This is a genomic window from Pseudonocardia sp. P1 (assembly GCF_000178675.2).
GTDB lineage: Bacteria > Actinomycetota > Actinomycetes > Mycobacteriales > Pseudonocardiaceae > Pseudonocardia.
Genome location: NZ_ADUJ02000001.1, coordinates 974012 through 1031682 on the forward strand (window position 1 = coordinate 974012; position 57671 = coordinate 1031682).

Below are 57671 nucleotides of genomic sequence, written 5' to 3' on the forward strand. Positions count from 1 at the left end.
CCCCACCTCGAGCTTCCCGAGCACCGCCCTGACCTGCGTCCGGACGGTCGGCAGCGACACCACGAAGTGGTTCGCGATGGCCTGCGCGCGCATCCCGCCGGCGAGGAGGTCGAGCACCTCCCGCTCGCGTCGGGTCAGCGCCGCGAGCCGGCCCCGGACCGACTGCTGGCGGGCGTCCCACTCCAGGTACCGGCGGACGAGCTCCTCGCGCTGGGTCGGCTTCAGCAACGACCGGCCCGCGCGGGCCTCGCGGATGTTCACGAGCAGCGTGGGCATCGCCGCCGACTTCGGCACCCACGTGAATCCCCCGTGGTGCAGGGCCGCGCCGATCCGCAGCGGGTTGGAGCTCCCCGAGAGCACCAGGATCCGCCAGCCCGCGCGGCGCAGCTCGGGGATCAGCGGGATCGTGTCGACCCGGCGGCCCCGTTCGTCGCGGCCCAGGTCGAGGTCGAGGACGAGCAGGCCGGGGACGACGCCGTCGACGGCCCGCCGCACGTCGATCTCGGAGTGCGCGGGGACGAAGTGTGCGTCCTCGCCGTCCCGGCGCAGTGCCGTCGCCAGCGACGTGCCGACGAGCTGGTGGTCGTCGAGCACCAGCACGGCGCCGCTGGCGAGCGCGCCGCCACCGCCGTCGGCCGGTCGTGACCACGACACCCGCCCGTCCCCCACACGGGCGGGTGTCATGTCAGGGCTCCCGGTGTCAGGAGTCCCCGTCCGAGGAGCGCGGTGCGCCGGTCCAGGGCGTCGATCTCGCGCTCGTAGGCGGTCGGGCGTGACCGCCGGTCCCACAGTTCGAGGGCCTGTCGCCACGCGATCTCCCGGGGCAGCACGATCGCGATGCAGCAGCTCGCGCCGTCCCGGGTGAGCGCGGCAAGGTGCTGGGTGACGACGTCGTGCACGGCCCGGCAGTCGGCCCGCTCGGCCGCTCCGGGCGCACCGCGGCCCAGCACCGTGCAGGTGCGGACGACCGCGGCCGGAAGATCGAGGTTCACCAGCGCGTTCGCCCCGACGACGGCGAGCTGCACCGGGGAGACCCGCCGCTGCGACCGCCGGTCGACCAGCACCGCCCAGGAGCGCGGCGGGACGCCGCCGGCGACCGAGGCCCGCAGCGCCTGCAGGTAGCGGCGGGCGAGCTCGACGTCCAGCCGGGCCAGGAAGTCCTTGCCGGGGACGTGGTCGTCGTCGAGCTGGGCCCTGATGTCCCGGGTGATCCGCAGGTGGAGCTGGTTGAAGGCGGCGACGCCGTCGCGGCGGCCGTGGTCCTCGACGAGCATCTCCTGCAACCGCTCGAGGTGCCGGACGACGCCGTCGACGTCGTCCGGGACGGTCGCGAGCAGCCGGCCGATCCGCGGGGCGAGGTGTGGTGGGCCGGCCCCCGGCACGCCCGGCGGGCGCTCCGTCATGGTGGTCATCCGGGCCTCCCGGCGGGATCGGCGAGGAGACCAGCATCGACCGGTGGTCGCCCGCCGCCATCGGGCGTATGCCCTAGACCGCGTCCGGGAGCGCCCTAATCCGGCACGCCCCCGTGCTCGACGACGCCCGCCTCCGGGAGGTGCCGCCGCAGCACGCCGGCGGCCTGGGTCCGGTTCGTCACGCCGAGCTTGGCGAAGATCCGTGCCAGGTGCGCACCGACCGTCTTGGGCGCGATGAACAGCCGGGCGGCGATCTCCTTGTTCGTCGCACCCGCGGCGAGGACCTGGAGGACCTCCAGCTCACGCCCGGTGAGCGTGCCCAAGGGGTGGTCCACCGGCGACGACGGCCCGGGCACGGCGACCGGGCCGCCGTTGCCCGCGGGCAGGTCCGGCAGGTCCGGGACCGCGATCCGGGCCCTCCGCGCGACGGTGGCGATCTCGGCCAGCAGGGGTTCGGCGCGCAGCGCCCGCGCCCCCGCCGCGGCCCGGGCCAGCTCGGCGGCACCGGTGGCCCGCCGGCCGGTGAGGAGGGCCTCGGCGCTGCGCAGCCGCGCGTACGCCGTCGGGTAGGGCTGGCCCAGCCGTTCCAGGAGGTCGGCCACCCGGCCCCAGGTGCCGGGGTCGGCGCCGGCGGTGGTCCGGGCGTCCTCCGCGGTGCACATCGCCTCGTAGGTGGCGAGGACGCCGCGCAGCGCCGGGTCGGAGCGTTCCCCGCGGGCGGTGAGCTCGCGGCGGTGGCGGCGCAGCCGGCGTACCGCACCGGCGTCGACGGGTTGCCCGGCGAGGAACGCCTCGGCCTGTGCCCGGGCGCCGTGCCAGAGCAGCGGCGCGACCGCGAAGACGTCGTCGATGCCGGAGTCGACGACGTCGAGACCGGTCCCGACGTGGTCGAACGCCGTCCCGGGGCGGCCGCGCCACATCTCGAGGCCCGCGCGCAGGATCAGCAGCGGGAGCCGCAGCTTCGGCAGGCCGGTCGATCCGGCCACGAGCTCGACGGCCGCGAGGTCGGTGTCGGAGCCGTCGAGGTCCCCGCGCCCCATCCGCAGCCGGGCACGGGCGAGCCGGAGCTCGATCATCTCCGAGCCGGCCGGTGCGGCCGCCCAGGCCGTCGCGACCTCGTGCTCGGCCTCGTCCCACGCCCCCTTGCGGAACAACCCGTTCGCGGCCTCCGCGCGCAGCGACACCGCCGCCGTGCGGCCGAGGCCGAGCGCGGTCATGCGGTCGGCGCCCGCACGGGCCTCGGCGACGCCCTCGTCGAGGGCGTTGAGCGGGCCGGACAGGAGTGCCGCGCGCCGCAGCAGGCACTCCCCCAGCGTCGCCGGGTCGCCGGTCGCTTCCGCGATGCCGACGGCCTCCGACAGCGCCTCCATCCCGGCCGTGCCGTCGCGCGAGTGTGCCGCGCCGAACCCGAGCACCCCCAGCACCGACGCCAGCGCCCGCGGCTCGCCGACCCGCCGCGCCGGTACGAGCGCGCGGTGGGCCATCTCCCGGGCGGCGACGTAGTCGGCGCGCGCGAGCAGCGCCGACGCGTACCCGGCGAGGACCTCGGCGCGGGCGCCGTCGGCCGGGTCGACGGGCAGCGCGTCCGCGCGGACACCGGGCGCGGTGGCCGGGTCCCCGGGCACCGCGTCGGGGCCGGGGGGTTCGGGGAGCGCGGCCGCTGCCCGCCGGTAGGCCTCCTCCGCCTCCCCCGCCTGCCCCGCCGACATCAGGTAGCGGCCCAGCCGGGCGCGCAGCACGGCCTCGTCGAGCCCGGACGGGCCGTCCGGGTCGGCGAGGCGTTCGGCCAGCAGCGCGACCGCGGAGTCGTGGTCGCCCGCGAGGTCCGCCGCCGCGGCCGCCCGTTCCAGGTATCCACCGCGGGCGCCGTCCGCCCCTGGGACGGGCAGCGTCGCGGCCCGCAGCCAGTGCCGGTGCGCCTCGGCGTACCCGCGCAGCCGTTCGGCCTCCTCCGCCGCCGCCAGCGTCGCCTCCAGCGCCTCGGCGGGGCGCCCGGCCCGCTGCCAGTGGTGCGCCAGCCGGGCCGCGGTGCCGGGCCGTGCCACGGACCCGGCGACGGCCCGCGCGTACCGCCCGTGCAGCTCCACCCGCTCGGCGGGCAATAGGTCGCCGGCGACCACCTCGGCCATCAGTCCGTGCCGCAACGCGTACCCGTCGGCGGCGGTGACCACGACGAACCCGCCGTCGACGGCCTCCCGTACGGCCGTCGCCAACTCGGCACCCGGTGCGTCCAGCACCGTGGCCAGCAGGGCGTGCTCGACGTCGCCGACGCCCGCGGCGACCGCGCGCACGACGTCCTGCGCCTGCGGCGACAGTCCCGCGACCCCGGCCCGGACCAGCTCGCGCACGGTCTGCGGCACGCCGGTCGGGTCCCCGTCCTGCACCGCGCGGACGGTCTCCTCCGCGAGGAACACGTTGCCCGCCGAGTGCGCCCACACCAGGGGTTCGAGATCGGGCCGGTCCGGCATCCACCGCCCGACCAGCTCGGCCAGCTCGGCCCGCGGGAGCGGCCCGACCTGGGAGAAGGAGACCGTGCGGTGCCGGCGCAGCTCGGTCACCAGCGGCAGCAGTACGGCGGGCGTCCCGCCGGTGGGGTCGTCGCGGTAGGTGCCGACGACGAGCACCGGCTCGGTCGCGAGGCCGGCCAGCAGGTAGGCGAGCAGGTCGCGGGTCGACCGGTCGGCCCAGTGCAGGTCGTCGACGACGAGCACCACGGGCCCCGGGCGGGCCGCCCGTCCGACGAGCGCCGAGAGCTGCGCGAGCATCCCGACCCGGTCCCCGACGGCGCGGCCGGTGTCGTCGAGCCGGTCGAGCGCCTCGGTGAACACCCCGGCGAGCGGCCCCGGCACCGAGCGGGCGTGCGCCCGCAGGGCCGACACGACCGGCCAGAACGACGGCGCGTCGGCGATGTCCAGCGCCCGGCCGGTGAGCACGACCGCACCGTCGGCCGCGGCCGCCCGCCCGAACTCGGTGACCAGCCGGGTCTTGCCGACGCCGGCGTCACCGCCGAGCAGCACGGCCGACGCGCCGCGCTCCGCGGTCCCGGCCAGCGCGGCGCGCAGGAGCTCCAGCTCGGCGCCGCGGCCGTGGAAGGTCCGCTCGGCCGGAGTGTCGCTCACGGTGCACAGATTAGTGAGAGGGCATGTACCGATCCAGCCCGTCGGTCCGATTCATGCCGTGTCGGCCACGACCCACCGGGCGACGAGGATGCTGAGCCAGGCCAGCACGCGGGCGTCCGGCTCGCAGCCGCGCCCGTCCCACGGGTGCATCATGTCGGCGTACCAGGACGCCTCGGTGCGCGCGTCGTCGACCAGCTCGTCACCGCCACGGTGGGCCAGCGCGATCTCGCACGCCGCGCGTACGCGCCAGATCCACCATCGCTCGACCACCGTCACGGGAGCGGTCTCGGCCACGGCCCCCGATCGGTTACAGCGGTGCCGCGGCGGCGTCGGAGAGGTCGAGGACGACCTTCCCCGTCACCTCTCCCGACCGGAGCAGGTCGGCCGCCGTGGCGGCCTCGGCGAGCGGGACCACCCGGTCGACGGTGGCGCGTACCCGGCCGTCGGCGACGAGGTCCAGCACCGGTGTGAGCGCGCCGGCGACGGCGGCGCGCTCGTCGGCACCACGCACGCTGAACGTCGTGCCGATCAGCCGCAGCCGACGGAACGACAGCGTGTTCAGGTCCAGCGTCGCGGCCGGCCCGGCGAGGCGTCCGATCTGGACGGCGGTGCCGCCGATCCGGATGCCGCCCAGTGCCGCGGCGAGGTGGTCGCCACCGACGAGGTCGAGGACGACGTCGACGCCGGCCCCACCGGTCGCCTCCCGCAGGGCGGCGGCGAGCCCGTCGGTACCGACCAGCGGCTCGGCGCCCGCGGACCGCAGCGAGCCCGCCTTCGCCGGGGAGGTCGTCGTCGCCAGCACCGGGGCGGCACCGAGTGCCGCGGCCAGCCGGATCGCGACCTGGCCGACGCCCGTCGTCCCGCCGAGCACCAGCACCGACCCGCCGTCGAACCCGGCCTGGGTGACCAGCGCGTCGTGCACGGTCTCCAGCGCGACCGGGAGTGCGGCGGCGTCGGTCCAGGCCAGCCCGGCGGGGACCGGCAGCGCCCGCCGCGCGTCGACGACGGCGTAGTCGGCGAACGCGGCCGGCGCCGTCGCGAGCACCCGGTCCCCCAGTCCGCGGCCTGCGGTTCCCGGGCCCGCGCCGACGACCTCGCCGGCCAGCTCCATCCCGGCCGTGAACGTGCCGTCCGGATCGGCGTGCGGGACGGGGTAACCGCCCGCCAGCGCCAGCAGGTCGGCCCGGTTCACGCCGGCCGCCCGGACACGGACGAGCAGCTCGCCGGGGCCGGGCTCGGGCACCGGCACCTCGGCGACGTCCCACTGTGGCCCGGTCCCGCCGCGGAGCGCGCGCATCACGAGCGCGGGCGCTTCTCGCGCACCCGCACCGAGACCCGGATCGGCGAGCCGCCGAAGCCGAACTCCTCACGCAGCCGCCGCTCGACGAAACGCCGGTAGCCCGCCTCGAGGAAGCCGGAGCTGAACAGCACGAACGTCGGCGGACGGGTCTGCGCCTGCGTCGCGAACATGATCTTCGGCTGCTTGCCGCCGCGCACCGGCGGCGGGGTGGCGGCGACCAGGTCGCTGAGCCACTGGTTGAGCCGGCCGGTGGGCACGCGGGTGTCCCACGACTCCAGTGCCCGGCGCAGCGCGGGCGCGACCCGCTGGGTCGCCCGGCCGGTCAGCGCGGACACGTTGACCCGCTCCGCCCAGCGGACGCTGATCAGGTCGCGCTCCAGCTCCCGGGTCAGCTGGTGGCGGCGCTCCTCGTCGACGAGGTCCCACTTGTTGAACAGGATCACCAGCGCCCGGCCTGCCTCGGCGACCATCGTCAGGACCCGCTGGTCCTGCTCGGCGATCGGCTGCGACGCGTCGATGAGCACCAGCGCGACCTCGGCGGCCTCGATCGCGGAGCTCGTCCGCAGGCTCGCGTAGTACTCCATGCCCGACGCCATCTTGACCCGCTTGCGCAGGCCGGCGGTGTCGACGAACCGGAACACCTCGCCGTCCAGGTCGACCAGGGAGTCGACCGGGTCGACGGTGGTGCCGGCGACGTCGTGCACGACCGACCGCTCCTCGCCGGCGAGCTTGTTGAGCAGGCTGGACTTGCCGACGTTGGGCTTGCCGACCAGCGCGACCCGGCGCGGACCGGCACCGGAGGCGCCGAAGTCGTCGCGCGGGGTCTCGGGCAGCACCTCGAGGATCGCGTCGAGCAGGTCACCGGAGCCGCGGCCGTGCAGGCCCGAGACGGGGTGCGGCTGGCCGAGCCCGAGCCGCCACAGCTCGGCGGTGTCGGAGGTGAGCCGGTCGTCGTCGACCTTCGTCGCGGCCAGCATGACCGGCACCTTCGCGCGGCGCAGCACCCGCGCGGCCGCCTGGTCGGTGGCGGTCGCGCCGACCGAGGCGTCGACGACGAGCAGGACGGCGTCGGCCGTCCGCATCGCCGTCTCGGCCTGCTGGGCGACGAAACCCTGCAATCCGTCCGCGTCCGGCTCCCAGCCACCGGTGTCCATCAGCTTGAACCGGCGGCCGTTCCACAACCCGTCGTAGACGACGCGGTCGCGGGTCACCCCCGGCACGTCCTGCACGACCGCCTCGCGACGTCCCAGCATCCGGTTGACCAGCGTGGACTTGCCCACGTTCGGTCGTCCCACGACGGCCAGCGTCGGGGTCGCCAGCACCTCGTCGGGGTCGATGCCGGCCGCGACGCGGCCCTCCTCGTCGACCGCCACGAACTCGGCGGGGTCCAGGCCCAGCCGGTCCATCTCCGCGCGGTCGGCGGCGTCACCGATCTCGACGCCGGCGGGGTACTCGTCCCCTGCGCCGGTGCTCGTTCCGCGTCCGCTGCTCTCGTTCACCTGTCACTCACGTCCCCGGCCGGATCGATCCGGCCGCTCTGCTGTCCCTCTCGGGACGTCTCCAGTTCGCGGACCAACGTCCGCAGTGCCGTCGCGACGGCGGTGGTCGCCGCGGCCAGTCCGGCCCGCCCGGGCTCCGACGGTGCCGGCAGCGGCTCGCCCACCAGCACGTCCACCCGCGGGCGGAACCGGCGCCCGCCCCCGTCCGGACGGCGGGTGCCACGCACCGCCACCGGCAGCAGCGGCGCCCCCGCGGCCCGGGCGAGCCAGGCAGCGCCCTGCCGGGCGGCGGCCACGTCGCCGGTACCGCGGGTCCCCTCCGGGAACACCGCGACCAGCCCGCCGTCGCGCAGCACGCCCAGCGCCGCCGTCAGCGGCCGCCGGTCGACGGTGTCCCGGCGGACCGGGATCTGCCCGATGGCCGGCAGCAGCACCGCCAGCGGCCCGGCGAACATCTCCGCCTTCACCAGGAACACCGCGCGCCGCCCGAACATGCCGAACAGCAGCGGTCCGTCGACGAACGCGCTGTGGTTCGCGACGACCACCACCGGTCCCCCGGCCGGGATCCGCCCGCCGTGCAGGAGCCGGACCCGGTAGAACGGCACCCACAGCCACGTCCCGATCCAGCGGGCCAGGTCGTGCAGCCACCCGAGCCCGTGCTCCGGCAGCGCACGGGCGGGGCTCACCCGACCAGCCCCCGTTCCGCGACGAGCTCGCGCAGCCGCTCCAGCACCGAGTCGGCCGAGAGCCGGTCCGTGTCGAGCACCAGCGCGTCGGCCGCCGCGTAGAGCGGGGAGATCCGCCGTGACGAGTCGAGCCGGTCCCGGCGCTCGACGTCGGCGAGCGTGACGTGCAGGTCGGACTCCCGCCCGGCCCGCGCGTCCTGCCGCCCGCGCCGCGCCGCACGGACCTCCGGCGACGCCGTCAGGTAGACCTTGAGCGGCGCGTCCGGCACCACCACGGTACCGATGTCACGGCCCTCGACCACGATCCCGCCGCCGTCCCCGGTCGCCGCCCGGATCAGCGCGTGCTGCCGTGCGACCAGCTCGGCCCGGACCTCCGGGACCGCGGACACGGCCGACACGAAGCCGGTCACCTCCGGGCCGCGGATGTCGGCCGACACGTCCTCGCCGTCCAGGGTGATCGACGGAGCCGCCGGGTCGGTACCGGACTCCATGCGTGCACCGGTCGCGACCCGTGCGATCTCCTCCACGGGGGTGTCCTCGGTCAGCCCGGCCCGCAGCGCCGCCAGGGTCGCGGCGCGGTACATCGCGCCGGTGTCGAGGTAGGCCGCCGAGCAGGCCTGCGCCAGCCGCCGGGAGACGGTCGACTTGCCCGTCCCGGACGGACCGTCCATCGCGACGACGCCCCGCAAGGCCACCTGTCCCCCATGAGGTCGAGCCGATGATTCCGCAGGGCATTCTCGCCGGTCCGGTGCGGTGCACCGGGGGCGGGGTGGCCTACTGCGGAAGATCGGTGCGCAGGGCGCGGGCCCCGTGCAGGTAGACGTGCCGCATCTCGGCCCGCGACTTCGGTGTGTCCACGTGGGCGAGCAGCCGCAGCACCCGCGGCAGCGCGCCCGGCACCGACATCTCGGTGGCGCACATCAGCGGGACGTCGGTGAGCCCGAGCAGCCGCGCCGCATAGGCCGGGAACTCCGCGGACAGGTCGGGGGTGGCGGTGAACCAGATCGAGATGATGTCGTCGGAGACGAGCTCGTTGCGTTCCAGCACCGCGCTGACCAGCTCGGCGGAACGGTCGAGGATCTGGGACCGCTCGTCGGCGTCGACCTGCGTCGCGCCCCGCAGCGCACGGACCGCCACTACAGCCCCACAGCCTTGTACAGCGACCCGACCTCGACCCGGTCCAGCGGACGGAGCTTGCCGGGCTTCTGGTTGCCGAGCCGGACCTCGCCGACGGCGGTGCGCACCAGTCGCTGCACCGGGTGCCCGACCTCGGACAGCATCCGCCGCACGATGTGCTTGCGCCCCTCGTGCAGGATCAGCTGCACGGTGGAGCGACCGGGCACGGCGTCGACGAGCTTGAAGGCGTCGACGCGGGCGATGCCGTCCTCCAGCTCGATCCCGTCCCGCAGCCGCCGGCCCAGGTCGCGGGCGATCTTCCCCTCGACCTCGGCCAGGTAGGTCTTGGGCACCTCGTACGACGGGTGCATCAGCCGGTGGCCGAGCTCGCCGTCGTTGGTGAGCAGGAGCAGGCCCTCGGTGTCGGCGTCCAGGCGGCCGACGTGGAACAGCCGCTGCGCGGAGTTCATCAGCTCGACCCGGTCGGCGAGCAGGTCACCGACGCACGGGCGGCCGAGGTCGTCGGACATCGTCGAGTGCAGTCCGACCGGCTTGTTCAGCGCCAGATAGACCTGGTCGTCGCGCAAGGTGACCCGGGCGCCGTCGACGTGCAGGACGGCGGTCTCCGGGTCGATCCGGCGGCCCATCTCGCGGACGGTCTCGCCGTCGACCTGGACGCGGCCCTGGGCGATCAGCTCCTCGGCGGCGCGCCGGGACGCGACACCCGCGCGGGCCAGCACCTTCTGCAGCCGTACGCCGTCGGGGTCGTGTGCGGTACTCATTCGTCTATCCGTCCAGGTCGTCGATCGCGTCGATGTCGGGCAGCAGCGGCGCCAGCGGGGGCAGGTCCTGCACCGAGGAGAGCCCGAGCCGTTCGAGGAACAGCTCGGTCGTCCGGAACAGTGTCCCCCCCGTCTGTTCCTCGGTTCCCGCCTCCTCCACCAACCCGCGGGTGAGCAGCGTACGGAGCACACCGTCGCAGTTGACGCCCCGCACCGCGGCCACCCGCGCACGGGTCACCGGCTGCCGGTACGCCACGACGGCGAGGGTCTCCAGCGCCGCCCGGGTCAGCCGGGCACGCTGGCCGTCGAGCAACAGCTTCTCGACGTAGGGGGCGTAGCGGTCGCGGGTGTAGAACCGCCAGCCCTCACCCACCCGGCGCAGGTCGATGCCGCGGCGGTCCGCGGTGTACGCCAGCGACATCCGGTTGAGGGTCTGCCGGATCCGCGACGGCGTCTGGTTCAGCGTCGTGGCCAGGGAACCCTCGTCGACGGGTGAGTCGACGACGAGGAGGAGGGCCTCGAGGGCGAGCTCCAGCTCGGTGTCGTCGGCGAGGTCGTCGGGGTCGAGGTCCTCGGCGTCGGGCTCCCCGGTGCCGGGCTCCCCGGCCTCCTCGTCGGCGTCGTCATCGGGCCCGGCGGCCCCGGCGTCCTCGTGGCCGGCCTCGTCGCTCGGTGCACCGGACTCGCTCGGCTCCCCGGTATCGGCCCGCCCGGCCACCTCGGGCCACTCAGCCACCTCGGCCCGCTCAGCCATCTCGGCCCGCTCAGCCATCTCGGCCCGCTCAGCCATCTCGGCCCGCTCCTCGTCGGCCCGATCCGCCCCGTCGACCGGCTCCGCCACGCCCGGCTCGCTCTCTCCACCGCCGTCGACCTGCACGGCATGGCCCTGACGAGGGCCGGAACGTGCACCCCGATCACCGGGGACGGGATCCTCCACCGGGCCCCGAGCGACGTCGAGCGTGACGTCCGGGTCCTCGGAGGAGCCCTGGCGCAACGCTCGGTCCGCCTCGGGTGTGGGAGGAACGGCGTGGGGACTGCGTGGCACCGTCCGGCCGATCAGGCGCATCAGCTCGGACGGGTCCTCCGGGTCGTCGGACCCCGGGCGGTCGTCCGGCTCAGTCACCGGTCGTCCCGGCCCTCTCGCCGTGCACGGTGCCGCCGTCCGCGGCGGACCTGCCCACGCCGCCCGAACCGGAGTCGCCCGGGCCGGAGTCCCCCGAGCCGGAGTCCCCCGAGCCGGAGTCCCCCGAGCCGGAGTCCCCGGAGTGGGAGTCGACGAGGTCGGAGTCGGAGTCGCCGTACTCGGGGTCGTCCACCCAGGTGTCGTCCGCGGCCGAGTCGACCGCGTCGGAGTCGTCCGCGTCGGAGTCGTCCGCGTCGGAGTCGTCCACCCAAGGGTCGTCCGCGGCCGAGTCCGCCCCGGGACCCTCGCCGTCGGGATCGTCCGCGGCGGGGTCACCGACGTCCTCGGAACCACCCGGAGCGGAACCCTCGGCACCGGAGCCGACGTCGCCGTCGTCGACGCGGTTCTTCTTGCGCCGCCGCCGGTTCCGCGCCCGCACGGCCTCCTCCGCGGCCGCCGCCTCGTCCTCCAGCGCGGCGGCGTAGGCGACCGGGTCGTCGGTACGGTCCGCGGTCCAGGTGACGGTCAGGTCGGCGAAGGGCTCCGGCTGTTCCAGCGCGACCGACCGCTCCCGGTACAGCTCCAGCAGCGCCATGAACCGGGCGATGACCTCGATCGTCGCCACGCAGTCGGCGGTGAGGTCGGCGAAGCTCGCGACCCGGTCGACGGCGAGCCGGTCGCGCAGCAGCTGCGCGTGCTCGGGCACCGACACGTGCACCGCGTGCAGGTGGTCGACGCCCACTTCCTCCGGCGGCCGCGGCCGGAACACGGCGGCGGCCAGCTCGGCGAACGCCTGCGCGTCCACACCCAGCAGGACCTCGGGCAGGAGGTCGGCGTACCGGTCCTCGACCGACACCGAGCGCGGGAAGCGGCGCAGCGCACCGTTCTCCAGCTCGACGAACAGCTGCGCGGCCTGCTTGTAGGCCCGGTACTGCAGCAGCCGCGCGAACAGCAGGTCACGGGCCTCGAGCAGGGCGAGGTCGTCCTCGTCGTCGACCTCGGCGCCCGGGACGAGCCGGGCCGCCTTCAGGTCGAGGAGGGTCGCCGCGACGACCAGGAACTCGGTGGTCTCGTCGAGGTCGAAGTCGTCGCCGAGGTCCGCGAGGTGGGCGATGAAGTCGTCGGTGACCTTGTGCAGCGCCATCTCGGTGACGTCGAGCTCGTGCTTGCCGATCAGCTGCAGGAGCAGGTCGAACGGGCCCTCGAAGTTCGCCAGCCGCACGGTGAACCGGCGGCTGCGCGGGGAGGCGACGTCGCCGTCGTCGAGGTTCTCCGGGAGGGCGGCACCCTCGCCCGGCCCGTCGGCGAGCAGCGTCACCGGGCGATGACCTCGCGGGCCAGCATCCGGTACGCCGCGGCCGCGTGCGACGTCGGCGCCCACGAGGTGATCGGCTCCCCGGCGACCGTCGTCTCCGGGAACTTGATCGTCCGGTTGATGACGGCGTCGAACACCTTCTCGCCGAACGCCTCGACGACCCGGTCGTGCACCTCCTTGGTGTGCAGCGTCCGGGTGTCGAACATCGTCGGGAGGACGCCGAGCAGCTGCAGGTCCGGGTTGAGCCGGTCGGTGACCTTGTCGATCGTGTCCATCAGCAGCGCCACCCCGCGGAGCGAGAAGAACTCGCAGGCCAGCGGGATGAGCACCTCGTCGGCGCAGGCCAGGGCGTTGATCGTCAGCAGGCCCAGCGACGGCTGGCAGTCGATGAGGACGATGTCGTAGTCCGGCAGGAAACGCTTGAGCGAGCGCCCGAGCGCCTGCTCCCGGCCCACCTCGGTGACGAGCTGGACCTCGGCCGCCGACAGGTCGATGTTCGACGGCAGAAGGTCCAGGTTCTCGACACCGGTGTCCTGCAGCACGTCGTCCGGGTCGGCGTCGCGCTCCATCAGCAGGTTGTAGATCGTCGACTCGAGCTGGTGCGGCTGCACACCCAGCCCGACCGACAGCGCTCCCTGCGGGTCGAAGTCGACGAGCAGCACCTTGCGGCCGTACTCGGCGAGTGCGGCGCCGAGGTTGATGGTCGACGTCGTCTTGCCGACGCCGCCCTTCTGGTTCGCGACGGCGATCACGCGGGCCGGGCCGTGGACGTCGAGCGGCGCCGGTTCGGGCGCGCGGCTGCTGGTCCCGGGCGATCCCCCGGTGGCGTCCGGCTCGCCGGACGCGTCGTCGAGCCGGCCCTGGGATTCCGGCGTCGGATTCATGCGGTCTCCGGTCTCCTCGTGGGGTGCGTACCGGGTCTCGGATCAGTGGCGGCGATCCTGGACCCGCACTGTAGGAACCGCCCCCACGTGCGGCAACGCGCCTCGCCGTGCACGGCGCGAACTGGTGTCGGATCACCTTACCCGCGGGGTACGACGGGCCCGCGGAGCCCGGGGCGCGGCGTGTCGGTCGTCAGCCGCCGGGGGCGACGGTGACGCTGCCGGCCGTGCTGCGGGCGGTGATGCGGTGGTCGGCGCCGGGCTGGTCGGGCACTCCGACGTCGGTCGAGCCGGCGGTCGTCTCCGCCGACACGTCGTACACCGGACCGACGGGTACCCGGACCGTCACCGACCCGGCCGTCGACTCGGCGGTGACGTCCGGCGCGGCGGCGGCGAAGCCCAGCTCGACGCCGCCGGCGCTCGAGCTCGCGGTGACGGCGCCCGGCCCGAGACCGCTGCCCCGCACCGCGCCGGCCGACGAGCGCAGCTCCTGCTCACCGGTGATCCCGGAGACGTCGATCCCACCCGCGGCGAGGTCGGCCCGCGCGGACGCTGCCGCCGGGACGGTCACGACCAGCCCGGCCTGGCACCGCTCGCGGCCGTCGTCCGGGCAGCGGACGGTGATCCGCAGGACGTCGCCGTCGAGGCGGTGCTCGACCTGCGGGCGCGCGTCCCCGGTCCAGCGCAGGTCCTGCTCGACCGACGCCTGCTCCCCCGCGGCGAGCCGCAGCGCACCGGCGTCGGAGTCGATCTCGACCCTCGTCACCGCCCCGTCGATCCGGTCGGTGACGCTCTCCCGCTGTTCCGGTCCCGCCCCGCCGCATCCGGCCATCGCCAGCGCCGCGGCCGCCCCGACCACCCACACCCCGTATCGCATCGGTTCCGGAACGTAGCGGTCCGGGTTCGCGGCCCCGCACGCGGGCCCGGGCATCACCCCAGGGCGCGGGGATGGGCGGTGGCGTAGACCTCGCGCAGGGTGTCGACGGTGACGTGGGTGTAGATCTGGGTGGTCGCCACCGAGGCGTGCCCGAGGAGCTCCTGGACGACGCGGACGTCGGCCCCTCCGGACAGCAGGTGCGTCGCGAAACAGTGCCGCAGCGTGTGCGGCGAGACGGCGGCGACGACGGCCGGTCCGAGCCCCGACGCCTCGGCCGCCGCCCGGAGCGCGTGCCACGCACTCTGCCGCGACATCCGCCCGCCACGGGCGTTGAGCAGCAACGCGGGCGAACCGGTGCCGCGCCCGGCGAGGTCCGGACGGGCGCGCACCCGGTAGGCGTCGACGGCGGCCAGCGCGGGCCGTCCCACCGGGACGATCCGCTGCTTGTCCCCCTTGCCGTGCAACAGGATCGTGCGGGCCCCGGGATCGAGGTCGTCGAGGTCGGCGCCGACGATCTCGGAGATCCGCCCGCCGGTGGAGTACAGCAGCTCCAGCAGCGCCCGGTCCCGCAGACCGGTCGGCCCGTCGGCGACGCACCCGGCGAGGAGCTGGTCGACCTGGTCGACCGTCAGCGCCGTCGGCAGCCGCGACGGCAGCGACGGCGGCGCCACCCCGGCCGCGACGTCGGCCGGCACGGTCCCCTCCAGGACCGCGAACCGGTGCAGGCCGCGCACGGCGGCGAGCGCCCTGGCCGCCGACGACGCGGCCAGTGGCCGCTCCCCCGTCCGCAGCGCCGTCACGAACCCGGCCACGTCGGTCTCACGGACCCGGCCCAGGTCGTCGATCCCGGCGTCGGCCAGGTGCGCGACGTAGCGGTCCAGGTCGAGGCGGTACGAGCGCAGGGTGTTCTGCGCACGTCCGCGTTCGACGGCGAGGTGGCCGAGGTAGTCCTCGACGACCCGCTCCGGCGCGGGCATCCCCTCAGCCCCGCAGTGCCGGCACGACCTCGCGCTCGAACAGCTCGATGCCGGACCGGTCGTAGGCGGCCTCCGGGAAGTAGAAGATGCCGTAGCTCATGCCCTCGTCCTGCAGGGCGGAGAGCTTCTCGACGATCTGCTCCGGGGTCCCGACGCCGGGCAGCCCGCGGAACGCGCCCAGCGCGCCCTCGGCCTTCTCCGCGCCGACGATCGGCTCGAGCCGGGCCCGGAGCTGCTGCAGCCGGTCCTCGACCTCCGCCTCGGTGGTGCCGATCGCGACGTTGTAGTTCGCCGACCGGACGATCGCGTCGTAGTCGGTGCCGAGCTCGGCGCAGTGCCCGGCCAGCACCGACGACTTGTGCCGGAAGCCCTCGAGCGTGCCGTCGAAGTTGGTGTACTGCGCGTAGCGTGCCGCGATCTTCAGCGTGACCTTCTCACCGCCACCGGCGATCCAGAGCGGGATGCCGCCGTCCTGCAGCGGGCGGGGCGCGACGATGGCGCCGTCGACCTGGTAGTGCCTGCCGTCGAGGGTGGCCCGGCCGTCCCGCCACGCCTGCGCGAAGATCTGCACGCCCTCGTCGAGCATCCCGAGCCGCTCACCCGGCCGCGGGAAGCCGTAGCCGTAGGCGCGCCACTCGTGCTCGTACCAGCCGCCGCCGATGCCCATCTCGACCCGGCCCTTCGAGATCACGTCGGTCGTCGCGGCGACCTTCGCCAGGTAGGCGGGGTTGCGGTAGGCCATGCAGGTGCACATCTGGCCGAGCCGGACCCGATCGGTCGTCGCGGCGAACGCCGCCATCAGGCTCCAGGCCTCGTGGCAGGCCTCGTCGGTCGGCTCCGGGACGGTGTGGAAGTGGTCGTAGACCCACACCGACTCCCAGGTGTCGCCGCGGTCGGCGTACTCGGCGAGCCCGCGCATCACGTCCCACTGTGCGGTGGGATCGATGCCGACGAGATCGAGCCGCCAGCCCTGGGGAACGAAGAGTCCGAATCGCATTCCCCGAGCCTAGGGCGACGGGCCGCCGCCGTCCGTCACGCCACGGTGTGGCGGGTCGCCCGGCGCGGAACGTCGCCGGTGGACGGTCCGGGCGGATACCGTCGCGTCCATGAGCACGCGACCGATCGGCTACGCCGAGCAGGAGGACGCGGTGCGGGCCCTGTCCCGGCACTACACGGGCGGACGGCTGGACGTCGACGCGTTCGACGACCGGGTCCGGCGGGCCCGCGCGGCGACGACGGTCGCGGACCTCGCACCGCTGTTCGCGGACCTGCCCGAGCCGCACCCGGACGCCCTGCGGGACACCGGCGGCGCGAGCAGTGCGTCCACCGACGGCACCCCGACGGATACCGGCAGCCCGGACCGCGCCGGAGACGGAGACACCGGCACCGGGGGCGCGGAGGCGACCGCCCGCATCCGCCCACCGGATCCGACACTCTCCGCGCCGGCGGAGCCGGACCCGTCCGGTCACCCCGCCGCGGGCCCCTACCCCGACTCCTCTCCGACGACGGGGCAGCCGCACCCGGGCTCGCCGTGGTCGGCGTACGACGACTCCCCGGCCCACGGCGGCGACGCGTACGGCGCACCGGGCGGCCCTGCCGGCCCGGCCGGAGCCGGGTACGGCGGCCCCGGATACGGAGCTCCGGGGTACGGGCCCCCCGGTCCGGACACCCCGGGGTACGGCGCGGGCTACGGAGCCGGCTACGAGGGCGGCTGGGGAGCCGCGGGATACCAGCCCGGCTACGGGCCCGGGCAGACGCCGGGCGCTCCCGGGTGGGCGCCGGGCCCGGGCGGACCGGCGTACCCGCCGCACGCGGGCCCGCCCGCCTACGGCCCCTACGGCTACGACCCGGCCGCACCGTTCGGCCGCGAGGCCTGGTCCGGGCGGCCGTACTCGGACAAGCAGAAGATCGTCGCCGGGTTGCTGCAGCTGTTCCTGCCGTTCGGGATCGGCCGCTTCTACTCCGGCCACACCGGGCTCGCGATAGCCCAGCTGCTCGTCATGATCTTCACGTTCGGGCTGGGCGCGATCTGGAGCTTCATCGACGGGATCGTGATCCTCGCGGGCAGCCCCACCGACCCCGACGGCAGGCCGTTGCGACCGTAGCCGCGGTGCCGGTCGTCAGTCGTCGCCGTCGCGGCGGCGGGCGAAACGCTCCGGCCGGTCGGTCCAGGCGGTGCCGGGCGGCCGGGGCTCGAACTCGCCTGCCAGCACCGAGCGGGCGGCGAGCAGCCCGGCGCAGGACACCGCGTTGACGATCTCGCCGGAGAACACCATCCCGACGGCGTCCTCCAGTGCGATCCAGCGCAGCTCGAGATCGGCCTCCTCGTCGTCGCCCAGGTCGGGGCGCGGCTTCTCGACGAGGTCGCGGGCCAGGAAGATCCGCACGGACTCGTCGGAGAACCCGGGCGACGGGACGACGTCGAGCAGCACCGACCAGTCCGACGCCGTCAGCCCGGCCTCCTCGGTCAGCTCCCGGTCGGCGGTGACGGCGGGGTCCTCGCCGGCCACGTCGAGCAGGCCCGCGGGCAGCTCCCACAGCCGTCGTCGCACGGCGTGCCGGTACTGGTGCAGCATCCGCACCCGGCGGTGCTCGTCGACGGCGACGATCGCGACCGCACCGGGGTGCTCCAGGATCTCCCGGGTCGCGACACGGCCACCGGGCATCACGACCCGGTCGGAGCGCAACGCCATGACCCGGCCCGAGTAGATGTCGGTGGCCGAGCGGACCGGGAAGTCGTGCTCGCCGGGGCGGGTCATCGGGACACCGCCGCGCGCACGGGTGCGGGAACGCTGAACGAGACGATCACGCCTCGCACAGTAGTGGCCGGGCGGCGCCTCCCGCGCTCCCGACGACGGCGGCCGGCGACGCGCACCGCCCGGCGGTCCCCGGCACGCGCCGGATGGGTAGCGGCTCGCCCGGCCCGGTGCGGCAGCCGCACCCGGCCGTCCGGCGTGAGACCGCCCGGCTTGGCGGGGCCATGGCCCGGGACCGCCCGACACGGCCGACGGGAACGCGGGCGGCGCCCGGAGAGGCGAACGGCGGCCGTACCCGGACCGGGACGGCCGCCGTCGGCGCGGGTGGATCAGCTGCCGGGCGTGCTCTCCGCCGGCACGGAGCCGTTGGTACCGGTGGAACCGGCCGGCTCGTCGCCCTCGACCAGCTCGGCGTCGTCGTCGCCGTTGGCGCGGCCGGGCAGCCGGACCGGCAGCCGGTCCTCGGCGCGGTACCGCAGCGCAGCCTTCACGAACGCCGCGAACAGCGGGTGCGGCCGCGTGGGGCGGCTCTTCAGCTCGGGGTGCGCCTGGGTACCGACGAAGAACGGGTGCTGCGACGCCGGCAGCTCCACGAACTCGACGAGCGTGCCGTCCGGCGACGTGCCGAACACGAGCCCGGCGTCGGCGAGCTGCTGCCGGTAGGCGTTGTTGACCTCGAACCGGTGCCGGTGGCGCTCGGAGATCTCCCGCGCCCCGTAGGCCTTGGCCGCGACGGAGCCGGGCTGCAGCACCGCCGGGTAGGCGCCCAGCCGCATGGTGCCGCCCATGTCCCGCTCCCCCGCGACGACGTCGCGCTGGGTCGCCATCGTCGAGATCACCGGGTGCTCGGTGTCCGGGTCGAACTCCGAGGAGCTCGCCCCGTCGAGCCCGGCGATGCTGCGCGCGGCCTCGATCACCATGCACTGCAGGCCGAGACACAGTCCCAGGGTCGGGATGCCGCGGGTGCGGGCGTGGGTGATCGCCCCGAGCTTGCCCTCGATGCCGCGGATGCCGAAACCGCCGGGCACGAGGACGGCGTCGACGCCGTCGAGCGCGTCGGCCGCGCCGGCCGGCGTCTCGCAGGAGTCCGACGGGACCCAGCGGACGGCGACCTTCGCGTGGTGGGCGAACCCGCCGGCACGCAGCGCCTCGGTGACCGACAGGTACGCGTCGGGCAGGTCCACGTACTTCCCGACGAGCGCGATCGTCGCGGTCTCCTGCGGGTGGTGCACCCGCTCCAGCAGGTCGCCCCAGACGGTCCAGTCGACGTCGCGGAACGGCAGGCCGAGCCGGCGCACGACATAGGCGTCGAGACCCTCGCCGTGCAGCACCTTCGGGATGTCGTAGATCGACGGGGCGTCGGCGCACGCCGCGACGCCGTCGAGCTCGACGTCGCACATCAGCGAGATCTTGCGCTTCATCGCCCCCGGGATCTCCCGGTCGGCCCGGAGCACGAGCGCGTCCGGCTGGATACCGATGTTGCGCAGCGCGGCGACGGAGTGCTGGGTCGGCTTCGTCTTCAGCTCGCCCGACGGCGCCAGGTACGGCACCAGCGAGACGTGCAGGAAGAAGCAGTTGTCCCGGCCGACCTCGTGCCGCACCTGGCGGGCGGCCTCGACGAACGGCAGCGACTCGATGTCGCCGATGGTGCCGCCGACCTCGGTGATCACGACGTCCGGCGCGATGCCCTCCGCGTCGGGCTCCGCCATCGCGAGGACGCGGTCCTTGATCTCGTTCGTGATGTGCGGGATGACCTGCACGGTGTCGCCCAGGTACTCGCCGCGGCGCTCCTTGGCGATCACCTCGGAGTACACCTGGCCGGTGGTGACGTTGGCCCGGCCCTGCAGGTCGCGATCCAGGAAGCGCTCGTAATGACCGACGTCGAGGTCGGTCTCCGCACCGTCCTCGGTCACGAAGACCTCGCCGTGCTGGAACGGGTTCATCGTTCCGGGATCGACGTTGAGGTACGGGTCGAGCTTCTGCATGGTGACGCGGAGCCCGCGAGCGGTGAGCAGTTGGCCCAGGCTCGAAGCGGTGAGGCCCTTACCCAGCGAGGATGCGACCCCACCGGTGACGAACAGATGACGGGTGGCGCGAGTCTGCACGGAGCTTCAGCCTACCGATCGCGCTCAGAGGGTCGGAACCGGGCCCGTGGAACCCGCGCCGGAGCCGTACTGACCGGCCCGTCCGGCGTTGCGCTCGGCGAGCGCGAGGACGGTCGCGACCCGGCCTGCCGAGGTGCCGACGCCGTCGACGGTCGACGGTCCGGGTCCCTGGCCGGCCTCCGCGCGGACGGCCCCCACGGCCGACGACGGGCCGGCGTCCCGTCCGGCGAGCACCGCCCCGGCGCCGCGGCGGTCCAGCTCGTCGGCGAGCCCGGCGGCGGTCGCCGCGGACCCCGCGGCGTCGACACCGCCGAACGCGCCGCCGGTGACGACGACGGCGAGCCGCCCGGCGGACAGCTCCCCCTCCGGCGTCTCGGCGAAGCCACCCCCGGCGAGCCCGGCGACGACCGCACCGGCCTGCTGCGGGTCCGGCGCGGCCCCGCCCTGCGGGGCGAGCAACGCGGAGCCGAGCAGGCCACCGGCGAGCGCTCCGGCGTCCGACGACGCCGGCAGCTGCGCCCCGGCGGGCAGCAGCCGCGCGGACAGGTCCCGCAGCTGGTCGGCGCGGGCCGGGTCGGTGACCGCCGGGGTGAGCACGACCTCGCCCGCGACGCTCCCGCCGGCGGTGGTGATCAGCTCGGCGACAGCGCGCGTGTCGGCCGGGTCGGCCCCGAGCGCGACGACGGTGACGGGCACCCCGGCGAGCTTCTCCCTGACCAGCCCGGGCGCGGTGCGCGCGGTGAACTCGTCGCTCGCCCGCTGCTGCGCCGCGAGCGTGTCCCGCTCGGTGCGCAGCTGGTCGATCTCACCGGTGCCGGTGGTCGACGCGACCGTGCTCGCGATCCGCTGCGGCAGCCCGACGGTCGCGACGGCGACCCCGGCGGCCAGTGCCAGCACGAAGACGGCGACCAGGGCGATCCGGTGGTAGCGCCGCGAGATCACGCCGGGAACCAGGACCGCACGGTCTCGACCAGCCCACCGGCCCATTCCAGCACCGCGGGCCCGGCGCCGGAGACGAGCACCGCCACCACGACGGCGACGAGTGCCGCGGCGATCAGCAGGAGCAGCGGCGCGAACGACGTCCGGCTCCGGTACATCTGCGCGATCATCTCGCCGTCGACGACCGACCCGCCTGCCTGCAGCCGGGTCAGGAACGTCGACGCGTTGCTGCCGGACCGGCCGCGGTCGAGGAACTCCGCCATCGACGCCGACAGCCCCACGGTGACGATCATGCTGGCGCCACGGTGGTGCGCCAGCAGCAGCGCGAGGTCCTCCGGGTTGGCCATCGACGGGAAGGTGACCGCACTCGCGCCGAGGTCCTGCACGCGGTGCAGACCGGGGGCGTGCCCGTCCGGGAAGGCCGGCACGACGACGTCGGCCCCGCTGGTCAGCGCCTGGTTCGACACCTCCGACGGGTCGGCGACGATCAGGTCGGGCCGGTACTTCGCGTTGACCAGCGCGTCCGCACCGGCACCGACGCCGACCAGCACCGGCCGGTACTCCTTGATGTAGGCCCGCAGCCGCTTCAGCACCCCCGCGTACTCGAAACCGGCGGCGACGACGAGCACGGGGCGCCCGTCGAGCGCGATGTCGATCTCCGGGACCCCGTGGCCGTCGAGGAGCAGGGACCGCTCACGGCGCATGAACTCGGTGGTGTTCGCGGCGAACGCCTCGAGCTGGTGGGTGAGCCCCTGCTTGGCCTCGTCGAGGGCGTCGGCGACGGTGTCCTCGGTCTGTTCGCGGCCCTCGCCGAGCGGCTGCTCCCCCGAGTACAGGACTCCCTCGTGGAGCCGGACCTTCGCGCCGTCCTTGACCGAACGCATGATCTCGGTGCCGCAGTCGTCGACGAGCGGGACCCCGGCCTCCACCAGCACCTGGGGGCCCAGGTTCGGGAACCGGCCGGAGATCGACGGCGACGCGTTGACGACCGCCGCGACCCGCGCGGCCACCAGTGCGTCGGCGGTGGCGCGGTCGAGGTCGACCTGGTCGAGGACGACGATGTCACCGGGCCGGAGCCGGCGCAGCAGGGCTTCGGTACGACGGTCGGTGCGGGCCGGGCCGGTCAGCCCCGGCAGCTCCGGTCGCGTTCGGTGCAGCAGGCCGGACAGCTTCATGGCGGGCACTGTGACACCCGGGAGGCCCGGGACGGTGCAGGCACGCCGCAGCGTGACCACAGTGTCACCGCCCGAGGCACGACGCCAGCCCCCCGACGGGACACCCTGTCGCGACGGCGACGCGGGACCCTCACCCGGCCTGTGCGACCTTCCGGCGCCGGGTGCCGCTCCCGCCGCGTGTCGCGCCGGCCCGCCGCGACCGGGCCTGGGCCAGGTCCGCCGGCTGCTCGGCGGCGCGGTCGGCCTGCCGGTGCGCGGTGGCCGCGGCGAGCAGCTCCTCGGCGTGCGCGCGCCCGGTGTCGGTGTCGTCCATCCCGGCGAGCATGCGGGCCAGCTCCTGGGTCCGCTCCTCCTCGGACAGCCGCGTCACGCTGGAGCGGGTGACACCCTCCTCACCGGAGGCCTTGTGCACCACGAGGTGCCGGTCGGCGTAGGCCGCGACCTGCGGCAGGTGTGTCACGACGATCACCTGGTGGCGGGCGGCCAGCCGCGCGAGGCGACGCCCGATCTCGACCGCGGCCCGGCCACCGACGCCGGCGTCGACCTCGTCGAAGACCATCGTCGGCACCGGGTCGGAACCGGCCAGTGCGACCTCGAGGGCGAGCATCACCCGGGAGAGCTCACCGCCGGAGGCGCCCTTGTGCAGCGGCTGCGCGCTCGCCCCGGCGTGCGGGACCAGGCGGATCTCCACCTCGTCGACCCCGCCGCTGCCGGCGTGGCACTCGCGTCCGCCGACGACGAGGGACGGCCCCCCGTCACCGGCGGGCCGGGGCGCGACACCGACCTGCAGCTGCGCGTCCTTCATGGCCAGCCCGGCGAGTTCGGCGGTCGTCGCCTCGGCGAGCCGCCCGGCCGCCTCGGTGCGTGCCGCGGTGACCTCGGCGGCGTGGCCGGCCAGGTCGCGGGCCAGCTCGTCGCGGCGGCGGGCCAGGTCGGCGAGCGCCTCGTCGGAGGTATCCAGCCCGGCGAGCCGGTCGCGCGCCGTCGCGGCCCAGTCCAGGACACCGTCGGTGTCGGCCGCGTACTTGCGGGTGAGCGACTTCAGCTCGGCCTGCCGGGCGAGCACCTGGGACAGGCGCTCCGGGTCGGCGTCGAGCCCGTCGAGGTAGACCGACACCTCGGCGGCCGCATCGGCCAGCACGGCGATCGCCTCGGCCAGGCGCGGCCCCAGCCCGGCCAGCGCGGGATCGTCGCTGCCCTCGGCCAGTCCCTTGGCCTGCCCCGCGAGGCCGACCGCCCCGGGGGTCTCGCCGTCGTCGGAGCCGGACAGCGCCATCCGGGTCCCCTCCGCGGCGGAGCGCAGGTCGTCGGCCTCCACCATCCGGCGGGCCTGGTCGACGAGCGCACGGTCCTCACCGGGCTGCGGGTCGACGGAGTCGATCTCGGCGAGGCCGTGCCGCAGCATGTCGGCCTCCTGGGCGAGCCGGCGCGCGTTGTCGCGGCGCTCGGCCAGCTCGGTGACGACCTCCAGCCACTCGGCGCGCACCGCGCGGTAGGCGGCGAGGGGCGTCGCGACCGGGTCACCGGCGAAGCGGTCGAGCAACGCGCGCTGGTCCGAGCCGCGCAGCAGGCGGAGCTGGTCGTTCTGCCCGTGCACGGCGAGCTGGGCCTCGGCGAGACGGCCGAGCACGCCGTTCGGCACCGACCGGCCACCCAGATGCGCGCGGGACCCCCCGTCGGCGGAGACGGTGCGGGCGGCGATCAGCGTGCCGTCGTCGTCCGCCTCGGCGCCGACCTCCTCGGCCAGCGCGAGCGCACCGGGGGACGCCGTGAACCGCCCCTCCACGACGGCCCGCCGCGCGCCCGCGGACACCCGCGACGACTCGGCGCGACCTCCACCGAGCAGGTTCAGCCCCGTCACCGCCATGGTCTTACCGGCCCCTGTCTCGCCGGTGAGCACGGTCAGGCCCGGGTCGAGCTCCAGGGTCGCGTCGTCGATCACGCCGAGTCCCTGGATCCGCATCTCGGACAACATGCGGGCGACCATACGTTCGAAGACCGACGGGCACCATGCTCGACGCGCCACGAGACCGAACGGATGTTCGCGCGGTCGGCTCCGTGCGCCGAACGGTCGATCAGGTGTTCGATCCCCGGCCGCGCCAGCCGCGGACGGGGAGATCGAACTTCCGGACCAGGCGGTCGGCGAACGGCTGCGCGGCGAGCCGCACCATCCGGACCGGCTCGGTCGCCCGGCTGAGCTCGACCCGGGAGCCGGGCGGCACCGAGACGGTGCGACGGCCGTCGCAGTCGAGGACCGCCGACGGGCCGTCGGCGGACACCTCGATCGCCACCGCGCTGTCCGGTGCGATGACCATCGGCCGGGCGAACAGGGCGTGCGCGTTGCTGGGGACGACGAGCAGCGCCTGCACCTGCGGCCAGATCAGCGGCCCGCCCGCGGAGAAGGCGTAGGCGGTCGACCCGGTCGGGGTCGAGCAGAGCACCCCGTCGCACCCGAACGACGACACCGGCCGGCCGTCGACCTCCAGGACGACCTCCAGGATCCGCCCGCGGGTGTTCTTCTCGACGACGGCCTCGTTCAACGCCCAGGTGCGGCCCAGGACGGTGCCGTTCGACCGGACGACGGCCTCGAGCGTGGTGCGTTCCTCCACCTCGTAGTCGCCGGCGGCGAGCTTCTCCAGGGCCTCGTCGAGGGTGTCCTCCTCGGCCTCGGCGAGGAATCCGACGTGCCCGAGGTTGACGCCGAGCAGCGGCACCCCGGCCGGGCGGGCGAGATCGGCGGCGCGCAGCAGCGTGCCGTCGCCGCCCAGGACGAGCACCGCCTCGGCACCGCGGGCGCACTCCGGACTGCCCGGGACCTGCACCGGGGTGAAGTCCTCCGGCACGTCGGGATCGGCGCCCAGCTCCGCCCACTCGTCGGCGAGCACCCGGACCCGCAGCCCGAGCCGGGCGAGCTCGTTCATGACGTTCAGCGCGGTCTTGCGGTTCGCCGGACGCCCGGTGTGCAGGACGAGCAGGATCTCCCTCATGCCGGCCCTCCCGCGACGGCACCGGCCAGCAGCGGCTCCAGGTCGGGCGCGGTCGTGGCCCCGCCGGCGCCCGGGCGGTGCAGGTGCAGGAAGTACTCGACGTTGCCGGAGGGCCCCGGCAGCGGGCTGGCCGTCGCGTCGAGCACGACCAGACCCAGGTCGACGGCCGTGGCCGCGACCTCGCGCAGCGTCTCGGTCCGCAGCTCCGGGCTGCGCACGACGCCGCCGGACCCGAGCCGCTGCTTCCCCACCTCGAACTGGGGCTTGACCATCGGCAGCAGATCGCCGCCGGGCGCGGTGCAGGCGGTCAGTGCGGGCAGGACGGTGCGCAGCGAGATGAAGGAGAGGTCGGCGACGGTCAGGTCCACCGGACCCCCGATCGCGTCCGGCTCGAGCGCGCGCACGTTGGTGCGGTCGTGCACGTGGACGCGCTCCTCGGACTGCAGCCGCCACACCAGCTGGCCGTATCCGACGTCGGCGGCGACCACCTCGCGCGCACCGCGGGTGAGCAGCACGTCGGTGAACCCCCCGGTGGAGGCGCCGGCGTCGAGGCAGCGGAGACCGGCGGGGTCGACGCCGGTGAACGCGTCGAGGGCGCCGAGCAGCTTCTTCGCGCCGCGTGAGGCCCACTCGGGTTCGCCGTCGTCGTCCGGGCGGACGACGACGGGCGCGTCCCGGTCGACGACGGTGGCGGCCTTCCCGGCGGGCATGCCGTTGACCGAGACGCGGCCGGCGGCGATCAGCTCCGCGGCCTGGCCGCGGGAGCGGGCGAGCCGGCGCCGGACCAGCTCGGCGTCCAGGCGGGATCGGGTGGGCGCCACCCTCAGCCCCGCTCCGACCCGGCGGTGAGCGCCCGGCCGAGCGCCGAGTGCACCCGCTCGAACGCCTCCGGGTGCTCGGACACCGGGCGCTCGGCGAGGGAGTCGAGGCCGGCGACGGCCTCGTCGACGTCGGCGCGCAGGTCGGCGACCGGACGCTGCTCCGGCGGACGCGGGTCACCCGGGCGCGGGCCGGGTGTGGGGACGCTCATCGATGATCTCCGGGGACGGGGGACTCGTCGTCACGGTAGCCGACCCCACCGACGGCCGGACGCGACGGCCGACCCGACGGACAGGTCGCGGTCACCGGTGCGCCGGACGGCCTCGGGCGCACCGGCATCCGGTCGCCGCGGCGGCACCGCCCGTGGATCACCGGGCCGCGTCGGCCCGCCCATCGAGCCGCCCGTCGAGGGGTCGCCGGGGCGGTCGTCAGACCACCACTCGTGGCCGGTCCTCGGGCCGACCGTCGATCCGCTCGTCAGTCCGCTCGTCGGTCCGCTCGCCGGTCTGCGAGGCCCAGTTCGTGCAGCACGCCCGCGGCCACGTCTCCGGAGGCGGTGACCCGGTGCGTGCCGTGCTCCCATGCGGCGGCGCAGAGCACCCGGAGCGCGTCCACGACGGGCTCGTCGCCGTGGCCGTCACCGGACAGCACGAGGGCATCGCCGTCGATCTCGGCCCGCCAGCCGTCCCGGGCGCCGGGCACGAGCTCGTCCGGGTGCCGGGTGAGCGCAGCCAGATCGGCCCCGATGTAGGTCGGACGCAGTGCGGGAGGCGCGGCGAGCAGGTCGGCGGCACCGCTGACGCCGGTGAGGACCATCAGCGACGGCGCACCGAGGGCGTTCGCGCCCTCGATGTCGGTGTCGAGCCGGTCGCCGAGCACCAGCGGCCGGTCGGCGTCGCCCTGCCCCTCGCGGAGCAGGCGCGCGCCCGGCTTGCCGGCGACGGCCGGTTCCACACCGGAGGCGTTCCGCACGACCTGCACCATCGAGCCGTTCCCCGGCAGGGGGCCGCGCTCGGTCGGGAGCGTGAGGTCGACGTTCGTCGCGACCCAGAGCGCTCCCGCCCGGATCGCGAGGACGGCCTCGGTCAGCTGCCGCCATCCGGTGTCCGGCGAGTGCCCCTGGACGACGGCGTCGGCCCCCTCCCCCGTGCCGGTCGGCACGAGGCCCCGTTCCCGGACCTCGTCGGCCAGCGCCGGGGTACCGAGGACGAGCACCGTCGCCCCGGACGGCAGGCGTTCGGCCAGCATCGCGGCACCGGCCTGGGCGCTGGTGCGGACGTCCGCCACGCGCGCCGGGAACCCCAGGTCCGCGAGGTGCCCGGCGACGGTCGACGGGCTGCGCGAGGCGTTGTTGGTGACGTACACCGTCGGGACGCCGCGGAGCTCGGCGCTCCGCACGGCCTCCACCGCACCGGGGACCACGTCGGGTCCCCGGTACAGGGTGCCGTCCAGGTCGGCGAGGAGGACGTCGTGCCGGGACAGCAGGTCGTCGGTCACGGCCGGTCCGCCTCGGTGCCGTCCGACGGGCGGTCGTGCTCGTCGGCATCGGAGGTGCCGTCGACCGCGTGGTCGTCGCCTCCCTCGGGGTTGTCGCCGATCCCGGGGGCGTCGCCGGCCTCCGGGGAGTCCTCGGCCTCCGCCGAGACGCCGACCTCCGCCGTGTCATCGGCCTCTGCGGTGTCACCGACGTCCGCGGTGTCACCGGCCTCCGCGGTGTCACCGACCTGTGCCGCCGGCTCCGAGACGGCCTCGGGCGCCGGGACCGTCGCGTCCTCGACACCGGCATCCTCGGCACCGGGCTCCTCGGCACCGGGCTCCTCGACGAACTCGTCGACGGGGACGTCCTCCCAGCCGATGGTCATCCCGTCGTCGTCGACGCCGGGGAGCTCGTCCCCGGTGAGCTCGGCGATCCGGGCGGCCGCGTCGGTCTGCCCGTCGGTGTCGGCGTCGTGCGCGTGCACGAACCACTGCACGGACTCCGACTCCCGGCCGGCGGCCAGGAGGTTGTCGGCGTAGGCGTAGAACAGCCGGGCGCTCCACGGGTCACGCCTCGCGGCGTCGAGCTCCGGCACCTGCAGCCCGACGACGGCAGCGTCCACCTCACCGAGATCGCGCCGCGCTCCGGCGGCGACGATGAGCAGCTCGATCCGCTCCTCGGCCCCGAGATCGCGCGCCTCCGGGCTCCGGGCGAGGTCGATCGCCCGCTCGGGACGGCCGAGTGCCCGCTCGATGTCGGCCATGACGTGGACGTGCCCGGGGCCACCACCCATCCGGCGGGCGGCCCGGAACTCTCCGAGCGCCTCGTTCCACTCACCGGCGTGGTAGGCGACGATCCCGGCGGCCTCCCGGACGACCGCGATACGGGACGCCCGGCGCCGCGCGTACCGCGCGTGCTCGAGCGCCCGCTCCGGGTCCTCGTCGACGAGAACGCCCGCGGCCACCAGGTGCCGCGCCACCGACTCCGCGGTCTCCTTCTGGAGCCCGCGCAGGTCCCGGCGCACGCTGCCGTCGAGGTCCGACGGCGTGATCGACGCGGGGAGGTCCGGCTCGGCCACGAAGGTCCGCTCGGCCGACTCCGGGATCACCCGGCGGCGCTCCTGCCTGCCGTCACGGCCGGCACCCGGCCGGTCGCGGCGATCGCCCGAGCGGTCGTCGCGGCGGCCACGCGGACGGTCGTCTCCCCGACGATCGTCACGCGGCCCGCGCGCCGGGCGCTCGGCCCGGTCACGCGCCGGCGGGACGTCGTCGGCGACGTGGTCGCCACGGGTACCGGGCTCCGGACCGCGGGACACGTCGGCACCGTCGTCCGCCCGGACGCCGGTCATCTCGGAAGCAGGCTCCGCGGCCCCGTCGTCCGGTACCCCCGCGACCGCCCGGTCGTCCTCGACGGGCGTGGCGACGGCCTCCTGCTCGAGCTGCTCGACGGCCGGAACGATCGCCGGAGCGGAGTCCGGGACGTCCTCGACGGCAGGAGCCCTCTCCTCGGGCGCAGCCCCGGCGTGGCCACCGAGGTCGCCCCCGGACGGCCGGTCGGCGCTGCCGGGCCGGGACGCGGATGCACGGTCCTCGACGGGACGGTCGTCCCTGTCGGCGGGCCGTGCATCGCGCAGGTCGCGATCTCCACCGTCGCGGAACGGACGGGCGCCACGGGCGTCGTCGCGATCGCGGTACGGGCGACCACCTCGCTGGTCCCGGTCGTCGCGGCCACGGAACGGACGGCCACCACGCTCGTCACGCTGGTCGTCGCGGTCACGGGACGGCCGGCGGTCGCGGTCGTCCCGGGCGCCGGCCGGCCTGCCGCCACGATCGTCACGATCACGGAACGGACGACCGCCACGGTCGTCGCCGCGGAAGGACCGACCGCCCCGATCGTCGCGGTCGCGGGACGGACGGCCGGCACCCCGGTCGTCGCGGTACCCGGACGGACGCCCACCGCGGTCGTCCCGGTCGTCACGGTCCCGGAACGAGCGGCCACCGCGGTCGTCCCGGTCGCCGTACGAGCGCCGACCGCGGTCGTCACGGTCGTCACGGCCGCGGAACGGCCGACCACCGCGGTCCTCCCGGTCACGACCGGGACGCCCGCCCCGGTCGTCACGGTCACGAGCGGGACGCCCGCCCCGGTCGTCGCGATCACGGAACGGACGGCCACCACGGTCGTCCCGGCCTCCCTCGGAGCGGCCCGAGCGGTCGCGGTCGTCACGGGGCCGGTAGGGCCGCCCGCCACGGTCGTCGTCACGGCCGGTGCCGCGACGGTCGTCGCCGAACGACCGTCCACCGCTGCGGGGGGCACCGCTCCGGTCGTCCCGGTCGCCGCTGTTCCAGCCACGATCGTCCCGACGGCCACCTGCCTCGCGACCGGGACGGCCGCCCCGGTCGTCCTCACGGAAGGTTCGACGACGAGTGTCGTCACCGCCGGAGGGACGCCTGTCGCCGCCGCGGAACGAGTCGCCCCGTCCGCGATCGTCGTAGGAACGACCCCCGCGGTCGTCGCGATCGCGGTCGGGCCGACGCCCCGCACCGTCACGCTCGCGCGGAGAACGGTCGTCGCGTCCACGGTAGGAGCTACCGCCCCGGTCGCCGGAGAATCGGCCGCCAGAGCCACTCCGGCGGTCACCGGACGGGCGGTCGTCCCGTCCCCGCCGGTCGCCGTCCGAACGGTCGTCGCGCGGTCGTCGGTCGTCGCGCTCGCCACGGCCGGCACCCCGGTCGGGCCTCCCCGACCACGAGCGCCCGCCGTCAGGACGATCGCCGCCCCGGCCACGCGCACCGTCACGGTCGTATCGCGGCCGGTCCCCGCCGCGGTCGTCGCGGCGCGGACGGTCGTCGCCGTCCCGTCGCCGACCGCGGTCCCCGCCGGCGTCGCCGCCCCGTCGCCGGTCGTCGGGACGCGACCACCCGGAGCCGGTACCCGTTCCACGACCGGCCGAGCGCTCGCCCCGCCGACCTTCGTTGCCTCCCCGGCCGTTGCCGGGACGATCCCCGTCCGTCACGTGGTCAGGGTACAAACGAACACCGTCGCTTCCGCGGTCGCCGACCGCACCGGGCGAACCGCTCCACGAACGAGTCGGGAGCGGACGCGCACAAGAAAAAAGGGGAGCCCGCTCGGTGACAGCACCGTTGCGGACTCCCCTTTCAGAGGTTGAATGTCGGCGGCGACCTACTCTCCCACACCCTGTCGAGTGCAGTACCATCGGCGCAGGAAGGCTTAGCTACCGGGTTCGGAATGGGACCGGGCGTTCCCCTACCGCCATAACCACCGACAACACTATCCAATTACATCTCCACGCCCCCTCACACCCCACACAGTGGGACACGAGAAAACCCAGGAAACAGAGACCACACAACCAGTGGTTGTGGACTCAGGGTCACACAGTGGATGCGAACAACATGTTGTGGCAAGCCCTCGGCCTATTAGTACCGGTCAACTCCACCCCTCACAAGGCTTCCATCTCCGGCCTATCAACCCAGTCATCTACTGGGAGCCTTACCCACTCAAGGTGGTGGGAGACCTCATCTTGGAACAGGCTTCCCGCTTAGATGCCTTCAGCGGTTATCCCTCCCGAACATAGCCAACCAGCCGTGCCCCTGGCGGGACAACTGGCACACCAGAGGTTCGTCCGTCCCGGTCCTCTCGTACTAGGGACAGCCTTCCTCAAGTCTCCAACGCGCGCGGCGGATAGGGACCGAACTGTCTCACGACGTTCTAAACCCAGCTCGCGTACCGCTTTAATGGGCGAACAGCCCAACCCTTGGGACCTACTCCAGCCCCAGGATGCGACGAGCCGACATCGAGGTGCCAAACCATGCCGTCGATATGGACTCTTGGGCAAGATCAGCCTGTTATCCCCGGGGTACCTTTTATCCGTTGAGCGACACCCCTTCCACCAGGAGGTGCCGGATCACTAGTCCCGACTTTCGTCCCTGCTCGACCCGTCAGTCTCACAGTCAAGCTCCCTTGTGCACTTACACTCAACACCTGATTGCCAACCAGGCTGAGGGAACCTTTGGGCGCCTCCGTTACTCTTTAGGAGGCAACCGCCCCAGTTAAACTACCCACCAGGCACTGTCCCTGAACCAGATCATGGCCCGAGGTTCAGACACCCAATTCGACCAGAGTGGTATTTCAACAACGACTCCACCGCCACTAGCGTGACGACTTCACAGTCTCCCACCTATCCTACACAAGCCGAACCGAGCATCAATACCAAGCTATAGTAAAGGTCCCGGGGTCTTTCCGTCCTGCCGCGCGTAACGAGCATCTTTACTCGTAATGCAATTTCGCCGAGTCTGTGGTCGAGACAGCGCCCAAGTCGTTACGCCATTCGTGCAGGTCGGAACTTACCCGACAAGGAATTTCGCTACCTTAGGATGGTTATAGTTACCACCGCCGTTTACTGGCGCTTAAATTCTCCGCTTCGCCCCCAAAGGAGCTAACAGGTCCTCTTAACGTTCCAGCACCGGGCAGGCGTCAGTCCGTATACATCGTCTTGCGACTTCGCACGGACCTGTGTTTTTAGTAAACAGTCGCTTGGGCCTGGTCTCTGCGACCACCCACCCCTAGCCCGCGAAGGGGCTTCAAGGCAGATGGCCCTCCTTCTCCCGAAGTTACGGAGGTATTTTGCCGAATTCCTTAACCACAGTTCGCTCGATCGCCTCGGTATTCTCTACCTGACCACCTGTGTCGGTTTGGGGTACGGGCCGCAACAGCACTCGCTAGAGGCTTTTCTCGACAGCATGGGATCACCCTCTTCGCCTCAATCGGCTACGCATCACCTCTCACCCTTGATGAGCCCCGGATTTACCTAGGACTCGGGCTACAGGCTTACACCACGACAACCACCGCGTGGCGGAGCTACCCTCCTGCGTCACCCCATCACTTGCCTACTACCGGATCGGATCCCACGCTCCCCCACAAACAACACTCCCGAAGGAGCGAAGGTGGGTTCGGATGGTTAGCATCACCGGCCCCGGCATGGACGCACTATCACGAGCACGGGAATATCAACCCGTTGTCCATCGACTACGCCTGACGGCCTCGCCTTAGGTCCCGGCTCACCCTGGGCGGAACAACCTGGCCCAGGAACCCTTGGTCATCCGGCGGCAGAGATTCTCACTCTGCATTCGCTACTCATGCCTGCATTCTCACTCCCACACCCTCCACCCGTAAATCACTCCCGGGCTTCACCAGATGCAGGACGCTCCCCTACCCAACAACACAACAGTGTCATTGCCACGGCTTCGGCGGTGCGCTTGAGCCCCGCTACATTGTCGGCGCAGGACCACTTGACCAGTGAGCTATTACGCACTCTTTCAAGGGTGGCTGCTTCTAAGCCAACCTCCTGGTTGTCCGGGCGATCCCACATCCTTTCCCACTTAGCGCACGCTTAGGGGCCTTAGCCGGTGATCTGGGCTGTTTCCCTCTCGACCACGAAGCTTATCCCCCGCAGTCTCACTGCCGCGCTCTCACTCACCGGCATTCGGAGTTTGGCTGACTTCGGTAAGCTTGTCGGCCCCCTAGGCCATCCAGTGCTCTACCTCCGATGAGAAACACACGACGCTGCACCTAAATGCATTTCGGGGAGAACCAGCTATCACGAAGTTTGATTGGCCTTTCACCCCTACCCACAGCTCATCCCCCAGGTTTTCAACCCTGGTGGGTTCGGGCCTCCACGACGTCTTACCGACGCTTCACCCTGGCCATGGGTAGATCACTCCGCTTCGGGTCTACACCCCGCGACTCCACCGCCCTATTCGGACTCGCTTTCGCTACGGCTACCCCACAACGGGTTAACCTCGCCACGAAGCATAACTCGCAGGCTCATTCTTCAAAAGGCACGCCATCACCCTGCAGCACAAGACTGCTCCAGGCTCTGACGGCTTGTAAGCACACGGTTTCAGGTACTATTTCACTCCCCTCCCGGGGTACTTTTCACCTTTCCCTCACGGTACTAGTCCGCTATCGGTCACCAGGTAGTATTTAGGCTTGACGGGTGGTCCCGCCAGATTCACAGCAAATTCCACGAGCTCGCTGCTACTCGAGAACAATGCCCACGACCAGACTCATGCTTTCGCGTACGGGGCTCTCACCCACTACGGCCGACCATCCCAGAGTCGTTCCGCTAACACAAACACTGGACCGTCCCATCCTCGGCAGAAGATGAACAGCACGTCTCACAACCCCGCATCCGCAACACCTGCCGGCTTGACACGGACACGGTTTAGCCTCTTCCGCTTTCGCTCGCCACTACTCACGGAATCACTGTTGTTTTCTCTTCCTGTGGGTACTGAGATGTTTCACTTCCCCACGTTCCCTCCACGCACCCTATGAATTCAGGTACGGGTAACACCCCATGACGGGTGCTGGGTTTCCCCATTCGGACACCCTCGGATCACAGTTCGGTTGACAACTCCCCGAGGACTATCGCGGCCTCCCACGTCCTTCATCGGCTCCTGATGCCCAGGCATCCACCATGTGCTCTTAACAACTTGACCACAACAAGATGCTCGCATCCACTATGCAACACTCAACCCACAACCACACAAGACCCCAGGCAACCACCACCCCCAACCAGAAGGCGTTAGGACAACCCAGAACCCACGCGGCCAAAGACAACACCCACCAAACCGGTGTCCCCTCAGGACCCAACAGTGTGCCGAACCACAGCCTGACGTTCATTGCGTTCCACCCAGTCACACCCGACCCACACTCGGGGCCGACAGCGCGATCTCAGTTAAGGAACCAACACATTCCCACATTTCAGAAGAAACGAAAGAAACGAGCCGGTGCCCCACCACATGGTGAGACTCCTTAGAAAGGAGGTGATCCAGCCGCACCTTCCGGTACGGCTACCTTGTTACGACTTCGTCCCAATCGCCAGTCCCACCTTCGACGACTCCCTCCACAAGGGTTGGGCCGCCGGCTTCGGGTGTTACCAACTTTCGTGACGTGACGGGCGGTGTGTACAAGGCCCGGGAACGTATTCACCGCAGCGTTGCTGATCTGCGATTACTAGCGACTCCAACTTCACGGGGTCGAGTTGCAGACCCCGATCCGAACTGAGACTCACTTTAAGGGATTCGCTCCACCTCACAGTCTCGCAGCCCTCTGTATGAGCCATTGTAGCATGTGTGAAGCCCTGGACATAAGGGGCATGATGACTTGACGTCATCCCCACCTTCCTCCGAGTTGACCCCGGCAGTCTCCCATGAGTCCCCACCACTACGTGCTGGCAACATGGAATAAGGGTTGCGCTCGTTGCGGGACTTAACCCAACATCTCACGACACGAGCTGACGACAGCCATGCACCACCTGCACACAGGCCACAAGGGAAACGACATCTCTGCCGCGATCCTGTGCATGTCAAACCCAGGTAAGGTTCTTCGCGTTGCATCGAATTAATCCACATGCTCCGCCGCTTGTGCGGGCCCCCGTCAATTCCTTTGAGTTTTAGCCTTGCGGCCGTACTCCCCAGGCGGGGCGCTTAATGCGTTAGCTGCGGCGCAGAAACCGTGGAATGGTCCCCACACCTAGCGCCCAACGTTTACGGCGTGGACTACCAGGGTATCTAATCCTGTTCGCTCCCCACGCTTTCGCTCCTCAGCGTCAGTATCGGCCCAGAGACCCGCCTTCGCCACCGGTGTTCCTCCTGATATCTGCGCATTTCACCGCTACACCAGGAATTCCAGTCTCCCCTGCCGAACTCAAGTGATGCCCGTATCGACCGCACGCTCAGAGTTAAGCCCCAAGTTTTCACGGCCGACGCGACACACCGCCTACGAGCTCTTTACGCCCAATAATTCCGGACAACGCTCGCACCCTACGTGTTACCGCGGCTGCTGGCACGTAGTTGGCCGGTGCTTCTTCTCCAGGTACCGTCACAAAAGCTTCGTCCCTGGCGAAAGAGGTTTACAACCCGAAGGCCGTCATCCCCCACGCGGCGTCGCTGCGTCAGGCTTCCGCCCATTGCGCAATATTCCCCACTGCTGCCTCCCGTAGGAGTCTGGGCCGTGTCTCAGTCCCAGTGTGGCCGGTCGCCCTCTCAGGCCGGCTACCCGTCACCGCCTTGGTAGGCCATCACCCCACCAACAAGCTGATAGGCCGCGGGCCCATCCCCCACCGAAAAAACTTTCCACCACCCAACATGCGTTGAGAGGTCCTATCCGGTATTAGACCCAGTTTCCCGGGCTTATCCCAGAGTGGAGGGCAGGTCACCCACGTGTTACTCACCCGTTCGCCGCTCGTGTACCCCCGAAAGGGCCTTACCGCTCGACTTGCATGTGTTAAGCACGCCGCCAGCGTTCGTCCTGAGCCAGGATCAAACTCTCCAACAAAAACCCTGACTTACAAACAACTGGCCCACCAGCACGACGGGGTCGCACCGGCAGCCAAACAAACAATCTGGCACAAAAACGCCAAACCATAAAATAGCTCGACACACTGTTGAGTTCTCAAAGGACACCCGCGCTCGAGAACCGGACCTCTCGGCCGTCGTCCCGGGGCGTCAAGTTGCTCCTTCAGGGAGGCAACTCTTCTATGCTACGTGCACCTGAGGCCAGAGTCAACCCTAGTCTCAGGCGTCCTGATCTCCACCAGAGTGGATCTCGAGGCCGTCACCCTCGGACCGGACTCGGGGCTTGGGCCTGTCGGCCGTTCCCGCTCTCGTCCGTCCCGTCCTGGCGACGGAGAGAAAGTTACAGCACCGTGGACAGGGCCTCTGCACGGGGGGTACCCAACGACAGTCTCTGCAGGTCAGGCAGTCATTCAGCCCGCAAGGCGTGCGCCCGCGAGGTTGCGCTTCCCGCGCCGGACCACGAGCCATCCCCCGGCGAGGGCGTCCTCGGCGCGTGGCACCCACTCCTCGTCGGTCACCTTCACGTTGTTCACGTACGCCCCGCCCTCCTTGACCGCGCGGCGCGCGGCGCCCCGGCTGTCGGTCAGTCCGGTCGACACGAGCAGGTCGACGATCGTGTCGCTCCCACCGGTGTCGGCCGTGGGCACCTCGGCGAGCGCTGCGGCCAGCGTGCCGGCGTCCAGCTCGGACAGGTCTGCGCGTCCGAAAAGGGCCTGACTCGCCGTCGTCACCTGCCGGGTCTGCTCCTCACCGTGGACCATCGTGGTCAGCTCGGTCGCCAGCCGTCGTTGTGCGCTGCGCAGATGGGGCGCGTCGGTCAGTTCGGTGGCCAGGACGTCGATCTCCTCGCGATCCAGGAAGGTGAGGAGCTTCAGGTAGCCGATGACGTCGGCGTCGGCGACGTTCACGAAGTACTGGTACCAGGCGTAGGGCGAGGTCCGGTCCGGATCGAGCCAGATGTTGCCGCCACCCGTGGACTTGCCGAACTTCCGGCCCTCGGAGTCCGTCACCAGCGGCAGTGTCATCGCGTGCACGGACGCACCCTCGATCCGCCGGATCAGGTCGACCCCGCCGACGATGTTGCCCCACTGGTCGGAGCCACCGATCTGGAGACGGCAGCCGAGCTCCCGGTACAGGTGCAGGTAGTCCTGCGACTGGAGCAACAGGTAGCTGAACTCGGTGTAGGACATGCCCTCCCCGGCGAGACGACGCTTCACCGTCTCCCGGGCGAGCATCGTGTTCACGGGGAAGTGTTTGCCGAGGTCGCGCAGGAACTCGAGGACGGTCTGCTGCCCCGTCCAGTCCAGGTTGTTGACCGCCAGGGCCCCGGTCGGGGAGTCGTCGAACGTCACGAACCGCTCGAGCTGGCCCCGGATCAGGCCCGTCCACTCGGCGACGGTCGCCTCGTCGTTGAGGGTCCGCTCCCCCACGTCCCGCGGGTCCCCGATCATCCCCGTGGCTCCCCCGGCGAGGATCACCGGCCGGTGACCGGCCTCCTGGAACCGTCGCAATGTCAGCATCGGGACGAGGTGCCCGGCGTGCAGGCTCGGCGCGGTCGGATCGAACCCGGCGTAGAGCGTGATCGGCTCGTCGCCGGCGAGTTCCTTCGCCAGCGCGTCACGGTCGGTGCTCTGCGCGATCAGGCCGCGCCACTCCAGCTCGTCCAGGATGTCCGTACCCACGCCGCCCATCATCGTCGGCGGGGCCGGGACGCCGCATCCGGGTACGGATCCCCATCCGGGGAGCCGCCGTCGGAACGGCTCCTGCGCCCTGCCCGGGTCCCCGCCCGGTACGTACTCACGGCGGTCGACCCCGCCACCCAGTACCGCCACGGCAGGTCGGCCGCGGCCGCCACACCCACCCGGGGACCGGTCCGCACGGACCCGGAGGGCACCGGGTCCCCCGCGACCAGCCGCACGCGCGACGCCGGGTCGGTGATGTCGACACCGTTGTCGTCGCGCCCCAGCCCGAGCAGCGACGCCAGGCGGGCCGGTCCGCGAGCCAGGTCGGCGTCCGTGCGGGCGGTCGGCCGCCGGAGCCGGGCGATCCCCGGGTCGGTCACGACCTCGGCACCACGAAGCAGCACCGCGCCCGGCTCACCGTCGGACAAGCACGTCACGTTCGCGCAGAAGTGCATGCCGTACACGAAGTACACGTAGAGGTGCCCCGGCGGTCCGAACATCACCGCGTTGCGCGGAGTACGGCCCCGGAACGAGTGCGACGCCGGGTCGTCCCGTCCCCGGTACGCCTCGACCTCGACGAGCCGCACCGCGACCACACCGTCCGGGGTGTCCGCCTCCAGCACGCACCCCAGGAGCCGCTCGGCGGCCGGCAGGACGTCGACCGCCAGCTCCGACCGGTCCAGGACGGCCGAGGGGCCCGGCCGGTCGTACCGGTCGGGCCCCTCGGCGTCGTGCTCCGCCCCCACTCAGCGCCGGGACAGGGCGAGCTGCACGCAGGTCACGACACCCGCCATCGCCTTCTCCACCTCGTCCTGCGGCGGCAGGGTCGGGGCGAGGCGGATGACCGCGTCCTGCGGGTCCTTGCCTCCCGGGTGCGTCGCACCGGCCGGCGTCAGCACGACGCCGGCGTCCTTGGCGAGGCGCACGACCTCGGTCGCCAGACCGTCCGGAACGGTGAGGCTGACGAAGTAGCCGCCCTTCGGCGTCGTCCACGAGACGCCCTCGACGTCGGAGAACGCCTCGCTCAGCAGCCGTTCGACGGCGGCGAACTTCGGCGCGATCAGCTCACGGTGGGCGGCCATGTGGGCACGCAGACCGGCCTCGTCCTTGAGGAAGCGGGCCTGGCGCAGGTGATTGACCTTGTCCGGGCCGATCGACTTCTTGCCGGTGAGCGCCGTCCACCACTCGACGTTCGCCGGCGACGCGCCGAGGAAGGCGACGCCGGCACCGGCGAGCGTGATCTTCGAGGTCGAGCCGAACACGAACGGACGGTCGGGGTGACCGGCCTCGGCGGCCAGCGCCAGCATGTCGGCGATCTCGATCTCGTCGGTGGTCAGGTGGTGCACCGCGTAGGCGTTGTCCCACATGATCCGGAAGTCCGGGGCCGCGGTCGGCATCGACGCGAGCCGGCGCACGACGTCGTCGGAGTAGACGGCACCGTCCGGGTTCGAGTACTTGGGCACGCACCAGATGCCCTTGATCGACGGGTCGTCGGCCACGAGCCGCTCGACCTCGTCCATGTCCGGGCCCTCGGGGGTCATCGGAACGGACACCAGGTCGATGCCGAGGCGGTCGCAGACGCCGTAGTGCCGGTCGTAGCCGGGGACGGGCGCGATGAAGGCCACCCGGCCGGCGTCGGCCCAGCGGGTGGTCGCGCCCGGCAACGGGGACAGCAGCGCGTGCACCAGCGTGTCGTGCATCAGCTCCAGGCTGGAGTTGTTCCACGCGATCAGCTGGTCGACCGGGACCTGCAGGGACGGCGCGAAGATCTCCCGGAGCTCGGGCAGGCCCTTGAGACCGCCGTAGTTGCGGGTGTCGGTGCCGTCGGCTGCGCGGTGGTCACCCGCACCCGGCAGTCCGAGCAGCGCGTTCGACAGGTCGAGCTGCTCGGATGACGGCTTGCCCCGCGTCAGGTCCAGCTTCAGGCCGGCGGCCTTGAGCTCCTCGTACGCTGCGGCAGGGTCGGTCATGCGGTTCCTCCGGTGAACTCTCGTGCTGCTGCGGCTTCGTCGCGCAGGTCGGTCAGCTGCTCGGCGACCCGGTCGCCCGCGGTACCGCCCCGGGCGTCCCGCGACGCGATGGAGCCTTCCACGCTCAGCACCTCGCGGACACTCGGAGTCAGCGCCGGGTGGACGCCGGCCAGTTCGCCGTCGGTCAGGTCGTCGAGGCCGACGCCGCGGGCCTCCGCGGCCCGGACGCATCCGCCGGCCGCCTCGTGCGCCACCCGGAACGGCACGCCCTGGCGGACGAGCCACTCCGCGACGTCCGTCGCGAGGGTGAAGCCGGCCGGGGCCAGCTCGGCCAGCCGGTCGGTGTGGAAGGTCAGTGTCGCCACCATCCCGGCGATCGCGGGGAGCAGGAGCTCGAGCTGGGCGACCGAGTCGAACAGCGGCTCCTTGTCCTCCTGCAGGTCGCGGTTGTAGGCGAGCGGAAGGCCCTTGAGCGTCGTCATCAGCCCGGTGAGGTTCCCGACCAGCCGGCCGGACTTGCCGCGGGCCAGCTCCGCGACGTCCGGGTTCTTCTTCTGCGGCATGATCGAGCTGCCCGTGGAGAAGGCGTCGTCGAGGGTGACGTAGCCGAACTCGGCGGTCGCCCAGAGGATCACCTCCTCCGACAGCCGCGAGAGATCGACGCCGATCATCGCGAGCACGAACGCGGCCTCGGCGGCGAAGTCCCGCGACGCGGTGCCGTCGATCGAGTTCGCCGACGAGCTGGTGAAGCCGAGCTCCGCGGCCACGGCCTCCGGGTCGAGCCCCAGCGAGGAACCGGCGAGCGCGCCGGAGCCGTACGGCGAGTACGCGGTGCGCCGGTCCCAGTCGCGGAGCCGGTCCACGTCGCGCAGCAGAGCCTGCGCGTGGGCACCGAGCTGGTGGCCGAGCAGCACCGGCTGGGCGTGCTGCAGGTGGGTGCGGCCCGGCATCGCCGCGCCCGCGTGCGTCTCGGCCTGGCCGACCAGCGCGTCGACCACGTCGAGCACCCCGTCGGCGACCCGCCGGGTCGCGTCGCGCAGCCACATCCGGAACTGGGTGGCGACCTGGTCGTTGCGCGACCGGCCGGCGCGCAGCTTCCCGCCGAGGTCGGGCCCGGCCCGCTCGATCAGGCCGCGCTCCAGAGCGGTGTGCACGTCCTCGTCACCCGGCTCGGGGCCGAACACGCCGGACGCCACGTCCGCGGCGAGCTCGTCGAGCGCCTTGTGCATGCCGGACAGCTCCTCGTCCGACAGCAGTCCGGCGCGGTGCAGCACGCGGGCGTGCGCCTTCGAACCGCGGATGTCGTAGGGGGCCAGTGCCCAGTCGAAGTGCGTCGACTTGCTCAGCGCGGCGAGCGCATCGGCCGGACCGGACGCGAACCGGCCACCCCACAGCGCGGCGCTCATGACCGCCGCCCGTCGCCGGTGCCGCCGGTCGCCGGTGCGGTGCCCGGCCCGGCTCCGTGGGCCGGTACGCCCCGGTCCGCCATGTCAGCTCTCCTTCGTCGCGTGCGCCGGGACCGGCACGTCGGCCGGCACGGCGTTCGGCAGTTCCTGCAGCCGCTGCGCGAGCTCCGCCCCGGTGCGGGGCTCGCGAGCGACCACGATGATCGTGTCGTCGCCGGCGATGGTCCCGACGACGTCGTGCAGCGCGGCCCGGTCGAGCGCGCTCGCAAGGTAGTGCGCGGCGCCCGGCGGCGTCCGCAGGACCGCCAGGTTCCCACTCGCGTCGGCCGAGACGAGCAGCTCCCCCAGCAAGCGGCCCAGCCGCGTCGTGCCGCCCTCGACGCCACGGACCGGGCTTCCGTCCTCGGGGATGCGGTAGACCGGGGCGCCGCCGTCGGGGCCACGGAGCTTGACCGCGCCGAGCTCGTCGAGATCCCGCGACAGCGTGGCCTGTGTGGTCTCGATGCCGTGCAGCTGGTCCAGCAGGACCTGCAGCTCCGGCTGGCTGCGGACCGCGCGGTGCCAGAGCACGTCGACGATCTTGGCCTGCCGGGTGACCCGGCTCGCGTTGCCCTGACGTCGTTCGCCGTCGCTCATGCGCGCAGCAGCCAGGTGAGGAGGGCCTTCTGCGCGTGCAGCCGGTTCTCCGCCTCGTCCCACACCGCGCTGGCCGAGCCGTCGATCACGTCGTCGGTGATCTCCTCCCCGCGGTGCGCGGGCAGGCAGTGCAGCACGATGGCGCCGGGGGCGGCGCGGGCGAGCAGATCGGCGCCGATCTGGTACGAGCGGAACGGCGCGATCCGGTCCAGACCGTCCTCCTCCTGCCCCATCGACGTCCAGGTGTCGGTGACCAGGACGTCGGCGCCCGCGACCGCGGCGACCGGGTCGGCGACGAGCGTGACCGAACCGCCGGTCTGCTCGGCGCGCGCCTTCGCGTCGCGGACCACCTCCGGGTCCGGGGTGAACCCGGCCGGGGCGGACACGCGCACGTGCAGCCCGGCGGTCGCCCCGCCGAGCAGCAGCGAGTGCGCGATGTTGTTCGCGCCGTCGCCGAGGTAGGTGAGCGTGACGCCGGCGAGCCGCCCGAGCCGCTCCCGGACCGTCTGCAGGTCGGCGAGGATCTGGCACGGGTGGAACCGGTCGGTCAGCGCGTTCACCACCGGCACGGTCGCCACCGATGCCATCTCCTCGATCCGCTCCTGGCCCGAGGTGCGCCAGACGATCGCGTCGACGTAGCGGGACAGGACCCGGGAGGTGTCGGAGATGGTCTCGCCACGCCCGAGCTGGCTGGTGGTCCCGTCGAGGATGACCGCCGTGCCCCCGAGCTGGGTGATCCCGGCCTCGAACGACACGCGGGTGCGGGTCGAGGACTTGTCGAAGACGACGGCGACGGCCTTCGGTCCCTCGAGGGGACGCTCGGAGAACCGGTCGGCCTTGAGCCGGTCGGCCAGGTCGAGGACCTCGGTCTGCTCGGCCGGGGAGAGATCGTCGTCGCGCAGGAGGTGACGGAGCATCAGCTGCCCTGGCCTTCCCGCTCGGCGGCGGCCGCGTCGAGGATCGCGGGGAACGCGGCGAGGAACTCGTGGGCCTCCTCGTCGGTCAGTGTGAGCGCCGGGGCCAGGCGCAGCCGCTCCGGTGTGCAGTTGTTGATCAGGAAACCGGCGTCGCGCGCCGCGGTCGCCGCCTGGGCCGCGACCGGCGAGGTCAGCCCGATGCCGATGTGCAGGCCCGCACCCGTCACCTCGCCGACCACCGGGTGTCCGAGGCCCTCGATCCCGCTGCGGATCTCCTTGCCGAGCCGGCCGACGTGCTCGAGCAGGCCGTCGGTCGCGACCGTGTCGAGCACCGCGAGCGCCGCCGCGCAGGCGACCGGGTTGCCGCCGAAGGTGGTGCCGTGCTGCCCCGGTTCGAGCAGCGCGGCCGCTGCGCCGATCCCGATGCAGGCTCCGATCGGCAGACCGCCACCGAGGCCCTTGGCCAGGGTGACGACGTCGGGAACGACGCCGTGGGCCTGGTGGGCGAACCACTGCCCGGTCCGCCCGATGCCCGTCTGCACCTCGTCGAGGACGAGCAGGGCCCCCCGCTCCGCGGTGATCCGGCGCGCCTCGGCGAGATAGCCCTCCGGGGGCACGATCACCCCGGCCTCGCCGAGGATCGGCTCCAGGAACACCGCGGCCGTGTTCTCGGTGACCGCCGCGTCGAGCGCCGCGAGGTCTCCGAACGGGACGTGCGTGACACCCGACGGCATCGGCTCGAACGGGGCCCGCTTCGCCGGCTGCCCGGTGAGCGCGAGCGCTCCCATGGTGCGGCCGTGGAACGCACCCTCGCAGGCGACGATCTCCGGCCGCCCGGTGCGGCGCGCGATCTTGAACGCGGCCTCGTTGGCCTCGGTCCCGGAGTTGCAGAGGAGCGTGCGCGCGTCGACCCGGCCGAGCAGCCCCTGCAGGCGCTCGGCGAGCTGGAGAGCGGGCTCGGTGATGAAGAAGTTCGAGGTGTGGCCGAGCGTGCCGACCTGGGTGGACACCGCCTCGACGACCGCGGGGTGGGCGTGGCCCAGCGCATTGACCGCGATGCCGGCGTAGAGGTCCAGGTACCGGCGGCCCTCGGCGTCCCACACGTGGGCGCCCTCGCCGCGGACCAGGGTCAGCGGCGGGGTGCCGTAGTTGTTCATCAGCGCGGCCTGCCACCGCTGGGCGTGCGTGGTCATTCCTGTGTCACCCCGTCAGCAGGGGTGTCGGGAAGGACCATCGTCCCGACACCCTCGTGTGTGAAGACCTCGAGCAGGACCGAGTGCGGTACCCGCCCGTCGATCACGTGCGCCTGCCCGACGCCCGAGCGCACCGCGCGCAGGCAGGCCTCCATCTTGGGCGCCATGCCGCTCTCCAGCCGGGGCAGCATCGGCTCGAGCTGGTCCGCCGTCAGCGAGGTGATGATCGACTCCGGGTCGGGGTAGTTCGCGTAGAGCCCCTCGACGTCGGTGAGCACCACCAGCTTCGCGGCGTCCAGTGCACCTGCCAGCGCGGCGGCCGCGCTGTCGGCGTTGATGTTGTGCACCTGGCCGTCGGCGTCCGGCGCGATCCCGGCGACCACCGGGATCCGGCCCGCGGCGATGATGTCCAGCACCGCGTCCGGGTTCACCTCGGTGACGTCGCCGACCAGCCCGATGTCGACCGGGTCGCCGCCCACCAGGGCGGTGCGCTTCTCGGCGGTGAACAGGCCGGCGTCCTCACCGGAGAGACCCACCGCCAGGGGCCCGTGCTGGTTGATCAGCCCGACCAGCTCCCGGCCGACCTGACCGAAGAGCACCATCCGGACGATCTCCATCGTCTCCGGGGTGGTGACCCGCAGCCCGCCGCGGAACTCGCCGGGCATTCCCAGCCGGGTGAGCATCGCGCTGATCTGCGGTCCGCCGCCGTGGACGACGACCGGGTGGATGCCCGCCAGCCGCAGGAAGACCATGTCCCGGGCGAAGGCCTGCTTCAGCTCCTCGTCGATCATCGCGTTGCCGCCGTACTTCACGACCACGATCCGGCCGTGGAAGCGCTGCAGCCACGGCAGCGCCTCGGCCAGCACCCCGGCCTTCTCGCCGGCCCGCTTCAGCCGTGCAGGTGTCTCCGGCGAGGGCGCCACCTGCGGCTGCGGTCTGCTCGCGGCGGACTGCTCAGGAGGAGTAGGCACTGTTCTCCTCCACGTAGGCATGGGACAGGTCGGTGGTCCGGATCTCCGCGGTGTTGCCCTCGATCCCGCCGGAGCGGCCGAGCTCGACCTCGATCAGGACGTCCTTGCCGGACAGGTCGCAGTCGGCGCGGTCACCGGCCACGACGGCACCGCGGCACAGCAGCACGCCGTTGATCGTGATGTCCAGCGTCTCCGGATCGATGTCCGCGTCGGCGTACCCGGCCGCGGCGGCGATCCGGCCCCAGTTCGGGTCGGAGCCGAACATCGCGGTCTTCACCAGCGCGTCCCGGGCGATCGTGCGGGCGACCGTGACGGCGTCGTCCTCCGAGGCGGCCCCGCTGACCCGCACGGTGATCCGCTTGCTGACCCCCTCGGCGTCGGCCTGCATCTGGGCGGCCAGGTCCCGGCAGACCCGGGTGAGCGCAGCGGTGAACACGGCCTGGTCGGCCGGCACGCCCGACGCACCCGACGACAGCACGAGCACGGTGTCGTTGGTCGACATCGAGCCGTCGACGTCGAGCCGGTCGAAGCTGTAGCGCACCGCCTCGCGCAGCGCCGCGTCGAGCACGGGCTGCTCGACCACCGCGTCGGTGGTGATCACGCTGAGCATCGTCGCCATCGACGGGGCGATCATCCCGGCGCCCTTGGTGGTGCCGCCGACGGTCCAGCCCGCCGGGTCGGAGACCTGGGCCTCCTTCGGCACGGTGTCGGTGGTCATGATCGCGCCGGCCACCGAGGCCCCCGCCTCGGGAGTCGCCGCCAGCTCGCCGGACACCTTCTCCACACCGGCGAGCACGGTCTCGCGCGGGAGCTGCTCGCCGATCAGACCGGTCGAGCAGATCGCGACCTCGATCGCGCCGCACCCGAGCATCTCCGCGGCCTTCTCCGCGGTGGCGTGCGCCGTCTGGAAGCCCTCGGGGCCGGTGCAGGCGTTCGCGCCGCCGGCGTTGAGCACGACCGCGCGAAGCGCCCCCGTGGTGAGCACCTGCTGCGACCACAACACCGGAGCGGCCTTCACCTTGTTCCGGGTGAACACGCCCGCGGCCTCGGTGCGCGGCCCGTCGTTGACGACCAGCGCCAGGTCGGCCCTGCCGGACTTCTTGATCCCCGCGGCGATCCCCGCGGCACGGAACCCCTGCGCTGCGGTCACACTCACGGTGCCACTCCCGTCGTCGGCAGGCCGGTCGTCTCGGGCAGGCCGAGCGCCAGGTTCATGCACTGCACGGCACCGCCGGCGGTGCCCTTGGTGAGGTTGTCGATGGCGGAGACGACGATCAGGCGCCCCGCGTCGGGGTCGACGGTCATCTGCAGGGCCACCACGTTCGACCCCAGGGTCTGCGCGGTGGTCGGCCACTGCCCCTCCGGCAGCAGCCGGACGAACGGCTCGCCCGCGTAGGCCTTCTCGTACGCCTGCCGGACCGTGGCCGTGTCGGTCGAGGGATCGGCCAGCGGTGCCGAGCACGAGGCGAGGATGCCCCGGGGCAGCGGCGCGAGGACCGGGGTGAAGCTCACCGACACCGGTGCGCCGAGTGCGGCCGACAGGTTCTGGGTGATCTCGGGGGTGTGCCGGTGGGCGCCCCCGACACCGTACGCCGACAGGGAGCCCATGACCTCGGCGCCGAGCAGGTGGGGCTTGAGCGACTTGCCCGCGCCCGACGTGCCGGTCACGGCGGTGATCACGACCTCGGGCGCGACCAGGCCCGCGACCAGCGCGGGGAACAGTGCGAGGCTCGTGCCCGTCGGGTAGCAGCCGGGCACGGCGACCCGGTTCGAGCCGACGAGCTGCTCCCGTGCCCCGGGCAGCTCGGGCAGGCCGTACGGCCAGTGCCCGGCGTGCTCGCCGCCGTACCAGCGGTCCCACGCGGCGGGATCGGTCAACCGGTGGTCCGCCCCGCAGTCGATCACCAGGGTGTCCTCGCCGAGCTGCGCGGCGAGCTCGGCGGACTTGCCGTGCGGGAGCGCGAGGAACACCGCGTCGTGCCCGGCGAGACACTCCGCCGTGCTCTCCTCCAGCACACGCTCCGCGAGCGGCGCGAGGTGCGGCTGGTGCTCGCCCAGACGGCTCCCGGCGTTGCCGCCTGCTGTGAGGGCACCGATCTCCACGTCCGGATGTGCGAGGAGCAACCGGAGGAGCTCTCCCCCGGCGTACCCGCTGGCTCCCGCCACTGCGATGCGTACCACGTGGATGATTATGCACGCCTGCGGAAGCTCATGCAACGCGGTTCGCGATCGCGATCGGGGGACCGCGGACCGCGACCGGCGACGCCGCCGGACCCTAGCCTCCCGCGGGTGCGGACGGAGCGTTCGACCGGGTGTCTCCCGGCGAGGATCGTCGCGGCGGGCCTGACCGGCCTGGCCGCGGTCGTGCTGGTGGGCTGCGCGACCACCGTGGCGGGCACGCCGTGGCCGGCCGGTCAGGGACCGGCCCGTCCCGCCGGGGTGGCCGCACCGGTACCCGGGCCCACGGCGACACGCGTCCCACCGTCGTCGTTCACGGAGCCGGCGTCGCCGGTGACGGGCGAGCCCGCGCCGGCCCCGGTGCCGGAACCCGCCCCGCAGACACCACCGCCCGCCCCGGTGACCGGGGCGACCCGCGTCGTCCCGCCGGTCGCGGTCGGCGGTGACGGGGAGACCGGTGGTCGCCGGCCGGGGCGTGGCGCCCCGGTGCCACGACCCGCCACCGCGCCGCCCGCGCTCACCTCGGACGTCCTCGCGGACGAGTGCCTCCTCGACGAGGTGGCCCTGACCGGCCTGCTCGGCACCGGCCCGGCCGTCGACGCGGCCGACTCCGAGGTCCGCCGGTCGGACGGCACCACCACCCGCTCCTGCTTCGCCGTCGGCGGGTCGTCGTCGGTCGCGGTGAACGTGTACACGACCAACCGGACTACCCCGGCCCGCTACGTGCGCGACGCCGCGGGCGCCCGCCCGCTCACCGGGACCGGCGACGGCACGCAGGCCGCACTGCTCGGCACGGTGGCCGGTCCGACGCTGCAGCTCGGGACCGCACGCCACCTCGTGACGATCGCCGTCGCCGGCCGCACCCCGAGCGACGAGCAGTGGCGGGCCGCCGCACGCTCCGCGGCCGCCGCGCTCCCCCGCTGAGCCACGACACGGGTCAGCGCAGCGCCGCCCCGTACCGGCTCGTCGCCTCGGCGACCGCGGCGTCGCGCGCAGTGTTCGCCTCCTCGCTGGTCAGCGTCCGGTCCCCGGCGCGCAACCGGAGCGAGAACGCCAGCGACCGCTTGCCCGCACCGACCTGGTCGCCGGTGTAGACGTCGAACAGCCGCACCGACTCCAGCAGCTCCCCCGCACCCGCGGTCAGCGCGTCCGCGAGGTCCGCCGAGGGGACCGACTCGTCGGCGACCAGGGCGACGTCCACCGCGACCGGCGGGAACGCCGACACCAGCGGGACCGGCAGGTTCTCGCGCAGCGGCACCGCGTCCAGGTCGATCTCGGCGGCGGCGGTGCGCGCAGGGAGACCCAGCGCCTCGACGACCTTCGGGTGCAGCTCGCCGGCGTGACCGACGACCGTCCCGGTCCCGGCCACGACGATCTCGGCGCACCGGCCCGGGTGCCACGGCGCGCGCTCGGCGCGCCGCGGGCGGAGCTCCACCCCCGCCGCCGCACCCGTCAGGCGGGCGGCCTCGACGGCGTCCTCCCAGGCCGCCGGGCGGCCACGCCCCCACCATCCGCGCGGCTCACGGTTCCCGGCGAGGACGACGCCGACGTGCACCGGCTGCGCCGGCAGCGCGGCCCGGATCGCGGCGTACTCGTCGTCGGACGGCCTGCCGGTGACCGCCGGGTCCGGCATCTCCGGTGTGATCTCCTGCGGCTGCACGACCTGCGCGATCGCGTACAGCGCGAGGTCCTCCGTCCCACGGGAACGGTTGCGCACCAGCATGTCCAGCAGCCCCGGCAGCAGGGTGGTGGTCAGCCGGGACCGCTCGGCGTCCAGCGGGTTGGTGACGGCGACGGTGCGACGCCTCTCGTCGTCGGCGTCCAGCCCGAGGTCGTCCCACACGCTGTCGGAGACGAACGGGAACGGCAGCACCTCGACGTGCCCGGCCTCGGCCAGCGCCCGCGACACCGCGCGCCGCCGCAGCTGGGACACCGTCAGCCCGCGCCCGGCCGGAGCGGTCGGCAGCTCGGAGGGGATGGTGTCGTAGCCCTCGAGCCGCAGCACCTCCTCGACCAGGTCGGCGGCCATCCGCAGGTCCGGTCGCCAGGTCGGTGGCGTCGCGACGACGACGCCCTGACCGTCGGTGCCGGTGTCCAGGTCGACCGCGCACCCCACCTGGCCGAGGCGGCGGACGGTGGCACCCCGCGGGTAGGCGACGCCGGCGACCCGGTCCGGCATCGACAGCGGCATCCGCACCGACGGGACCGCAGGGATCCCGCCCTCGTCCGTGCGCCCGTCGGCGAGCGTGCCGCCGCCCAGCTCGACGAGCAGCTGCGCGGCCCGTTCGGCCGCGACCGGCGGCAGCGCCGGATCGACGACCCGCTCGAAACGGCGGGACGCCTCGCTCGGCAGCTTGTGCCGACGCGCGGCGCGGGCGATGACCTGCGGGGCGAAGTGCGCGGCCTCGATCAGCACGTCCACCCGGGCGCCGTCGGCGAGGTCGGCGAGCGCGGGGATCTCGGTCGACGCCCCGCCCATCACGCCGGCGAGGCCGATCGGCCCGGAGTCGTCGGTGATCAGCAGGTCGTCGGGGTCGAGGGTGCGGGACTGCCCGTCGAGCGTCTCCAGCTTCTCCCCCGCCGCCGCCCGGCGGACCTCGATCGCTCCGGAGACGCGCACGGCGTCGTAGGCGTGCAGCGGCTGCCCGAGATCCAGCATGACGAAGTTCGTGACGTCGACGATCAGCGAGATGGGCCGCATCCCGGCGGAGAGCAGCGCGCGCTGCATCCACCAGGGGCTGGCCGCGGCCGGGTCGACGCCGTCCACGCGGCGGACGACGAAGCGCGGGCACCCCTCGGTGTCGGCGATCCGGACCGGCCAGGCGTCGCCGCCGGTGTCCGGGACGGTCACCCGGCCGGCCGGGTCGGTGAAGTCCGCCCCGAGCGAGGTGGCCAGCTCGCGGGCCAGGCCGCGCACGGCGAAGCAGTAGCCCCGGTCCGGGGTGACGGCGAGCTCGACGACCGGCTCGGCCAGACCGAGGACGGTCACGGCGTCGTCGCCCGGCTCGGCGGTGCCCGGGGGCAGCACGAGGATCCCGGCGTGGTCCGCGCCGAGGCCGAGCTCCTTCGCCGAGGCGATCATGCCGTCGGAGACGTGGCCGTAGGTCGTCCGCGAGGCGATCGCGAACCCGCCGGGCAGGACGGCCCCCGGCTCGGTGACGACGACGAGGTCGCCGACGGTGAAGTTGGTCGCCCCGCAGACGACCTGGCGGGAACGGTCACCCTCGAAGCCGACCCGGCAGTACCGGATGGGCTTCTTGAACCCGGTGAGCTCGGAGATCTCCAGCACCCGCGCGACCGTCACCGGCCCGCTGATCTCCGGGGCCGGGTGGATGTCCTCGACCTCCAGCCCGACCCGCACGAAGGCCTCGCCGATCTCCTCGGGCGAGGCGGGCAGGGCCGCCGGGTCGACGTGCCGGGCGAGCCAGGAGGCGGACACTCGCACTGCTCAGAACTCCTCAGGTGGTGACGCAGGTGGTGGCGGGATCGCTCAGACGCCGAACGCGGTGGAGAAGCGGACGTCGCCCTCGACCATGTCGCGCATGTCGGGGATGCCGTTGCGGAACATCAGGGTCCGCTCGATGCCCATGCCGAACGCGAAGCCGGAGAACTCGTCAGGGTCGACGCCCGCGGCGCGCAGGACGTTCGGGTTGACCATCCCGCAGCCACCCCACTCGACCCAGCCCGCCCCGCCCTTCTTCTGCGGGAACCAGAGGTCCACCTCGGCGGACGGCTCGGTGAAGGGGAAGTACGACGGCCGCATCCGGGTACCGGCCTCCGGCCCGAAGACGGCGCGGGCGAACGCGTCGAGGGTGCCCTTGAGGTGCGCCATGGTGAGACCGCGGTCGACGGCGAGCCCCTCGACCTGGTGGAAGACCGGGGTGTGGGTGGCGTCGAGCTCGTCGGTGCGGAACGTACGGCCGGGGCACGCCACGTACACGGGGAGCTCCCGCTCGAGCAGGGTCCGGACCTGCACCGGCGAGGTGTGCGTGCGCAGCACCGTCCCCGAGTCCTGCCCGCGCGCCGGGTCACCGAGGTAGAAGGTGTCCTGCATGGTGCGGGCGGGGTGGTCCTTGCCGAAGTTCAGCGCGTCGAAGTTCAGCCACGACGCCTCGACCTCGGGGCCCTCGGCGACCTCCCAGCCCATCGCGACGAAGATGTCGGCGATCCGCTCGGACAGCTGGGTGACGGGGTGCCGGGCGCCGCGGGGGCACCGGTCCCACGGCAGGGTCACGTCGACGGCCTCGTCGCGCAGCACCCGCGCGTCGCGCTCGGTGACCAGCACGGCCCGGCGCTCGTCGAACGCGGCCTGTGCCTCCTGGCGGGCGGCGTTGACCCGCTTCCCGGCGTCGGCGCGCTCCGGGCCGGGCAGCTGCCCGAGCTCGCGGCGGGCCATCGGGATCGGGGCACGGTCGCCGAGGTGGGCCGGCTTCACGGCGGCCAGGTCGTCCAGGTCCGCGGCGGCGTCGAACGCCGCACGCGCCGCCTCCACGGCAGCCTTCAGCGCGTCCGGGTCCAGCGGGTTCGTACCGTCGTCACTCATGGTGCCCCGATCGTAGAGGTGCGCCCCGAACGGGTTTCGGAGCAGGTCAGTCCCGGGCGGACGGGGGCCGCGGGGCCGCCCCGGCCCGGGCGCCGACCGTCGCGTACAGGCAGATCGCTGCGGCCGTGGCCAGGTTCAGCGACTCGGCGCGGCCATGGATCGGCACCCGCACCCGGTGGTCGGCGGCGGCGAAGACGTCGGGACCGGGACCGTGCGCCTCGCTGCCGAGGATCCAGGCGACCGGACCGGCCAGGATCGGCGCCGCCTCCGGGGCGTGCAGGTCGAGCTCACCGCGGCCGTCGGCGACCAGCGTGGTGAGCCCTGCGGACCGGCAGGCCGCGACGACGCCCTGGGCGTCCCGGTCACGCGCCAGCGGGAGGTGGAAGACACTGCCGGTGGAGGCGCGGACCGCCTTCCCGTTGTGCGGGTCGACGGTGTCCCCGGCGAGCAGGACCGCGTCGCAGCCGGCCGCGTCCGCCACCCGGACCACGGTCCCGACGTTGCCGGGATCGGAGATTCCGGCGCAGACGGTGACGAAGCCGGGACTGCCGGCGAGCGCCGTCGCGAGCGGTACGTCGAGCAGGTCGCAGACCGCGACCAGTCCCTGCGGGGTCACGGTCTCGGACAGGCCGGCCGCCGCCTGGTCGGTGACGGTCAGGACGCGTGCACCCCGCTCCCGCGCCGACTCGACCAGCTCGGGGTGTCGCTGCGCGGCCGCCGTGGTCACGAACAGCTCGTGCACGGGGCAGGCGTCGAGGGCCTCACGGACCGCCTGCGCGCCCTCGACGAGAAAACGCCCGGCCCGATCGCGCCCCGGGCGTCGCAGCAGCTTGCGGGCGGCTGCGACGCGCGGGGTGCGCTCGGTACCGGGCGTCTCGGTACGGGTCACCTCAGGCCGCGGAGCCCTGCTCGGTCCCGGCCGGCAGGTTCTCCTTCGCGACCTTGACCAGCGCGGCGAACGCGGCCGGGTCGCTCACGGCGATCTCGGCGAGGTTCTTGCGGTCGACCTCGACACCGGCGGCCTTGAGGCCCTGGACGAACCGGTTGTACGTCATGTCGTTCGCGCGGGCCGCGGCGTTGATGCGGGTGATCCACAGCTGCCGGAAGTCGCCCTTGCGCTGGCGACGGTCCCGGTAGGAGTAGGTCATGGAGTGGAGCATCTGCTCCTTGGCCTTGCGGTAGAGCCGCGAACGCTGTCCGCGGTATCCGGCGGCCGACTCCAGCGTGGTGCGACGCTTCTTCTGGGCGTTCACCGCGCGCTTCACGCGTGCCATGGTGTGTCTCCTGGGGGGTTTCGGCGCCGGCCGAGGGGGACGGACGGCGCCGGAAGTTCGTGGGGCGGAAAGTCAGCGACCGAGCAGCTTCTTGACGCGCTTCACGTCCGGCTTGGCCACGTCGACCGTGCCCGAGAGGTCACGCTTCTCCTTGCGGGACTTGACCTCCAGCCGGTGACGGAGGCCGGCCTGCTGACGCATCAGCTTGCCGCTGCCGGTGGTGCGGACCCGCTTCGCGGTCCCCTTGTGCGTCTTGTTCTTGGGCATGACGAATCCGTTCGGTGTCGGCCCCCGGCGGCCCGGGGGTCGTTTCGGGTACTGCGTCTCCTCCCACCCGCCGGGCGACCGGCGGGCGGGCCGGACTCACGCCTCGGCTTCCGCCGGGGCGTCGGTGCTGGCGGCGGCCGCGGACTTGCGCGGTGCCGGCTTCTTGGTTGGCGCCAGGACCATCGTCATGTTGCGGCCGTCCTGCTTCGGAGCGGCCTCGACGACGGCGATGTCCCCGATGTCCTCGGCAAGACGCTGCAACAGCCGGTAGCCCAGCTCGGGGCGGGACTGCTCGCGGCCACGGAACATGATCGTGACCTTGACCTTGTTGCCGCCCTCGAGGAAACGGCGGACGTGTCCGCGCTTCGTCTCGTAGTCGTGCTTGTCGATCTTCGGCCGGAGCTTCTGCTCCTTGATCACGGTGAGCTGCTGGTTGCGCCGGGACTCCCGGGCCTTCTGCGCGCTCTCGTACTTGAACTTGCCGTAGTCCATGAGCTTGCAGACCGGCGGGCGGGCCTGGCCGGCGACCTCGACGAGGTCGAGATCGGCGTCCTGGGCCAGCCGGAGGGCGTCCTCGATGCGCACGATCCCGACCTGCTCCCCGTTCGGGCCGACGAGGCGGACCTCGGGCACGCGGATGCGGTCGTTGATGCGGGGCTCTGTGCTGATGGGGTCTCCTGTGTGACTCGCTGTGTCGCTTCTACCTGGTGCGCCGGCGACGACAAGCGAAGACCCGTTGATCGGCCGGGTGGCACACGTACGCCACAGGGCCGGACCATGGACCCGGACGCCGCTACGATCACGGCGCGGGTGGGAGCGGGGCTCCACTTGACGCCCGGAACACACGAGTCAACGCGGCCCCGGGTGGTCGCATTCCCAGGCTAGCAGGCGCTGCCCGGATGCCCGAACCGGGCCCGCCGTCCGGTGCGTCGCGGGGACGTCGGACCGCCGTCCGCCGGTCCGGTCCCCGGAGGACCGGGCACGCGGATCAGGACGCCGCGGTCGCCCGGCTGCGCCGCCGGGTCGCCGGGGCCGAGCCGTTCGAGCTCCCGCTCCCGGTGGCGCCGTTCGACGAGGCGTCGGCCGTACGGCTGCGGGCCGTGCGGCGACGACGTGGCGCCGGGCTGTCGTCTGGTGTCACCAGGTCGCGCAGGAACCGGCCCGTGTGGCTCGCCTGCTCGGCTGCCACCTGCTCGGGTGTCCCCTGTGCGACGACGGTGCCACCACCGGATCCGCCTTCCGGACCCATGTCGATGACCCAGTCCGACGTCTTGATGACGTCGAGGTTGTGCTCGATCACGATCACCGTGTTGCCCTTGTCGGCGAGCCCCTGGATCACCGCGAGCAGCTTGCGGATGTCCTCGAAGTGCAGGCCCGTGGTCGGCTCGTCGAGGATGTAGACGGTCCGGCCGTTGCTGCGCTTCTGCAGCTCGGAGGCCAGCTTGACCCGCTGTGCCTCACCCCCGGACAGCGTGGGAGCGGGCTGCCCGAGACGGACGTAGCCGAGGCCGACGTCGACCAGGGTCCGCAGGTAGCGGCTGATCGAGGTGATCGGCTCGAAGAACTCCGCGGCCTCCTCGATCGGCATGTCGAGCACGTCGGCCACGGTCTTGCCCTTGTAGTGCACCTCGAGCGTCTCCCGGTTGTACCGGGCGCCCTTGCAGACCTCGCACGGGACGTAGACGTCCGGGAGGAAGTTCATCTCGATCTTGATCGTCCCGTCGCCGGTGCACGCCTCGCAGCGGCCGCCCTTGACGTTGAAGGAGAACCGGCCCTCGGCGTAGCCGCGCACCTTCGCCTCGGTGGTCGCGGCGAACAGCTTGCGGACCTTGTCCCAGACCCCGGTGTAGGTCGCCGGGTTGGAGCGCGGGGTCCGCCCGATCGGCGACTGGTCGACCCGCACCAGCTTGTCGACCTGGTCGACGCCCGTGATCCGGGTGTGCCGGCCCGGGACCTGCCGGGCGCCGTTGAGCTTGTTCGCCAGGACCGTGGCCAGGATGTCGTTGATCAGCGTGGACTTGCCGGAGCCGGAGACGCCGGTGATGGAGACCAGGCCACCGAGCGGGACGTCGACGTCGATCCCGCGCAGGTTGTGCTCCCGCGCGCCGACGACGGTCAGCTTCCGGTCGTGGTCCAGCTCGCGGCGCTGCGGCAGCGGGATCGTCTTCCGGCCGGACAGGTACGCCCCCGTCAGGGAGGTGTCGTGCGACTCCAGCTCCGCGACCGGCCCGGAGTGCACGATGTGCCCACCGTGCTCACCGGCACCCGGGCCGATGTCCACCGCCCAGTCGCAGGCCCGGATGGTGTCCTCGTCGTGCTCGACGACGATCAGCGTGTTCCCGAGGTCCTTCAGCCGGGTCAGGGTGTCGATCAGCCGCCGGTTGTCGCGCTGGTGCAGGCCGATCGACGGCTCGTCGAGCACGTAGAGCACGCCGACCAGGCCGGAACCGATCTGGGTGGCCAGCCGGATGCGCTGCGCCTCGCCGCCGGACAGCGTGCCCGCGGCCCGGTCCAGCGACAGGTACTCCAGCCCGACGTCGAGCAGGAAGCCGAGCCTGGCCTGGATCTCCTTGAGCACCGCACCGGCGATCACGGTCTGGCGCTCGTCGAGCACCATGCCCTGCAGGAAGTGCGAGCACTCGGCGACCGACATGTTCGAGACCTGGGCGATCGACCGCTCCCCCAGGTCACGGTGCGGCATGGTGACCGACAGGACCTCGGGCCGCAGTCGCGCGCCGCCGCAGGCCGGGCACGGGATGTCGCGCATGTAACCCTCGTAGCGCTCGCGCTGCGACTCCGACTCGGTCTGCTCCAGGCGACGCTCGAGGAACGGCATGACGCCCTCGAAGTTCGCGTAGTACGACCGCTCCCGGCCGTACCGGTTGCGGTAGCGGACGTGGACCTGGTCGTCGCTCCCGTTCAGCACCGCCTTCTGCGCGGCGGCCGGCAGCTTGCGCCACGGGGTGTCCATCCGGAAACCGATGGCCGTCGACAACCCCGACAGCAGCCGGCCGAAGTACTCGGCGTTGTGCCCGGCGGACCAGGGCGCGATCGCGCCGTCGCCGAGCGACAGGTCCGGGTCGGGGACGACCAGCTCCGGGTCGACCTCCTTCTTGATGCCCAGGCCCGCGCAGGCCGGGCAGGCGCCGTAGGGCGAGTTGAAGGAGAAGGTCCGGGGCTCGAGGTCGTCGACGGCGAGGGTGTGCCCGTTCGGGCAGGCCATCTTCTCGGAGAACCGGCGCTCGCGGCCGGCGTCGTCGTCGGGGAGGTCGACGAAGTCCAGCACGACGAGCCCGTCCGCCAGCCGCAGCGCCGTCTCCACCGAGTCGGTGAGCCGCTGCTTGGCGGTCGCCTTGACCGACAGCCGGTCGACGACGACGGAGATGTCGTGCTTCTCCTGCTTCTTCAGCTTCGGCGGGTCCGCGAGCTGGTGCACGGTGCCGTCGACGAGCACCCGGGAGTAGCCCTGCGACTGCAGGGTGGAGAACAGGTCGACGAACTCGCCCTTGCGGGTCCGGACGACCGGGGCGAGCACCTGGAAGCGGCTGCCCTGCTCCATCTCGAGGACCTGGTCCACGATCTGCTGCGGCGTCTGCTTCGCGATCCGCTCGCCGCACTGCGGGCAGTGCGGGATCCCGGCCCGCGCGTAGAGCAGGCGCAGGTAGTCGTGGATCTCGGTGATCGTGCCGACCGTCGACCGCGGGTTGCGGTTGGTCGACTTCTGGTCGATCGAGACCGCCGGGGAGAGGCCCTCGATGAAGTCGACGTCGGGCTTGTCCATCTGCCCGAGGAACTGCCGGGCGTAGGCCGACAGCGACTCGACGTACCGGCGCTGACCCTCGGCGAAGATCGTGTCGAACGCGAGGCTCGACTTGCCCGACCCGGACAGCCCGGTGAACACGATCATGCTGTCGCGGGGCAGGTCGATGTCGACGCCCTGCAGGTTGTGCTCGCGCGCGCCGCGCACGACCAGCTTCGGACCGCTCGGTACCGGCTGGGCGCCCGGTGACAGGGCGTCGCCGGCCTCGCGGCGGTCGGTGCTCTGGTCGCTCACGATGCGCGCCTCCTGGAACAGCGGGGTCGTCGGGCCGGACCCGGTTGTGACGCCCGCGGCGGTCGGGACATTCCCGTGACCGGGCTCCGGCGGCCGGTGCGGGCTGTCTCCACGTCCGGCTCCGATGCTAGGTCGGCCCACCGACAAGAACCCGTCGAGCCGGGCTCCGCCCGGTCCCTCCTCGGTGGACGCACCCCGGCACGCGCCGGTCGGTACGCCGGGGACGATACTCGTACGCATGTTCGAGCCGTGAGCGGCCCCGCGGGTGCGACCGGCGGGTTCTCCCCACCGCGATCGTCGGGGGCGGCCGATACCCTCGCGCCGTGGACGTCCTGGAGAACTACACCGGTCACACCGACCCCGGGGGCGCGGCCATCCGCCGCGACCTGGAGAAGCTCAGCATCAGCAAGATCTCGGTGGGCGAGATGGACAACAACGCCTACCTCCTGGTCTGCAAGGAGAGCAGCGAGGCGCTGCTGATCGACGCGGCGGCGGAGCCGGCCCGGCTGGCCGACCTGATCGGTGCGACCGACGAGCGCCCCGACCTGCGTCACCTCGTCACCACGCACCGGCACGCCGACCACTGGCAGGCGCTGGGCGCGATCGCGGGCATGTTCGAGCCGCGGCTGATCGCCCACCCGCAGGACGCCCCGGAGCTGCCGGCCCCGATGGACGAGCTGGTCGAGGGCGGCGACACGATCGTCTTCGGCGCCGTGGAGCTCGAGGTGATCCACCTGCGTGGGCACACGCCGGGCTCGATCGCGCTGCTCTACCGGGGCGAGGACCGGCCGCACCTGTTCACCGGGGACAGCCTGTTCCCGGGCGGTCCGGGCAAGACCTGGTCGCCGGAGGACAACGCG

The 57671-nt window shown here is 72.9% G+C and carries 46 protein-coding genes, 3 rRNA genes and 1 pseudogene (2 of these 50 running past the window's edge); 4 read left to right on the forward strand and 46 right to left on the reverse strand.

The genetic code is table 11. From position 1 onward, the window contains the following. The 16 genes and pseudogenes from PP1_RS04010 to PP1_RS04085 form a co-directional block, all read right to left on the reverse strand. Positions 1 to 684: the 5' portion of a LuxR C-terminal-related transcriptional regulator gene (locus tag PP1_RS04010; protein WP_139323862.1), read on the reverse strand. 84 nt of this gene lie to the left of the window's left edge; 684 of the gene's 768 nt are visible here — the first part of the coding sequence; the start codon lies at positions 682 to 684; its stop codon lies beyond the left edge, outside the window. Next, positions 681 to 1412 (reverse strand): DUF5995 family protein, encoded by a 732-nt coding sequence (locus tag PP1_RS04015; protein WP_010223596.1) that lies wholly within the window; start codon positions 1410 to 1412, stop codon positions 681 to 683. The genes PP1_RS04010 and PP1_RS04015 overlap by 4 nt, the downstream gene beginning before the upstream one ends. A 95-nt stretch (positions 1413 to 1507) precedes the next feature. After that, positions 1508 to 4531 (reverse strand): ATP-binding protein, encoded by a 3024-nt coding sequence (locus tag PP1_RS04020; RefSeq protein ID WP_075314169.1) that lies wholly within the window; start codon positions 4529 to 4531, stop codon positions 1508 to 1510. Between the two features lie 51 nt (positions 4532 to 4582). Further along, on the reverse strand, positions 4583 to 4825 hold the full coding sequence (locus PP1_RS04025; protein WP_010231558.1) for a hypothetical protein: 243 nt from the start codon (positions 4823 to 4825) through the stop codon (positions 4583 to 4585). A gap of 13 nt (positions 4826 to 4838) precedes the next feature. Continuing rightward, on the reverse strand, positions 4839 to 5828 hold the full coding sequence (locus PP1_RS04030) for a zinc-binding dehydrogenase (protein ID WP_033199715.1): 990 nt from the start codon (positions 5826 to 5828) through the stop codon (positions 4839 to 4841). Continuing rightward, complete coding sequence (gene der, locus PP1_RS04035) at positions 5828 to 7237, reverse strand: ribosome biogenesis GTPase Der (protein ID WP_060576166.1); 1410 nt, start codon at positions 7235 to 7237, stop codon at positions 5828 to 5830. Before der ends, PP1_RS04030 begins: the two co-directional genes overlap by 1 nt. 89 nt (positions 7238 to 7326) lie before the next feature. Continuing rightward, entirely contained in the window at positions 7327 to 8016 is a 690-nt protein-coding gene (locus tag PP1_RS04040) for a lysophospholipid acyltransferase family protein (RefSeq protein ID WP_060572322.1), read from the reverse strand. Continuing rightward, positions 8013 to 8687 carry a (d)CMP kinase gene (gene cmk, locus PP1_RS04045; RefSeq protein WP_033200533.1) on the reverse strand — a complete coding sequence of 225 codons (675 nt, stop codon included), beginning with the start codon at positions 8685 to 8687 and terminating at the stop codon, positions 8013 to 8015. The genes PP1_RS04040 and cmk overlap by 4 nt, the downstream gene beginning before the upstream one ends. A 103-nt stretch (positions 8688 to 8790) precedes the next feature. Next, a complete protein-coding gene (gene aroH, locus PP1_RS04050) occupies positions 8791 to 9153 on the reverse strand; it encodes a chorismate mutase (RefSeq protein ID WP_010241432.1) in 363 nt (120 codons plus the stop codon). Further along, the gene (locus tag PP1_RS04055; RefSeq protein ID WP_010241431.1) at positions 9153 to 9914 is read right to left on the reverse strand and encodes a pseudouridine synthase; all 762 of its coding nucleotides are present in this window, start codon (positions 9912 to 9914) and stop codon (positions 9153 to 9155) included. The genes aroH and PP1_RS04055 overlap by 1 nt, the downstream gene beginning before the upstream one ends. 4 nt (positions 9915 to 9918) lie before the next feature. Then, positions 9919 to 10686: an SMC-Scp complex subunit ScpB gene (scpB, locus tag PP1_RS04060; protein ID WP_170918939.1), complete on the reverse strand. Its 768-nt coding sequence runs from the start codon at positions 10684 to 10686 to the stop codon at positions 9919 to 9921. A gap of 793 nt (positions 10687 to 11479) precedes the next feature. Then, positions 11480 to 12349: pseudogene (locus PP1_RS04065) on the reverse strand (segregation and condensation protein A); the annotation flags it as partial. A 2-nt stretch (positions 12350 to 12351) separates the two neighbouring features. Continuing rightward, positions 12352 to 13236 (reverse strand): ParA family protein, encoded by an 885-nt coding sequence (locus PP1_RS04070; protein ID WP_010241425.1) that lies wholly within the window; start codon positions 13234 to 13236, stop codon positions 12352 to 12354. A 190-nt stretch (positions 13237 to 13426) separates the two neighbouring features. Beyond that, positions 13427 to 14110, reverse strand: coding sequence for a hypothetical protein (locus PP1_RS04075; protein WP_139323861.1), 684 nt, complete (start codon positions 14108 to 14110; stop codon positions 13427 to 13429). A gap of 53 nt (positions 14111 to 14163) precedes the next feature. Beyond that, on the reverse strand, positions 14164 to 15087 hold the full coding sequence (locus tag PP1_RS04080; RefSeq protein ID WP_010241420.1) for a site-specific tyrosine recombinase XerD: 924 nt from the start codon (positions 15085 to 15087) through the stop codon (positions 14164 to 14166). Positions 15088 to 15091: 4 nt separating this feature from the next. After that, positions 15092 to 16084: an LLM class F420-dependent oxidoreductase gene (locus PP1_RS04085; protein ID WP_010241418.1), complete on the reverse strand. Its 993-nt coding sequence runs from the start codon at positions 16082 to 16084 to the stop codon at positions 15092 to 15094. A 109-nt stretch (positions 16085 to 16193) separates the two neighbouring features. On the opposite strand from PP1_RS04085, the gene PP1_RS04090 reads away from it, so the two are divergent. Beyond that, complete coding sequence (locus tag PP1_RS04090; protein ID WP_010241417.1) at positions 16194 to 17192, forward strand: DUF1707 domain-containing protein; 999 nt, start codon at positions 16194 to 16196, stop codon at positions 17190 to 17192. 15 nt (positions 17193 to 17207) lie between these two features. On the opposite strand, the gene PP1_RS04095 is transcribed toward PP1_RS04090, so the two are convergent. The 10 genes from PP1_RS04095 to PP1_RS04140 all read right to left on the reverse strand — a co-directional run bounded on the left by PP1_RS04095 (position 17208) and on the right by PP1_RS04140 (position 28660). Beyond that, entirely contained in the window at positions 17208 to 17846 is a 639-nt protein-coding gene (locus tag PP1_RS04095) for an NUDIX domain-containing protein (protein WP_010241415.1), read from the reverse strand. 326 nt (positions 17847 to 18172) lie between these two features. Continuing rightward, positions 18173 to 19948 carry a CTP synthase gene (locus PP1_RS04100; RefSeq protein ID WP_083697109.1) on the reverse strand — a complete coding sequence of 592 codons (1776 nt, stop codon included), beginning with the start codon at positions 19946 to 19948 and terminating at the stop codon, positions 18173 to 18175. A 24-nt stretch (positions 19949 to 19972) separates the two neighbouring features. Beyond that, positions 19973 to 20890, reverse strand: a complete 918-nt coding sequence (locus PP1_RS04105) for a copper transporter (RefSeq protein ID WP_075314168.1) — start codon at positions 20888 to 20890, stop codon at positions 19973 to 19975. Further along, the gene (steA, locus tag PP1_RS04110; protein WP_029239821.1) at positions 20887 to 22062 is read right to left on the reverse strand and encodes a putative cytokinetic ring protein SteA; all 1176 of its coding nucleotides are present in this window, start codon (positions 22060 to 22062) and stop codon (positions 20887 to 20889) included. The genes PP1_RS04105 and steA overlap by 4 nt, the downstream gene beginning before the upstream one ends. A gap of 130 nt (positions 22063 to 22192) precedes the next feature. Next, the gene (gene recN, locus PP1_RS04115; protein ID WP_083697337.1) at positions 22193 to 24037 is read right to left on the reverse strand and encodes a DNA repair protein RecN; all 1845 of its coding nucleotides are present in this window, start codon (positions 24035 to 24037) and stop codon (positions 22193 to 22195) included. 100 nt (positions 24038 to 24137) lie between these two features. Next, positions 24138 to 25049, reverse strand: coding sequence for an NAD kinase (locus PP1_RS04120; protein ID WP_010226916.1), 912 nt, complete (start codon positions 25047 to 25049; stop codon positions 24138 to 24140). Further along, positions 25046 to 25870 (reverse strand): TlyA family RNA methyltransferase, encoded by an 825-nt coding sequence (locus tag PP1_RS04125; protein ID WP_010226914.1) that lies wholly within the window; start codon positions 25868 to 25870, stop codon positions 25046 to 25048. Before PP1_RS04125 ends, PP1_RS04120 begins: the two co-directional genes overlap by 4 nt. Positions 25871 to 25872: 2 nt before the next feature. Continuing rightward, on the reverse strand, positions 25873 to 26079 hold the full coding sequence (locus PP1_RS04130; RefSeq protein ID WP_010226912.1) for a hypothetical protein: 207 nt from the start codon (positions 26077 to 26079) through the stop codon (positions 25873 to 25875). Positions 26080 to 26345: 266 nt separating this feature from the next. Next, positions 26346 to 27365 (reverse strand): HAD hydrolase-like protein, encoded by a 1020-nt coding sequence (locus PP1_RS04135; protein WP_010226910.1) that lies wholly within the window; start codon positions 27363 to 27365, stop codon positions 26346 to 26348. After that, the gene (locus PP1_RS04140; protein WP_212592099.1) at positions 27362 to 28660 is read right to left on the reverse strand and encodes a tetratricopeptide repeat protein; all 1299 of its coding nucleotides are present in this window, start codon (positions 28658 to 28660) and stop codon (positions 27362 to 27364) included. Before PP1_RS04140 ends, PP1_RS04135 begins: the two co-directional genes overlap by 4 nt. Here PP1_RS04140 and PP1_RS04145 point away from each other — a divergent pair. Continuing rightward, complete coding sequence (locus tag PP1_RS04145) at positions 28622 to 30511, forward strand: hypothetical protein (RefSeq protein WP_075314166.1); 1890 nt, start codon at positions 28622 to 28624, stop codon at positions 30509 to 30511. The genes PP1_RS04140 and PP1_RS04145 overlap by 39 nt on opposite strands. Position 30512: 1 nt before the next feature. On the opposite strand, the gene rrf is transcribed toward PP1_RS04145, so the two are convergent. The 13 genes from rrf to argC all read right to left on the reverse strand — a co-directional run bounded on the left by rrf (position 30513) and on the right by argC (position 46682). Further along, positions 30513 to 30629 (reverse strand): 5S ribosomal RNA (gene rrf, locus PP1_RS04150). A 130-nt stretch (positions 30630 to 30759) separates the two neighbouring features. After that, positions 30760 to 33860, reverse strand: a 23S ribosomal RNA gene (locus PP1_RS04155). A 320-nt stretch (positions 33861 to 34180) separates the two neighbouring features. Beyond that, positions 34181 to 35700: ribosomal RNA gene (locus tag PP1_RS04160) — 16S ribosomal RNA — on the reverse strand. The 16S, 23S and 5S rRNA genes sit together here, the layout of an rRNA operon. Before the next feature lie 430 nt (positions 35701 to 36130). Next, positions 36131 to 37402 carry a tyrosine--tRNA ligase gene (tyrS, locus tag PP1_RS04165; protein ID WP_139323860.1) on the reverse strand — a complete coding sequence of 424 codons (1272 nt, stop codon included), beginning with the start codon at positions 37400 to 37402 and terminating at the stop codon, positions 36131 to 36133. An 8-nt stretch (positions 37403 to 37410) separates the two neighbouring features. Beyond that, the gene (locus PP1_RS04170; protein ID WP_050802222.1) at positions 37411 to 38085 is read right to left on the reverse strand and encodes a DNA-3-methyladenine glycosylase; all 675 of its coding nucleotides are present in this window, start codon (positions 38083 to 38085) and stop codon (positions 37411 to 37413) included. Between the two features lie 63 nt (positions 38086 to 38148). Beyond that, positions 38149 to 39372, reverse strand: a complete 1224-nt coding sequence (locus PP1_RS04175) for an aminotransferase class I/II-fold pyridoxal phosphate-dependent enzyme (RefSeq protein WP_010225541.1) — start codon at positions 39370 to 39372, stop codon at positions 38149 to 38151. Beyond that, a complete protein-coding gene (gene argH / locus PP1_RS04180; RefSeq protein WP_010225543.1) occupies positions 39369 to 40778 on the reverse strand; it encodes an argininosuccinate lyase in 1410 nt (469 codons plus the stop codon). Before argH ends, PP1_RS04175 begins: the two co-directional genes overlap by 4 nt. Before the next feature lie 84 nt (positions 40779 to 40862). Next, positions 40863 to 41414 (reverse strand): arginine repressor, encoded by a 552-nt coding sequence (locus tag PP1_RS04185; protein ID WP_010225546.1) that lies wholly within the window; start codon positions 41412 to 41414, stop codon positions 40863 to 40865. Further along, positions 41411 to 42331 carry an ornithine carbamoyltransferase gene (gene argF, locus PP1_RS04190; RefSeq protein WP_010225547.1) on the reverse strand — a complete coding sequence of 307 codons (921 nt, stop codon included), beginning with the start codon at positions 42329 to 42331 and terminating at the stop codon, positions 41411 to 41413. The genes PP1_RS04185 and argF overlap by 4 nt, the downstream gene beginning before the upstream one ends. Next, a complete protein-coding gene (locus PP1_RS04195; RefSeq protein WP_010225549.1) occupies positions 42331 to 43524 on the reverse strand; it encodes an acetylornithine transaminase in 1194 nt (397 codons plus the stop codon). The genes argF and PP1_RS04195 overlap by 1 nt, the downstream gene beginning before the upstream one ends. After that, positions 43521 to 44447 (reverse strand): acetylglutamate kinase, encoded by a 927-nt coding sequence (gene argB, locus PP1_RS04200; protein WP_010225551.1) that lies wholly within the window; start codon positions 44445 to 44447, stop codon positions 43521 to 43523. Before argB ends, PP1_RS04195 begins: the two co-directional genes overlap by 4 nt. Positions 44448 to 44478: 31 nt before the next feature. Then, positions 44479 to 45651 carry a bifunctional glutamate N-acetyltransferase/amino-acid acetyltransferase ArgJ gene (gene argJ / locus PP1_RS04205; RefSeq protein WP_029239252.1) on the reverse strand — a complete coding sequence of 391 codons (1173 nt, stop codon included), beginning with the start codon at positions 45649 to 45651 and terminating at the stop codon, positions 44479 to 44481. Next, the gene (argC, locus tag PP1_RS04210; RefSeq protein ID WP_083697336.1) at positions 45648 to 46682 is read right to left on the reverse strand and encodes an N-acetyl-gamma-glutamyl-phosphate reductase; all 1035 of its coding nucleotides are present in this window, start codon (positions 46680 to 46682) and stop codon (positions 45648 to 45650) included. The genes argJ and argC overlap by 4 nt, the downstream gene beginning before the upstream one ends. Before the next feature lie 102 nt (positions 46683 to 46784). On the opposite strand from argC, the gene PP1_RS04215 reads away from it, so the two are divergent. Continuing rightward, on the forward strand, positions 46785 to 47597 hold the full coding sequence (locus PP1_RS04215; RefSeq protein WP_075314164.1) for a hypothetical protein: 813 nt from the start codon (positions 46785 to 46787) through the stop codon (positions 47595 to 47597). Between the two features lie 13 nt (positions 47598 to 47610). Here the strand turns inward: PP1_RS04215 and pheT are convergent, their stop codons facing one another. From pheT to uvrA, 7 genes are all read right to left on the reverse strand, one after another. Further along, positions 47611 to 50118, reverse strand: a complete 2508-nt coding sequence (pheT, locus tag PP1_RS04220; RefSeq protein WP_029239253.1) for a phenylalanine--tRNA ligase subunit beta — start codon at positions 50116 to 50118, stop codon at positions 47611 to 47613. A 45-nt stretch (positions 50119 to 50163) separates the two neighbouring features. Continuing rightward, positions 50164 to 51216 carry a phenylalanine--tRNA ligase subunit alpha gene (gene pheS, locus PP1_RS04225; RefSeq protein ID WP_010225560.1) on the reverse strand — a complete coding sequence of 351 codons (1053 nt, stop codon included), beginning with the start codon at positions 51214 to 51216 and terminating at the stop codon, positions 50164 to 50166. Positions 51217 to 51262: 46 nt separating this feature from the next. After that, on the reverse strand, positions 51263 to 52105 hold the full coding sequence (locus PP1_RS04230; protein WP_010225562.1) for a TrmH family RNA methyltransferase: 843 nt from the start codon (positions 52103 to 52105) through the stop codon (positions 51263 to 51265). A 1-nt stretch (position 52106) separates the two neighbouring features. Next, positions 52107 to 52490, reverse strand: coding sequence for a 50S ribosomal protein L20 (gene rplT / locus PP1_RS04235; RefSeq protein WP_010225564.1), 384 nt, complete (start codon positions 52488 to 52490; stop codon positions 52107 to 52109). A gap of 72 nt (positions 52491 to 52562) precedes the next feature. Then, positions 52563 to 52757, reverse strand: a complete 195-nt coding sequence (rpmI, locus tag PP1_RS04240; protein ID WP_010225565.1) for a 50S ribosomal protein L35 — start codon at positions 52755 to 52757, stop codon at positions 52563 to 52565. A 96-nt stretch (positions 52758 to 52853) separates the two neighbouring features. Next, complete coding sequence (infC, locus tag PP1_RS04245; protein ID WP_050802223.1) at positions 52854 to 53426, reverse strand: translation initiation factor IF-3; 573 nt, start codon at positions 53424 to 53426, stop codon at positions 52854 to 52856. A 319-nt stretch (positions 53427 to 53745) separates the two neighbouring features. Continuing rightward, positions 53746 to 56769: an excinuclease ABC subunit UvrA gene (uvrA, locus tag PP1_RS04250; RefSeq protein WP_050802224.1), complete on the reverse strand. Its 3024-nt coding sequence runs from the start codon at positions 56767 to 56769 to the stop codon at positions 53746 to 53748. A 365-nt stretch (positions 56770 to 57134) separates the two neighbouring features. Between uvrA and PP1_RS04255 the strand changes: the two genes are divergently transcribed. Continuing rightward, on the forward strand, positions 57135 to 57671 hold the 5' portion of the coding sequence (locus tag PP1_RS04255; protein WP_010225571.1) for an MBL fold metallo-hydrolase. The gene runs 138 nt beyond the window's last position; the window shows 537 of its 675 coding nt (coding positions 1-537); it begins with the start codon at positions 57135 to 57137; the stop codon falls past the right edge of the window.

Excerpts from the sequence above, each read along its gene's own strand:
- PP1_RS04030 (WP_033199715.1), bottom strand. The coding sequence starts at position 5,828 with ATGCGCGCGCTCCGCGGCGGGACCGGGCCACAGTGGGACGTCGCCGAG.
- PP1_RS04075 (WP_139323861.1), bottom strand. The coding sequence starts at position 14,110 with ATGCGATACGGGGTGTGGGTGGTCGGGGCGGCCGCGGCGCTGGCGATG.
- der (WP_060576166.1), bottom strand. The coding sequence starts at position 7,237 with ATGGACCGGCTGGGCCTGGACCCCGCCGAGTTCGTGGCGGTCGACGAG.
- argH (WP_010225543.1), bottom strand. The coding sequence starts at position 40,778 with ATGAGCGCCGCGCTGTGGGGTGGCCGGTTCGCGTCCGGTCCGGCCGAT.
- steA (WP_029239821.1), bottom strand. The coding sequence starts at position 22,062 with ATGAAGCTGTCCGGCCTGCTGCACCGAACGCGACCGGAGCTGCCGGGG.
- PP1_RS04195 (WP_010225549.1), bottom strand. The coding sequence starts at position 43,524 with ATGACCACGCACGCCCAGCGGTGGCAGGCCGCGCTGATGAACAACTAC.
- PP1_RS04130 (WP_010226912.1), bottom strand. The coding sequence starts at position 26,079 with ATGAGCGTCCCCACACCCGGCCCGCGCCCGGGTGACCCGCGTCCGCCG.
- PP1_RS04185 (WP_010225546.1), bottom strand. The coding sequence starts at position 41,414 with ATGAGCGACGGCGAACGACGTCAGGGCAACGCGAGCCGGGTCACCCGG.
- scpB (WP_170918939.1), bottom strand. The coding sequence starts at position 10,686 with ATGGCTGAGCGGGCCGAGATGGCTGAGCGGGCCGAGGTGGCTGAGTGG.
- cmk (WP_033200533.1), bottom strand. The coding sequence starts at position 8,687 with ATGGACGGTCCGTCCGGGACGGGCAAGTCGACCGTCTCCCGGCGGCTG.
- PP1_RS04070 (WP_010241425.1), bottom strand. The coding sequence starts at position 13,236 with ATGAATCCGACGCCGGAATCCCAGGGCCGGCTCGACGACGCGTCCGGC.
- PP1_RS04175 (WP_010225541.1), bottom strand. The coding sequence starts at position 39,372 with ATGACCGACCCTGCCGCAGCGTACGAGGAGCTCAAGGCCGCCGGCCTG.
- PP1_RS04015 (WP_010223596.1), bottom strand. The coding sequence starts at position 1,412 with ATGACCACCATGACGGAGCGCCCGCCGGGCGTGCCGGGGGCCGGCCCA.
- PP1_RS04085 (WP_010241418.1), bottom strand. The coding sequence starts at position 16,084 with ATGCGATTCGGACTCTTCGTTCCCCAGGGCTGGCGGCTCGATCTCGTC.
- PP1_RS04055 (WP_010241431.1), bottom strand. The coding sequence starts at position 9,914 with ATGAGTACCGCACACGACCCCGACGGCGTACGGCTGCAGAAGGTGCTG.
- rpmI (WP_010225565.1), bottom strand. The coding sequence starts at position 52,757 with ATGCCCAAGAACAAGACGCACAAGGGGACCGCGAAGCGGGTCCGCACC.
- argF (WP_010225547.1), bottom strand. The coding sequence starts at position 42,331 with ATGCTCCGTCACCTCCTGCGCGACGACGATCTCTCCCCGGCCGAGCAG.
- PP1_RS04090 (WP_010241417.1), top strand. The coding sequence starts at position 16,194 with ATGAGCACGCGACCGATCGGCTACGCCGAGCAGGAGGACGCGGTGCGG.
- rplT (WP_010225564.1), bottom strand. The coding sequence starts at position 52,490 with ATGGCACGCGTGAAGCGCGCGGTGAACGCCCAGAAGAAGCGTCGCACC.
- PP1_RS04120 (WP_010226916.1), bottom strand. The coding sequence starts at position 25,049 with ATGAGGGAGATCCTGCTCGTCCTGCACACCGGGCGTCCGGCGAACCGC.
- recN (WP_083697337.1), bottom strand. The coding sequence starts at position 24,037 with ATGTTGTCCGAGATGCGGATCCAGGGACTCGGCGTGATCGACGACGCG.
- PP1_RS04095 (WP_010241415.1), bottom strand. The coding sequence starts at position 17,846 with ATGACCCGCCCCGGCGAGCACGACTTCCCGGTCCGCTCGGCCACCGAC.
- pheS (WP_010225560.1), bottom strand. The coding sequence starts at position 51,216 with ATGAGTGACGACGGTACGAACCCGCTGGACCCGGACGCGCTGAAGGCT.
- PP1_RS04080 (WP_010241420.1), bottom strand. The coding sequence starts at position 15,087 with ATGCCCGCGCCGGAGCGGGTCGTCGAGGACTACCTCGGCCACCTCGCC.